Below are 57266 nucleotides of genomic sequence, written 5' to 3' on the forward strand. Positions count from 1 at the left end.
GTGGGCGGGCGGGGGAGCCCTCAGGTCAGGCTGCGTGGGCGGACCGCGTTGGCCCGGTCCACGAGCAGTCGGCGGCCGGGGCCGCGCGGCTGTGTGCGGGCCAGCTCCCGGTAGCGGCGGTCCAGGTCGGTGCGCAGCGCGCCGTGTGACGTCGGGGCGCCGAGCAGGTCCGCCTCGGGCAGGGACCCCTCCCGCTCCAGGCAGTCGAGGGCGGCTTCCAGCAGGTCGGCGGCGAGGGCACGGCCGACGGCTCCACCCTGGTCGGGCAGGGCGTTGAGGCGGTGGGCGGCGGCCGTGACGGCCGCACCGGTCGGTGGCGCGTCGGCGTTCGGGGGTCGGCCCCCGTCCTCGGCGCCGGGGTCGCCGTGGCCCCGCAGCGCGTGGGCGACCAGGGCGAGCTGGGCGGCGGTGTGGAAGGCCGACGAGGCCGGAACCTGGTCCAGCACCTCGACCCGGTCGCGCCGTGTGCGCGCGTAGCCGAAGGCGGCGCCGGTCCAGGCGTGGTCGGTGCTCCAGACGGTGCGGTACCACCGGGCGGCCTCCTCGGGTCGACCCGAGCACTCCAGGGCGATGGCCAGGGCGAGCTTGGGCGCGGCCTCCCCCGGCAAGTGTGAGACCAGTGCGTCGAAGAGCGCGGCGGCCCGATCGGCGCCGCCGCCGGCCAGGTGGCCCACCGCCGTGTACCACGTCACGCGCCAGTCGCCGGGCAGCTGGGCGGCGGCCTCGGCCAGGGCGGCGGCGGTCCCGGGGTGTGCGGACTGGGCGAGGATCCGGCAGCGCGCGAGGAGTCCTTCGGGTGAGGGCGGGAGCGCGTCCAGCAGGGCGAGCACCTGTTCGGAGGTGGGCATCACGAGGCCGGTCAGGGCCGCGGCCGCCGGGTCGGCCGGGTCGGCGGCGGGCAGGGGCAGGCACGCCGCGGCGAGGCGGGGGTCGAGCGGGTCGAACAGCCGGGTGGCGGAGGCGGCCAGTTCGGAGCCGACGACGTCGTGCTCGGGTCCGAAGAGCGTGGAGGGCGCGGGGTAGGGCTTGCCGTCCTGGAACGCGCGGATCTCCCGGAGCACGCCGGTGAGCTGGTCGGCCATCTCGGTGGCGTTGGCGAAGCGCTGGGCCGGGTCGGCGGCGGTGGCGCGGAGCAGGAGCCGGTGGAGGGCTTCGTACTCGGGGGCGTCGGTCCCGGGCAGCGGGTTGTCGACCAGGACGCCGTTCTCGCGGCGCGTGAGGCGGAAGGGGAAGCACAGCACGGCCAGCGTGCGTCCGACGGTGTACAGGTCGGTGCGGACGTTCGCGGTCTCGGCGAACTCGGGCGCGGAGTACCCGCGGGTGCCGAACTTGGGACTGGTGTCGTCGTCCATGAGCCGGACGCCGCCGAGGTCGATGAGCTTGAGCCGGTGCTCGACCTGGACCACGTTGGCGGGTTTGAGGTCGCAGAAGAGCATGCCCTGGGAGTGCAGGTGGTCCAGGGCCCGCAGGATCTCCAGGGTGTAGGGGATGGCCTGGCGCGGCGGCAGGCCCTCGCCGGTCCGCTCCAGGTGCTCGCGGAGCATCTTCTGGAGCGAGCCGCCGCCGATGTACTCCATCACCAGGTAGCGGTGCACGGCGCCGGTGGTGGGGTCGGTGTGCTGGACGAAGTTGATGATCTTGACGATGTTGGGGTGGTCCACCGAGATGAGGAAGCGGCGTTCGGCCTCGGCGGCCTCCTGGGCGTACTCGTCGGAGGAGTCGAGCAGGCCCTTGAGGACCACCCACTGGCCGTCGAGGTTCTGGTCGGCCGCGAGGTAGATCCAGCCCATGCCGCCGTAGGCGATGGCGCCCTCGATCCGGTACTGGCCGGCGACGAGGTCGCCGGGGCGCAGCGTCGGCACGAACGAGTAGGGGTTGCCGTCGTCGGGGCAGAACCCGCTCTGGCGGCCCGGCCGCCCGTCCCTGGACCGGCCGACCGGCGCGTGGCAGGACCCGCAGAAGCGTCGCTCCTCGGGCACCTCGGGGTCGCGCATGACGACGTCGGCGGGGTCCTGGTAGGGGATCGGCGGGAGTTCGCTCAGGCCCTCGCCCAGGACGCCGACGGAGGAGCGGCCGCGCCCGCCGGTCGTCCCGGTGCCGGTGGAGGCGGGGCCGGAGCCGTAGGCGGAGCTGGGCCGGGACGCGGGGTCGCCCGGGTGGCCGGGCGCGGGGCCGGGGGACGGAGTCGCGGACGCGGCGGGCGGGCTCGTGCTCTCCGGCCGCAGGCCGCAGGCGTCGCAGTAGCCCTCGTCGTCGATCGTCCCGGCGCACGCGGGATCCGCGCAGGCGGCCCCCTGTCCGCTCTCGTCCATCGTTCACCCGTGCCCGTGGTCGGTGTGTCCTGGTGGCCGGGAGGGGCCGCGCCGGGCGCGGCGACCCGAGCCGCTCTTCCGTTCCACGAAACCGCTTCCCCGGTCGTTTCCGGATACTCCTTTCGGATGTGGCCGTATCCGGCCACACACGTCCCCCATGTCACAGGCGCACCTCCCGTCACATGGGCCCATGCCGTTCGGCGTTCCGAACGCTCCCGCGCCCGCGATCATGAGTCGGGCGCCCACGCGGCGGGTGCCGATCAGACGGACGCCTCCGGGGCGGACACCTGTGGGACGCGGGCGGTCAGGACCGTCACCGCCCCGCTCGGGGCTCCCACCGAGAGCACGTCCTCGAACCCGCACGCCTCCAGGCGGCGCCGTACCGTCTCCGGACCCCACGGGGTGACACCGGACCGGGCCATCCGCCAGCGGACGACCGCCGCGTGCACGGCCGCCCCGCCGTCCCGCTCCCCCTCCCCCCTCTCGCCGGGGTCGGCCGGGGGGACCGGGGCGACGGGGTCGGTCGGGTCGGAGGGGTCGGCGAGGTCGCCGGAGTCGCCAGGGGCGGCCGGGTCGGCGGGGTCCTTCGGGGCGACGGGGTCGCCAGGGGCGGCCAGGTCGGTCGGGTCGGTCGGGTCGGTCGCCAGGGCGGTCGCGACGATCACACGCCCTCCGGGGCGCAGCGCCGCCCGGATCCGGGGCAGCGCCGCCTCCGTGGTCTCCGGGGCCAGGACGGACAGTGGGAGCCACGCCAGGTCGTAGCGGCCGGTCTCGGACAGATCGGCGATGTCCAGCAGGCGTGTCTCGACCCGCTCGCGCAGTCCGCGCTCGCTCAGGTACTCCTCCGCCAGGCGCAGCGCCCGCGGGTCCACGTCCAGCCCGACCGCGCTGGCCCCCGGCGCTCGCTCGACGACCGCGGCGGCGATCGCCCCGATCCCCGTTCCGACGTCGAGGAAGCGCGGCGAGCCGCGGTCCAACAGGTCGGCGAAGCCCGGGACCCGCTCGGCCAGGGCGTCGAGGAAGACCCGCATGTGCGCTCCGGACGACCGTCCGTCGGCGAGGAGGGCCGCGTCGTCGGTCCGGTCGGGTGTCGCCCGGCCCTCCGCGGTGTCCGCCGCCCGGCGCAACTGCTCGGCGATCCGGCGCGGGAAGGCCACCGGGTCCCGCCGGGCCCCGAGCACCGCGGCGTGATCGGCGCGCAGCCGCCAGGCGCGGCCGTCGCGCTCGGCGAGCCCGCACGCCGCCAGCAGCGCACCGTGTTCGTCCGACAGCCGGTCCTCGCCCACCGCCGCGGCGAGCGCGGACAGCACCCACACCGCGTCGGACAGTTCGTCGACACGGGCCACCAGTTCGCTTCTCGCGTTCGCCATGGCGCGAGTGTGCCACTCGACCGCGCTTGCCGCATCTGCGCAGACAGGTACCGCTATTCGCTTTCAAACATGGTGATCGCCATTTTTTCTCCGCATTCTTCTTACGTATGCGTCGTGACAGGAACGGCATGCCTGAGATAGGAATACCCCAGCACGGAGGCCACTCCGCCGCTTTCATCCGGACTGTCAAGGAGTCGAATATGGCTTGCGCGTCACTCATGATGTCCTCCCCGATCGACCCTGCCGACGACGTGGCGCCGGCGGTCGAGGAACTCGACGAGGAGACCGCGGAGTAACCATGGTGCGACCCGCATGGGTCCTCGGGGAGTCGGCTGCCACGGGCCGGCTCCCCGGTTCGGGGGACACGCAGTGGTCGGGGACGTTCGAGCGTGAACTGACCCTGGCCGAGGCCGACCGGCGGATCCGGGCGGACATCGCCGCGCTGGGCTGGGTGTGGCGGCACCGCTCGCTCGACGACACCGACCCGACCGCCGTCCAGTGCGCGCTGTGGGACGCCGGAGGGGCGGAGATCCCCTACGGCCTGGGCGCCGGGAAGGGGCCGGGTGCACCGGCCCGAGTGGGCGCGCGGTTCGAGGCGGTGGAGCACGCGTTCACCGGCCCGACCGTCCTGGAGTCGCTCCCGGTCCGGCTCGTGGACGCCCCCGCGCTGGCCGAGGGGCCCTTCGCCGCCGACCGGGCGGTCCGCGACATCGCCCGGCAGGACGGAGCGCGGGTGGCGTGCGTGCGCTATGAGGCGCTCGACGGCGGACCCGGCTTCGACGTTCCGGTGTACCTGTGGGCGCCCTGGTACCCGCCGCCGACCCCCGAGGCCGACGCGGTGCGCCGCGGTCTGGGCGACACGGCCGACTACCGGTCGGCACTGGCCTACAGCGTGAACTCCGGCTGTGCCATCGGTGCGACCGGAGACGAGGCCCTGCTGCACGCCCTCAACGAGTGGGTGGAGCGCGACGCGTTCTCACTGTTCCTGCTGCGGTCGGTCTACGACCGCGGCCCCATGCCCGCGCGGGTGTCCCGCGACGGCCTGACTCCGACGCTGCGGGCCCACCTGGACCGCGCGGAGGAACTCGTCCAAGGGCCGGTCACCCTCCTGGACCTCACCACCGACCTCGGCGTGCCCACCGTGATGGCCTACGGGCACCGGCCCTTCGGAGCCGGAGCGGGCACGAGCGCGGGCTCCGGCGCGGGTTCCGGCGCGGGCCCGAAACACCGCTACGGGCTGGGCGCGTCGCTGTGGGGCACCCTGGCGGCCGAACGCGCGATCACCGAGTTCGTGCAGGACGAACTGCTCTCCCGCATGGTGTCCGAGCAGGTGGCCTCCGACGACCGTTCCGAGCCGTACGCGGAGCTCGTCGCCGACCACGACATCGAGGCGGACGTGCGCGCCCGGCTCCGCGGCCACCCGCGGCTGCTGGCCTGCGCCATGCTGGACTTCGCCGCCCGCCTCCCGGAGTCGCCCGAGGGGCCGCTGCCGCCGGAGACCGTCGCGAAGGGGACGCCGGTGTCCGACCAGCACGCCGCCGTGGTGGACCGGATCACCGCCGCGGGCCACCGTGTGGCGGCCCACCGGCTCCAGGTGTTGGCGCACGGCACGACGGTGGTCCAGGTCCAGTGCCCCGGCCTGGAACGGTTCCATCTCGTCACGCAGGGGCACGTGGCCCTGCCCGGCGCACGCGGCCGCGGAGCACGCGTCACGGGGCCGGAGCGCGACCCCCGGTGAGGAATGCGCGGCCGGGTCGCAGCGATGATCCGTAACGCCCTTTCCTGAAGCGCGCACGAAGAACCGGAATCCGCGCGGTCGGCTCCTTCACTCCGGATGCACTCACCTTGAACTATCGTGCCCGATGATCCGCGACCGCGTCATTGTCCTCGGGCTGCGCGTCCCGTCGTCGGGTATCGAGTTCCCCTTTCCACCGAGCGCCGACCGGCTCGAACAGCACGACCACTCGGTGCGGGGGTCGCGCCGCCACCCCTGTCGTCGCGCGAAGGCGCGACCGGGGACCGACCGCTCAGGCGCCGGCGGCGGCGAACGGACCTCCGGCACCGAAGACCCGCGCGGCGAAGCGCTCACCCACGAGCCGGTGCGTGGCGGCGTCCGGGTGGAGCCGGTCGGGCAGCGGCAGCTCGGCGTGGTCCGCCTCCCCGTAGAGGTCGAGGCCGTCGAGGTAGTGCAGGTGCGCGTCCTGTTCCGCCCGCTGCTTCACGACGCGGTCGAGCTCCTGCCGGATGACGGTGAGGGTCAGCTTCCCGGCCGCCCGGTCCGCGGCGTCGCCAGTGGCCCTGAACCGCAGCTTCCCGCTGTTCAGAGCCTCGGTGTCGAAGGCGCCGGGTCCCGGCGTGTCCTCGTGGACGGGGCAGAGCAGCGGTGAGACGACCAGGAGCGGCGTGTCGGGATGGCCTTCCCTGATGGTGTCGAGAAAGCCGTGCACCGCCGGAGCGAACGCGCGCGCTCGCATGAGGTCGGTGTTGACGATGTTGATGCCGATCTTGACGCTGATCAGGTCCGCGGGGATCTCGCGCATCGTCCGGGCGGTGAACGGGTCGAGCAACGCACCGCCGCTCAGGCCCAGGTTGACCAGTTCCACGCCCGCTCGCGCGGCGGCCAGCGCGGGCCAGATGGCGGTCGGGCTGGCGGCGTCGGACCCGTGGCTGATCGAACTGCCGTGGTGCAGCCACACCCTGCGGCCCGGGTCCGGCGCCGGTTCGACGGGTGCGTCGGTGCGCAGGGCGACCAGCTCGGTGGTCTCGTTGTGCGGCAGCCAGATCTCGATGTCCTTGGCGCCCTCCGGCAGCCGGGCGAAGCGGGCGGTGCCGACGGGGCCGGGGCGGAGCTCCGCGCTACCGGCGGCCATGTCGATCACCAGGGTGTTGCCGCCCGTCACACTGGTCTGGTCCACCAGGTGGCCGTCGACGACGAGATCGTAGACCCCGTCCGGGCGGGGCGGGAGTCCCGGGTAGACGCGCTTGGTCGGCAGCGTGTCGAGTTCGACCGCGGTGGCCCGGGTACGGAAGGCCAGCCGAACCCCCGACGGCTGGGACTCGGCCATGGCCAGTTGCCCGTCCGCGGACTGGGCGCGGGCCCAGGAGGGCAGCCGGTGCGGGAGCACGCCGCGCTCGGTGCGCTCCAGTTCGAGGGCGCCGCGCAGCAGGTCCTCGGTGATGGGCGTGGTGGTCCAGTGCTGTTCTGTGGTCATCGTTCTCTACCAGTGGGTGTTCTGTGTGCGGCCGGTCCGGCTCGCGGCGGGCCAGGATCAGGGTGGGGCTCACGGTGGGTGGGGCTCGCGGCCGGTGGGGCTCACGACGGTGGCTCACGCGTCCGGTCCGGCTCCCGGTGGCGGCTCCGCCGGAGCGGGTCCCGCGCGGCTGCCCGAGCTACCGCTCAGGGCGTGGCGGTGGGCCAGTTCCGCAGCAGGGCGTCGAGGGCGTCCATCGCCCGCGACCAGCTCTCCCGCGACTCGGGAGCGCTGTGGCTGAATCCGCCGCCCGTCTCCAGGCTCACGAAGCCGTAGAAGACGCTGCCCAGCAGCCGGACGGCGTGGGTCTGCTCCTCCCCCGGAAGGTCGTAGCCGCGCAGGATCGACCGTGTCATCCGGGTGTGCCTGGGGCCCGCGCTCGCGCGCGCCGTCTCCGGGTCGAGCCTGAGCTGGGCCGCGGCGTACCGGCCGGGATGCTCGTGGGCGTAGTCGCGGTAGGCGTTGGCCAGCGCGACGAGCGCGTCCTTGCCGGAACGCCCCGCGACGGCGTCGGCACCGCGGTCCGCGAGCTCCTCCAGGGCGAGCAGGGCGATCCTGGTCCTGAGGTCCTGGGAGTTCTTCACGTGCGAGTACAGGCTCGCGACCTTGACGTCGAACCGCCTGGCCAGCGCGGAGACGGTCACCTGGTCGAACCCGGCCTCGTCGGCGATCTCCGCTCCCGCCCGAGCCAGGCGTTCCGCACTCAGTCCGGCGCGCGCCATCCTCCGCCCCTCCGATCCGCCTAGGAGATTACCTAAAGACTTTAGGCATATCACCGTATCCTATAGGGAACTGTCGGCACGCCGAGGGCCCTGGCCATGAGAGGAGGCGCATACGGGACCCGGACCGACCGCGTCGCCGTGCGACGGGATCGCCCGCCGTCCCGGCACGTGGCGCACACCGGGCGCGCCCTGTCGGAGGGGCGGACCGCGCCACAGTCCGGCGAACGGGCAGGCGGGCGAACAGGCGGGCGCACCGACGTTCGGACCGGCGTGCGTGCGTGCGGACCGGGCCACGGTTCGACGAACGGGCAGGCGGGCCCCTAGTCGAGCAGTTCGAAGAGCAGGATCAGCAGACCGATCCCGATCACCGCGACGAGGATGACGTAGCAGCCGACCGCACCCGTGCTCCCGGGATTGCGCGTCGGACCGCGATGGATGTCGTTCGCGCCCTTGCCCCGGTCCGGGCGGCGGCGCGGCTTCTTCTTGGGCATCCCCGGTTCCCTTCCCTGTAGGCGGGAGCCTAACCCGGGGCCCGCCGGTGGGCCAGGGCGGCTGACGGCCGTGTCCGGCACCGGCGGGCGGGCGGGCCGTAGGACGGCAGGCCCCGGGCGAGGTCAGGAGTCGCGGCGGAAGTTCCAGGGAGCGGTGGGCTGGAGCACGGCCTCGGACAGGGCGTTCGTGCGCAGGTGGGTGATCTTCTGGTACTCGGGGTCCGCGATCATGCGGCCGAACACCTCACGACTCGGGTAGCGCACGACCAGGACCGCGTCCCAGTTCTGGCCGTCCTCCGCGACCAGGGGCGCCAGGCCGTCACCGGCGTAGAGCAGTTCCGCTCCGTACTTCTTCAGGAAGTGTCCCGCCTTGCGCGAGTACTCGTCGTACGACGCGCGCCCGCCGGGGGCGAAGCGCAGGAGGTTGAGCATGACGACGGGCCCTTCCCGCCCGTCGGCGAGCAGGTCCTTGAGGGCGCTTCCTGAGGGATCGACAGCCATCGGTGGCTCCTTGTGTCGTGGTCGGTCGGTGCGGGGCGTCGGACACACGGGAATGCGGGGACGTGTCCGTGCCACGGAGTGCCAGGATTACATACCGCCCGGTCGGTATCTACCCTCCGGCTCCCCCGACCGACGACCTCCCTCGCCCGCTCCCCGTCCGGCGCCGTGTGGTGTACTGGCTCGCGACCGGGCGCGGACGAGGGACGGGAACAGACCATGCTGCTGGGTACCGGTGCGGACGTCGGACTCGCGGTGCGGGTCGGCGACGAGGGACTCGACCGCGAATCCCTGTGGGCGGCGGCCTCCGCCGTGGCCGAGCGGATCGCCGGAGCCGGTGCGGTGGCCGTGCACGGCGAGGCCTCGCTGCGCACGGTCGTCGCGGTCGTCGGCGGTCTGCTGGCCGGTGTCCCCGTGGTCCCGGTCCCGGCCGACTCCGGGTTCGCCGAGCGCCGCCACATCGTGCGCGACTCGGGCGCCGCCCTGTGGCTGGGAGAGCCGCGGGAGGGCGTCGACCTGCCCGTGCTCCCGGTCGACCCGGCCGAGCGCTCCTCCTTCTCACTCCCCGAGCCCCCGCCCGAGGCCACCGCGCTGATCATGTACACCTCGGGGACCACGGGACCGCCCAAGGGCGTCGTCCTGTCCCGGCGGGCCGTGGCCGCCGACCTGGACGCGCTCACCGACGCCTGGTCCTGGACCCCGGACGACGTCCTGGTGCACGGTCTGCCGCTGTTCCACGTGCACGGCCTGGTCCTGGGCCTGCTCGGCGCCCTGCGCGTGGGGAGTCCGCTGCTGCACACCGTCCGGCCGACCCCGGCCGCCTACGCCGCCGCGGCCCGCGCGATCAACGGCCCCGGCGACCTCGGTGGCATCGGCGGTTCCGGCGGTTCCGGCCGCCTCGACCACCTCGGTGGCCACACATCCTCCAGCAGCCGCACCTCCCCCGGCTCTGGCGGCCGTGGACGGCGCCGGTCGGCACTGTTCTTCGGTGTGCCGACCGTGTGGTCGCGGATCGTCCGTGACGGTTCCGCCGCCCGCGACCTGGCCGGCGCGCGGCTCCTGGTCTCGGGAAGCGCGTCGCTCCCCGACCCGGTGGCCGAGGGCCTGCGGGCGGCCACCGGGCACACCCCGGTCGAGCGGTACGGCATGACGGAATCGCTCATCACCCTCGCCGCGCGCGCCGACGCCCCCCGCCGCACGGGCTGGGTGGGCACCGCGCTGACCGGGGTCGAGTCGCGGTTGCGCGGCGAGCACGGGGAACCGGTGCCGCCTGACGGCGAGAGCATCGGCGAACTCCAGGTGCGCGGCGCGACCCTCTTCGACGGGTACCTCCACCTGCCGGAGGCCACGGCGGCGGCCTGGACCGACGACGGCTGGTTCCGCACCGGCGACGCGGCGGTCCTCGACGAGCGGGGCTGGCACCGCGTGGTGGGGCGGATGTCGGTCGACATGATCAAGTCCGGCGGCTACCGGATCGGCGCGGGCGAGGTCGAGGCGGTGCTGCTCGGCCACCCCGCCGTGCGCGAGGCGGCCGTGGTCGGCGAGACCGACGACGACCTGGGCCAGCGCATCGTCGCCTATCTGGTCGGCGACGGTATCGACGCGGCGGCGGTGATCGACTTCGTGGCCGCCCGGCTGTCGGTGCACAAGCGCCCGCGCGAGGTTCGGGTGGTCGACGCCCTGCCGCGCAACGCCATGGGCAAGGTCCAGAAGAAGCTCCTGGGCGGGGCACACCACTGAGGGACCGGCCCTGCCGCCCCAGCTACTTCACCGACCGACCACCATCAGGGCACCGCCGATCCCCCCGATCGTCCCAGCCACCTCGCACCTCGACCACCCCAGCCATCTCAGCAGCGTCCACCTCACCGACCCACCGCCATCACGGCACCGCCGACCGCCCCGGCTGCCCCGGCTGCCCCAGCCGCCGCAATCGTCCCAACCACCTCGCACCTCGACCACCCCAGGCGCCGCGATCGTCCCAGCCACCTCAAGTCGCATCAGTCGCCCTGATCGTCGGCCCACGGCGACGCGGGCTCGACCTCGGCCGGACGCCACCGGGGGGCGGCTCGGGACCGTGTCCGGCCTCTTCGCGCTGGACGGCAGCGGCACCGTACCCTCCGAAGCGCGCGACCGGGTCCTCTCTCAGCCCGCGGCTGCGCCGAACCACCTGGACAGCGGGCCGACCAGGTCCTTCTGGTCCGCGCCGACCCACGCCACGTGACCGTCCGGCCGCAGCAGCACCGCGGGCACGCTCAATTCCCCGACGTCACCCGCGTCCCCCGCTCCGCCCGCGTCACCCGCGTCACCCGCGTCACCCGCGTCACCCGCGTCACCCGCGCCGCCGGTATCGCCGGTATCGCCGGTATCGCGGGTATCGACGACATGGTCGACCCGGTCGTCCCAGCCCTTCACCGAGAGTCGGCCGGTCCGGTCGATCAGCAGCCCGCGACCACCGTGCATCAACTCGTACAGGCGTCCCCGCCCGAGCCGCGCGTCCCGGAGCCGCCGGCCGAGCAGGTCGTGCCCGTCACCGAAGTCGTAGCGGACGTCGACCGCGGTGACCATGCCGGTCACGTACCGGTTCACCTCCTCGAAGTCCATCAGTTCCCGGAACAGCCCGCGCAGCGCGACCGCACCCGGTTCGGCCCCCAGCAGCGTCATCTGCGCGCGCGTGTTGTCCAGCACGCGCGCCCCCACCGGGTACCGCTCGTCGTGATAGCTGTCCAACAGCCCGTCCGGCGCCCAGCCCTGAACCGCGGCGGCCAGCTTCCACCCGAGGTTGAAGGCGTCCTGCACCCCGAGGTTGAGCCCCTGCCCACCGGTCGGCGGGTGGATGTGCGCCGCGTCACCGGCCAGCAGCACCCGGCCGACCCGGTAGCGCTCGGCCTGCCGGGTGGCGTCCCCGAACCGGGACAGCCAGCGCGGCGAGTGCGCGCCGAAGTCGGTGCCCCCGACCGCCCGCAGCCGCTCCTGGAAGTCGGCCAGGGTCGGTTCGGCCGTCCGCTCCTCGGACACCCCCTCGGCGGGGACGACGACGCGGTACATCCCGTCGCCGAGGGGCGCGACGCCGAACCGCAGCTGCGTCCTGCCGACCTCCGCGACGACGGCGTCGATCTCCTCCTGGTCCGCGGTCAGCCCCATCTCGCCCAGCAGGGTCTCGACCCTGGCGGGCTCCCCCGGGAAACCGACGCCGACCTGCTTGCGCGCCGTACTGCGGGCGCCGTCGCACCCGACGAGGTAGCGCGCACGCAGCCGTGTGCCGTCGGCCAGGTCGGCGGTCACCCCGTTCTCGTCCTGTCCGACCCCGACCACCTCGTGGCCGCGCCGGATCTCCACTCCGGCCTCGATGGCGTACTCGTTGAGCAGCCGCTCGGTGACCGGCTGCGGGACCGCGAGGCCGTACGGGTGCGCCGTGTCCAGTAGGTCCGGCCACGGCTTGGTGATGCCGCCGAAGAGACCACCGACTTGGAACTCCTCACCGACCGCGCGGAACCGGTCCAGCAGTCCCCGCTGGTCCATGATCTCGACACTGCGCACGTGCAGGCCCTGCCCGCGGGACTGCCGGGTCGGCTCGGACCGCCGCTCCAGCACGACCACGTGCACGTCGTGCAGCCGCAGTTCGGCCGCCAGCATCAGCCCCGTCGGCCCGCCGCCGACCACGATCACCTCAGGCATGAACCCCCCGCTCACCGGTACCGCTCCTGTTCGAGCGCTCATTCTGCGGGACGACGGGGGGCTTGCCGCAAGCCCTCGGGTGCGCTATAGGTTGAGAGTGGCAAGAGGAATCCTGATTCCCTTGCCCTCGCTTTTTTCCGGGCACGGGTCAGCGGCATTCCCTTCGCGATACCGCGGCCGCACCGGCTCTTCGAGGCCCCGGACCAGCCACCACCGTCCGGACCCCCGAACGCGGCCATGCCGCGTTCCGCCTCCGTGTCGCCCGCGCCTGCCCGCACCGGCCCCGAACAACGCAGGGACGGCGGACAACAGCGGGCCCCGGCCGTCCCCGCGGGGACGGCCGGGGCCCGACCTGTTCATCGGCTTCCGGTGCGGTATCCGGCTTCCGCTGTCCGGCTACTGACCCATCAGCGAGCTCAGCAGCGGCCCGAACTCGTCGTCCGAGGTGTGCAGCGTGACCGACCCCGCTTCGTGGTCGACCTCCGCCCCGACGGGACGCAGGTCCGCGGGCGCGCTCTGCTCCCTCGTACGGGAGGAGGGGTGCCACCAGAAGATCTGCGTGCTGAGGGGCTTCTCCGCGTCGGCCGCGAAGCGCTGGGCGACCTCGCGCAGGTTCTCCATGGCCGCGATGGGGTGCGCCTGGCCCAGCGGGTGCGCGATGAGCACCTCCGGGACGGGCAGGACCACCAGGGCGCCGTGCGGCGCCTCCCCCAGGTGCCGGTCCAGGTCGTGCACGTTGGCCGCCACATACGGGTGACCGCCACCGATGTGCACGAGCCGCGTGCCGTTGATGTCGTGCTCGCTCACCTCGACGGGGTCGGCGAGGGACGCGGCCACGGCCGCGGCGAAGACCTCGGCGTCCGACCGGCCCGAGCTCTCGTGCGCCGCTCGTGACAGCGGCTGCAGGCTCTGGGGACTGTCGACGACGACGGTCTGCCACAGACCGGGCGCGATCTCTCGACCGACGAGCTGTTCCAGCGCGCCCTCGGGGAAGGCCGAGACCGGGTAGACGCGGACCCGGAGCTCCCCGGCCGACTCGGTGCCCTGCCGCGTCGCCCGGTCCAGCTGGTCGACGACGTTGCGCGCGAATCCGGCCGCGTGCTCGGCGACCTTCTCGGGAGCCTCGCTGTCCATGGCTGTGCGGAAGCCGCCGATGTCGACCGAGGCGGTGTTGCCGTTCGACATCGGGATGACCAGGGTGTTCCGGTCCTGGAAGGCGACCTCGGAACCCAGGTCGCGAAAGGCCGAGACGAGGGCGGTGGCCACACCGTCCGAGGGGTCCACCGGGGTGGTCGCCCCGGTCGGCGCGGCCGGGGCGGAACCCGCGGAATCGGCCGGTCCGGCGTCGCGTCCCCGGGCGGCCTGGGCGACGTACCCGGCGAAGTGGGCGGCCAGGCCCTCCCACTGGTCCTCGGGCATGATGAGCGCCTGGTCGAACGTGGTCCGCATGTCGGTGTCGAGCAGGACCGCGCCGTCGGGCAGGGCCACGCGCAGGCCGGTCGGCGGGCGGTGCTCGGCGACCAGGCCCTCGCGGGAGCACGCGGCGACCAGAGCGGCACCGATGGCGGAGGTCATCGCGCCGGTGTCGAGGCCGCGCGCCTGGTCGAGCTTGGCCCGGATCCAGTCGGGGAGCACGTCGTCCGCGCGCGGGTAGCGCTCCAGCTCCTGTGCGTAGGCGAGCGGGCTCGGCTCACGGGTCAGGTCGGGCTCGGTGTCGTAGTTGTACTCGATGTCGACCTTCCCGGTGTGGTGGACCGAGACGATCATCGACAGCCAGGTGCCCTTGCCCTCCTGGTAGCAGCGCCGCTTGAGCGCTTCGGCCGCGTCGCGGGCCCCGTCGGGCACCGGCACCTGGCCGACCTGGCCGTCCGCGCCCTGGACGGCCAGCACGTCGTCGTTGAGGGCACCGATCACCCTGGCCAGGTAGGTGAGCTGCTGCCAGCCCTCGGGGGTCGCCGACACCAGGGCCTGCCCGAGCTCCTGGATGAGTTCGCCCTGATCCAGGGGGCCGGGGGTCTGCGGGTCCATGTACTGCTCCGTGTCCGTGTGGTGGAAAAGGGGCGGATGCGCCTCCCTTCCTACCGCACGACGGGGACGCTCCGCGTCCGTCCCCGTACCCACGGAGAGTGGCCGTGCCCGGACCCGCGTCGGGCCGCGTCGAGCGGGCCGGGACACCAGGGGTGACCGGGCGGGGACGAGCCGGGGTGGGCGGTCGTGAGGAGGGCGATCCCCCGAACCGGGCCTGGTCCAGCGCTGCGGCTCGCCCAGGTCCCGGATGACGCCCTGAACGATCCCGGCGCCGATCGCACCTCGCTGGAGCGGGCCGCGCGCCGCGTCCTCGACGAAGGGCTGCGGCCGGGCGAGCTGACCGCCGTGCTGGGCGACTCCGCCGCCCTACGCCGTCCGTTCCCCGCGCTCATGCGCCGACTGCGCAGCGCGGGTGACGCGGGCCTTCCTGGACGGACGTCTCGGCCGTGGCGTGGACCGAGTCGGGATTCGGGGCTCGGACCGGAGCGGAGACCCGGATGGCGTCCGGGGGGCGGGCTCGGGCGGCGGACTCGGGCCGCGACGTGAACCTGGCCCCCGGGAGTCGCCCTTCCGTGCCAGTGACACCACGCGGCCCCGCTGGCGCCTCCGTCACCGCGGTCCCGCGGTCGCGGCGATCACGGCGGTCACGATCGAACGTGGCCGCGCCGGGGGCAGACCATCCGGCACGGCCACGCGGTCAGGGACTCCGACGAGTCCGGGTCAGTTGGCGCTGCAGGAGACCGTCGGCCACGTCCAGTTGCCGTTGTGGTCGATGGTCACGCCCCAGTTGTTTCCGTTGCCGTTGGGGGTGGCCGTCAGCACCTGCGAGCTGGGCCAGGTGGCGTTGACGTTCCAGGTGGCGCTGATCCGCGCCGGGGAGGGCACGTTCATCGTCACGGTCCAGTCGTCGGAACCGGACACCGACACGTTGAGGTTGTACCGGTCGTTCCACTGCTGGCCCGCGGACAACGACGCGGTGCAGCCGCCGTTGCCCGGGTCACCGGGGTCGCCCGGGTCGCCGCCGCCACCGGAGGAACCCAGCGTGATGTTGGAGTTCCCGCTGCTCTGGTAGCCCTCGGTCGCCATGATCATGTAGTCGTGGTTGCCCAGGTTCATCCCGTGGCTCGCCCACGCGTCGAAGTGGTTGCCGGTCGTGATGGTTCCGCTCGTACGCGGCGACTGGCGGACGCTCCAGTACTGCGGGAAGGTCTGGGTCCCGTCGATGGACGGCGCGTCGTAGCGCATCGTCCGGTAGATGTCGTAGGTTCCGCCGTCGCTGGTCACGGTGCCCTGGTAGTCGCCCGTGGGCCGGTAGGTGCCCCAGTCGTCGACGATGTAGTACTCCACGAGCGGGCTCCGCGTCCATCCGTAGAGCGTCAGGTACGCGTTCCCGGACGGGTTGAAGCTGCCGGAGTACTCGACGCTCCTGCGCCCGCCGGTGCTCCAGCCCTTGCCCGCGACGAAGTTGCCGGTGTTGCTCCATGAGGTGCTGTAGTTGCCGCCGGACCCCAGATCCATCGAGACCGACCCGGGGGCGTCGGTCCAGAAGGAGTAGAAGTAGCCGTCGTGGTTGCCGGTCTCGTTCGAGGTGACGGCCGCATTCGCGACGCCCGGCTGCATGGTCACGGTCAGGACCAGCGCCGACGCGACGGCGCACGCTCGGCCGAGCAGCCTCCTGGCACGGCCGAACCGGGCCGGCGCGGGGTGGCTGCGGCTCCGTGGGCGGACGGGGGTGTCGTAGGTGGACATGCTTCCTCCTGGGGGGATGGGAGGGACCGGGCCATGGCGGGACGGCCCGGCGATGCTGCCGACGGCCGGGGCGGTGCCGCGGTGGCGCGATGCCGTGCCACGGGGCGGCTCTGCCCGGTCGCCGTCGGTGACGAGTATTCGTCCGCCCGCGTGGCGTGTCAATGGTTTCGGAAAACTTTCGATAGCCATGGGCGCCCGAAAATGACATCAAGCCTGCTGAATGGCATGGAAGGAATCAGCGCACTCTCCACTGCCAGAAGTCATCAAAAGTCGCCTGGAGACTCACGAACAATCTTTCCGAAAAGTTTCGGATAGTTGCCTCGTCGTGCGCTCTGACCGCCACCGGCCGAGGAATCTGCGACAGAGAGTGCGCCCCGACGCACGAAGGTCCTTCGGGCGGACATCCTGCTCGGGTCCGGGTCCGGGTCCGGGCCGAGTCGGGCCGAGTCGGACCGGCACTCGGTCCAGGTCCTTCTTCACGGGGGACTCGAATCAGCCCCCTGGAGGCACCGACCCGCGAACCGGACGGCTGACACCCCAGTGGGCACGAGCGTCGCGTCTGACGCGGCAGCGCGACAGGAGTGCCCCGCCCCGGCCGAACCGGCCCTGTGGACAACCGGATCCGGGCGCTTCCACCAGCACATACTGAAGTCATGTTGACCACGGACGCCCGTACCCTGCTCTCCGCCCTCCTGCGCGACCTGCCCGGCGACCACCACGTCCTCACCCTGAACACCGGCCATCCGATGTCCACCGCGATCGACGCGCGCGGGGAGGGCTTCGACGTCGAACATCCAGCTGTGGTGGAGCGGCTGTGCGCCGCCATCTCCAGGCCCTCGCCCTCCGCGCTGGTCCTGCGCACCTTGACCGACCGGATCTCCCACACGCTTCCCGACGGCACCGCCGTCCCCGTCACGCTCGTCCGGGGCTGGCGCGTCGGCGAACGCACCCTGTTCCCGCTCGACGAGGCGGAGATGTTCAACGCGCACTGCACCGACGCGGCCTCGGGCGAACCAGTGCCTCCCGAACGCGGGGTGGAGTACGCCGGCGCCCCTGAGATCGACCTCGCCGCCTTCGACGAACTCCGGTGAAGGCCGGAGCCGACGAGCCACGATCCGTGCGCGCTCACCGAGCGGGATCGGGCCACAGTCCGCATGCGCCGAAGCCCCGAACCACGATCCCCCGTACCTACACCGGCCCAGCGTTCCCCGCCCATGACCGGTCCACAGCCCGCCGCCACTACCGTCGAGGCCATGGTGATCCCCAGTGACGAAGAGATCCGTGCTCTGCACGAGAAGTACGCGCCCACACCCGAGGCGTTCGCGCTCGTGTACACACACTGCGAGATCGTGTGCGCGGTCGCCGAGCAGTTGCTCGACCGCTCCGGGCTCGCGTTGAACCGGTCCCTGGTCCGTGCGGGGTGCCTGCTGCACGACATCGGGGTCTACCGCCTGTTCGGCACGACCGGCCGACTCGACCACGCGCACTACGTGAGCCACGGCGTGCTCGGCCACGAGATCCTCGCAGGGGAGGGACTTCCGGGGGCACTGTGCCGGTTCTGCTCCCACCACACCGGTGTGGGGTTGACCCGCGTGGACGTCCGGGAGCAGGGGCTGCCCATCCCGGAGAAGGACTACGTGGCCGAATCCCCCGAAGAGGAACTGGTGATGTACGCGGACAAGTTCCACAGCAAGCGCAACCCACCGGTGTTCGTCACGGCGGACTCCTACGCCGCGTCCGTCGCCCGCTTCGGCGAGGAGAAGGTCATCCGCTTCAAGGAGATGCGCACGCGCTTCGGCACCCCGGAGCTGAACCCGCTGGTGGCCGCGTACGGTCACTCCCTGGTCGGCACCTCCGAGGAGACCCCGCCCGCGACGGACGGAGGCGGCTGAGACGGAGGCGGCTGAGCAAGCGGGCGGCCCTGGACGGACGGAGACGGTGGACATCCGGTCCGAACGACTCCCCTGGGTAGGGGTACAGTCCATGAGTGACAAGGAGCAGACAGCAGGGAACACCGCCCGGCCGAAGGAGGAGCGAGCCGTTGAGCTGATGGCCGAGGCCCACGCCGGTCGCGCGGACACAGCCCGCATCGAGAACGCCGCCGACATGGCCCTGACGGCCTTCTGCTGGTGGCGTGCCGACCTTCCGCGACGCGTGTGCGAGGACTACTGGCGCGACGTGCACGGGATCATGTTCGCCCGCGCTCCGGGCCTGTGGCACTGCCGACAGCTGCGCCTCTCGCCCAACCGACCCGATCTCTGGCCACCGGTCGAGGACGTCTCCTTCGACGCGCCGGACACGGCCCAGCCCCAGGGCGTCCCGCACGGGCTCTTCCTGTCCGAGGACGACCTGGCGGTGTTCAGCCGGAATCCGATCACGCAGGACACCATTCCCAACGACGCGCGCCACTTCCTCGGCCGCATCGGCTCCCAACTGACCTCCGGCGGCCGCACTCTGGTCGATCACATCAACGACCCGGCCATGCAGGGCCCTCCCCCGGTGCCGACGTTCCTGCTCTGCTTCGTCCCCAGGACCGCGGCCTCGTCGACCGAGGAGTTCCATCGCACCCTGGCCGAGCGCATCGCGCGTCCGTGGAGCGAGCATCCGGACGTGCTGCGCCTGCGCGTCGAGCCACTGCCCCCGTACTCGCGCTCGGTCATGAGATCGCCCGGTGTACCGCACCAGTGGCAGGATGACGGGACCTACCTCGGCTGGATCGAGCTCGCCGTGCGCGACGAAGAGGTACTGCGCGAACTCCGGTCCAGTGCGGCACTGGACCACCTCGCGCACCAGGTCAGGGCCGTCCACACCTATCCGATCCGCGAGGTCTACACGCTCGTCTCCGCGGGACGGCCGACGGATGTCGGTCTGCGCGGCTACCCGGCGGTCCAGACGATCACCGCCGCCGGGGTGGACACCCAGCGCGACGAGCACGTCCTGGAACAGCTCTTCGGCGATGCCGTCCACGGCCTGGACCAACGCAGGCGGCCAACCTGAACCGCCCCGCCTCGGGCCGATGAGCGTTCCGGATCAGGCCGCGACCAAGGACGCCGGGGTCGGCGAGGCGGCGAGCAGCTCCTCCGGTGCCGTCAGGTACCAGGCCTCCAGCGTCAGCTCACTGAGTTCGTCCAGGTCGACGGCGTCGAGGTGGACCACGACCCAGCCGAACCCACCGGCCGTGAACTGCACCTCGAACACATCGGGCCGCTCGGCCACCAGCGCGGCCTGCTCCAGCAGCGTCTGCTTCAGGCCCACCGTGGCGGTACGCGGCCACAGGTAACCGAACGGCCTGCCGTGGACGCGGAACGTCGTGTACTGCTCCGAGTCCCTGTGCTCGCAGTCCGGCAGCGCCTTCACCAACCGCATGAACCGCTCGATCTCAACACCCATACGTCGAGACAACCACACACCACCGACACCGGAGCCGCTGGAGTCCCCGACGGCTCCGCCCAGAGCCAGGCGCCCCCCCGCGCCCGCGCCCGCAGCCGCAGCCGCAGCGAACCAGACGTGGCGGCCCGCCGTCGAGCCATCCTCGGTGCGCACACTTCCCCGCCTCGCACGGGCCACGCTCGGCAAGGTTCGTGCATGGCCCCGGCCACGACAACGCCAAGCAGCATCACCATGAACCATCGGCTTTACGGCAGTCGATTTATTGCACTTCTCCCGATTTCCCCCGCGTGTCGACTGCCGCCCGACCACAGCCGCCATGACAGTCATCCCACATCCCCGTCTATGACGCCCGCGAGAACGATCGATTCTTCGCCAAGAACCGAACACCCGTCGAAATGTCGACAACGTTTGTTCTTCCGACGACTCGGGCAGAAGGATTCTCGCCCGGTTTGTGGGTGTATATCCCATTCGATGATGGCGCCGGAGACCGGTGCGCGCACCGCGTACGGCTTTGAGCCCCATCACGAACACGAGGGGAACACATGGACATCACGCGTACCGCGACGACCGCTGCCGTCACGCTCGCTTTCGGCACCGCACTCGCTCTGGGTGCCGCCGCACCGGCCCTGGCGGAGGACCCGGCCCCGCCGCCTCCGCCGGACTTCGACTGCGAGGACATCAGCGAGCGCAACTTCGAGGTCAGCGAGGGCGACCCTCACAACTTCGACGCCGACGGTGACGGCATCGGCTGTGAGGAGGACGACGTGGGCGAGAACGCCAACGACACCACGGAGACCGGTACCTCGGACGAGGACACCTCGGGCGAGGACACGACGGACGAGGACACCTCGGGCGACACCGAGGAGGACCCGAACGGAGGCGACGAGACCCCGGTCGGCGGCGTGGACACCGGTGCCGGCGGCACCGCGGACGCCGGATCGAACCTGTGGCTGGTCAGCACCGGTGGCGTCCTCGTGGCGGTGGCCGCGAGCGGACTCGTCCTGACCCGCAAGCCGGGGCGCGACGGCTGATGGGCCGTCACACGCGCACCCGCCGCCGCGGCAGCTCCATCGCCGCGGCGGTCACGGCCGCGTGCGCGGGAACCGGCATCGCACTTCTGACCCTGGGGCTCGGGCAGGCCTACGCTCCCTCCCCGCCACCCCTCGACATCAGTGCGCCGCACTCCGCCGCCCCGGCCGAGCCGTCCGTCCCAGCAGCCGACAGCGCACCCGCCGCCCTGGGGCGATCGGCTCCCGAGCGGCTGACCATCCAGGACATCGACCTGCACACCTCACGCATGGTCGAACTCGGACTGAACAGCGACAACCGCCTCGAAGCCCCTCAGGACTGGGCGGCCGTCGGGTGGTACACCCTCGGCGCCGCCCCCGGCGAGGACGGGCCCGCCGTCCTGGCGGGCCACCTGGACTCCGTGACCGGTCCGGCGGTCTTCCACCGACTGGGCGAGCTGCGCGAGCGGGACACCGTGTCGGTCGAGCGCGCGGACGGCGCCGTCGTGGACTTCACCGTCTACGCGGTGGAGCGCTACGCCAAGGGCGACTTCCCGACAGAGCGGGTCTACGGCGACACCGAGCGCCCGGAACTGCGTCTCATCACCTGCGACGGTGACTTCGACACCGCCACCGGCCACTACTCGGACAACCTCATCGTCTTCGCCGCCCTCGCCAACACCCCCGGCACCACCGCATCAGTCCCAGGTCCGAAGTGATCCCATACGAACCACTGATTCCGAGCAGCCCCGGAACGAAACAGCGCCGCGGACGAGGCAGAACGTGCTCCCAGATACGGGGTCCCCCAGGCGGTGTCGATGTCCAGTGTCCGTACCCCCAAGGCTTCCGGATAGTCACGAACGAAGACACTCATTGGCAACCTGAACACCCCCAACAACGAACAGATCGGAAACTGGAAATCCTTCGCATTCAGAAGCCACCTGGACCCGCACAAACCTATAAGAATCTCCCGAACACGATGGGGTGCTACTTCCCCAGGAACCCCTTCCCCCATTCTTCGAGCCCCAGAACACACTTCTCCAGTAGATTTTCAAAGTCTACGCCAGACATGTCTCCACAATCAAAACCACCCCACGCCTCACTTAGTGTTTCAACCAAGCCCATCTCCCCCGTGAGGAGCTTATACAGTTCCTCGCCATTCAACGATTTCTTTCCCACAGAAGAGATCCAGTCAGTACTGGCCGCGTCCGCGGTTATTCCTCGCCCAGCAAGCCCTACGGCGCGCCAGGAAAGTCGCGAATCAGCCGCCACCTTGAGGAAGACACCAAGAGCTTCAGAATTCCTTACAGACAAAATTTCCTCACACGATCATGCCACCGAAGTGCTATTCAGAGCACTGGCTTCACGCTGACCACCGCGGTCCCCCGGAGCGAAACCGTTCTGGCCGCGCCCAAGCCACCAGTGGTGTGCAGCAAGGCCTCTGACTGCCGGCCCTGGATCTCCGGCGGCACCGCTATCCACGGCCAGGACATGCATGTGGTCCGCCATCCCAGGCTCCCTCTGGCAACACGACAGGTACCCAAAGACGTGCCCTTCTGACATCATCGGGCAGACCGGAAGAAGACTTCAGGTGGAAACGGCGCCATGGCAAACCCCCTCCACGATGGCGACCCGACCCGGGTTGGCCCCTACACGCTGCACGAACGACTGGGCGAAGGCGCCATGGGCCGGGTGTACCTGGGCCGATCCTCCGGCGCGTACCCGGTCGCGGTGAAGGTCGTACACCCCGGCCTGGCCGGGGATCCGCACTTCCGACGACGCTTCGCCGTCGAAATCAAAGCCGCGCGCAAGGTCGGCGGCTTCTACTCCGCCCATGTCGTCGACGCCGACCCCGACGGCGACCCGCCCTGGCTCGCCACCGCCTACATCCCCGGACCCACCCTGCACCAGGCCGTTCTGGACCACGGCCCCCTACCCATGGCGTCGGTGGCCGTCCTCGGCGCCGGACTGGCCGAAGCCCTCACCGCGGTCCACGCCCAGAACCTGGTCCACCGCGACGTCAAACCCGGCAACATCATCCTCGCTGAGAACGGGCCACGGCTGATCGACTTCGGCATCGCCCGCGCGTTGGACGCCACCTCCTACACCCAGACCCACACCGTCATGGGCACCACCGCGTTCATGTCCCCCGAACAGGCCCGGGCGTCGAAGGAGGTCGCAGCACCCACTGACGTATTCGCCTTCGGCTGTGTGCTCGCCTTCGCCGCCACCGCGGACAGCCCCTTCGGCACCGGCCCCGCACACGCGGTGACCTATCGCATTGTGCACGAGCCCCCCGACCTGACCGGCCTGCCCGACGGCCTGGCGGACCTGATCGAAGCCTGCCTGGCGAAGGACCCCGACGACCGGCCCGCCACACACGAGGTACTGGACGACCTCACCGCTCTGTGTAGCGACGGCGGCGCCCGTCCCGAGGGGCAGTGGCTGCCCGAAGCCGTCACCGAGATCATCGTTCATGACAAGACCAAGATCCTGACCCCGACCAAACAGAAGAAGCCCCCCACCTCCGCCAAACCCAGGACCAGAGCCAAGGCCGAACCCAGATCCAGACCACGCGGCTCGCGTACGCAGATCCTCGCCGGACTCATCGAACACCATTCATCGATCCGCCCAGGGCCGGAGAGGCAGAAGGACTCGAAGAGGTCTCCGGAGAGGCCGGCGAAACCGAGACGGTCGAAACCGGTGCCCATCGGAAACACCAACGTGAAGTGGAGCTTCACAGCCGTGAACTTCCGGGGGCGCAACAATGAAACCTTCACCGCCACCCTTCCCCCTGCCGGAAGCACCAGCCAGGGGATGGTCTGGGGAGATGGAGTCTACCGCGATGACTCCTCGGTGGGTCTTGCCGCCGTCCACGCGGGCCTGATCACCCTGAAGGACGGTGGCCCGGTCACCTTCGAGATCCGTCCGGGTGAAGACTCCTACGCCCCCTCCACCCGCAACGGCGTCACGACCTCCCGTTACCGGCGCTGGCCCGGAAGCTTCGTCTTCCCGGAACAGACGAAGAGGGCACCGACGAGACCAGTAGCCCCGAAGAGGCCAAAGGACGCCTCCTCAGGGAAACTGATCATCGCCCTTGTCGCCACTGTCGTTGCTGTCCTGCTGTATTCCAACCACCAGCCGTTCTCAGTCTTCGTCAGTCAGTGGCTGAACTCGGGCACCGAAGATTTGGCGTCGGGGGACTGTGTTAGCGCCATCAGGCCCAGCATCCACGTCGAGGTCCCCTGCGGTGCCGCAGCCGCCCAGTACACCGTCCTCGGCCGGCAACCCGCAACGAACAACGCCCCCGCATACATCGAGGGGGCGGGCCTGCAAAGAAACCACGTGTGCGAAAGCGTGCCCGGTTGGACACCGATGGTCGACAGTCACACCCTGGTCGATGGCTTCATCGTGTGCCTGGGCGCGGCGTGACCCCGCTGGCTGTGGGCGGCGGATTCCTGCACGGATCGGCGCCCTCCACCGGCCGCGCATACGCGTGATCCTCCATCGCACTCGCATGGAACATCAACGACATCTCGTTCGGCCCGGCCCTGGTCGGTGAAGTCGCTATCCCGGACACCGCTCCCGTTCTCATCTTCCATGCCGCCCCATGGGGACGCTGCGGCCCTAGATCTCTCGCGACTCCTGGTTCCGGCCAGCTCCAGCACCTTCCACAGCGGCCTACGTCTCGCTCAGGTCGTCACGCACCTCGCGTGCCAGCTCCCTGGCGTCCGGAACGTTCACGAGGAGCCGGTTCCAGTGCCGGACCAGGTCGGGACCGCCGCGTCGAAGCCATGCGGCAATCAGGGAACGGAAGGCCGTTTCACGCTGCCGACGCGGGCGTGCACCGGCCGACAGTATGTCCTGGCCTGCCCCTCGCAGTGCACGGCAATACGCGGCCAACGGGACTCGTGCTGCCTCCTGAGAATGGCCGACCGAGCGGATCAGCACCATCGCGCGGAGCAGGAAGGTCGCCGCGCCCAGTGTGGAACCCGTCAGTTCGCCCTTCTGCGGCGGCTCGTCGAGCCGGCCCCCGCCCTGACGGGGTGGGACCCGGGCTTCGGCTCGGCGACCAGTACCCGACAGATGGGTGTCGATCCGGTACCCGGCGATCGCGGTCTGCTCCACCATCCAGGCCCGCCGCTGTGGGCTGAGGCGGGCCATCCATTCCAGAGCCGCTCGGGCACGTCGTTCCCGCTGGCGGGCCGAGCGTCCCGTCGCTGCGCGGAACAGGGGAAAGGTGTTGTTGTCCCACACGTCGGCCACGGCTGTGACGGTCTGGTGGTCGAAGGTGTGCGCGGCGTCGGCGATCTGGACCAGGGAGCGGTCCAGCAGGGCGCCCAGCGCGGGCAGAGCCGACTCAGGGGTTCGGGGGCTCATGCCCGCATCCTGGCACAAGGCCGTGGCGCGGGCCGTACAACCCCCGAGGTGTGCGATCGATGGTCCGGCCCGCCCCGGGAACACGCCTCGCGAGCACCGCGAGTGTCCCTTCCCCGTGGTGCGCTGCTCCGCGCCGACCGATCTGCGGGGATCCGCTCGCGGCGGGAACCCGGACGCCCGGTCGAACGACCACAGAGGGGAGAAAGCACCTGTCACCGGGCACACGACCACCCGGTGCCCGTTCCGAGGAGTACGACCACGTGGAACCGCGACCCGACGCCCCAGCACCGGATCGGGCCCGTCCCGCGCGACGCGGCGGCTGGGCCGCGCTGCGACCGCTGATCCTGCGCCTGCACTTCTACGCCGGGGTGTTCGTCGCCCCGTTCATCCTGGTGGCCGCCGTCACGGGGCTGCTCTACGTGTGGACGCCGCAGCTCGAACAGGCGGTGCACGCCGAACAGCTCCACGTCGAACCTGAGGGTGAACGCCTGCCCCTGCACGAACAGGTGCGCATCGCCCGCGCCGAACTGCCTGGCACCGAACCGGACGCGGTGCGCCCGGCCACCGGGGAGCACGACTCCACCCGGGTGCTCTTCGAACTGCCCGAGTCGGCGGCGAGCCACCGGATGACGGTCTTCGTCGACCCCTACGGCGGCGAGGTGCTGGGGGTGATGGACACCTACGGCACCAGCGGAGCCCTGCCGGTCAGGACCTGGGTGGACACGCTGCACCGCAATCTGCACCTGGGCGACGCGGGCCGCCTGTACAGCGAACTGGCGGCGAGCTGGACCTGGGCGGTCGCCCTGGGCGGGGCCGCCCTGTGGGTCTCGGCGGCGCTGCGGCGTCGGCGCGGGCGCGGAGGCGCCCGGCGTCTGCTGGTGCCCGGAGCGGGTACGTCGCCGGGCCGGTCCCGGTCGGTGTCGGTGCACGGGGCGATCGGGCTGTGGCTGTTGGCGGGACTGCTGTTCCTGTCGGCCACGGGTATGACCTGGTCGCAGTACGCCGGGGCGAACATCGCCGACCTGCGCGAACGGCTGGCCTGGACCACCCCGGCCGTGTCAGCGGAGATTCCGAACGCGACCCCCGGTGTGGACGCAGGTGTCGACACCGTGCTGGCGAGCGCCCGGGAGGCCGGGCTGGACGGGCGGGTGGAGGTCGCCTTCCCGGAGGGCCCCGCCGCTCCCTACACGGTCACACAGATCGACCGCTCCTGGCCGACGAGCGTCGACGCGGCCGCCGTCGCCGCCGACACCGGGGAGGTGGTGGACGTGGTCCGCTTCTCCGACTACCCGCTGGTGGCCAAGCTGAGCCGGTGGGGCATCGACGCGCACATGGGGGTCCTGTTCGGGGTGCCCAACCAGCTCGTCCTGACCGCCGTGGCGGTGGGACTGATCGTGGTCGTCGTGTGGGGCTACCGGATGTGGTGGCAGCGCCGGCCGACGCGCGACCGCGCCCTGGGCGTGGGCCGCCCCTACCCGCGGGGCGCCTTCCGGTCCCTGTCGTGGCCGTGGAAGGCGGCGGTGGTCGCCGTCCTGGCGCTGACCGGTTGGGCTGTGCCGCTGCTGGGGGTGTCGCTGCTGGCGTTCCTGGCGGTGGACGCGCTCCTGGGGTGGCGGGAGCGCCGCCGGAGGAGTCCGGCCCCGTCCGGCCCGGCCGCCGAGGAGAACCGCGGCGCCGGGAAGGCGGAGGAGGCCTCGGCCGTGGATTCCGACGCCCGGTGAGCGGCTTCCGGGGCGAGGAGGCCTCGGCCGTGGATTCCGACGCCCGGTGAGCGGCTTCCGGGGCGACGACTCCGGCCCCGGGTGGCGGGGCACCCGGGCCCCGGGTCGGTGTCGGTGCGGGCTCAGTGGTGTGCGCCGTGGTCGTCCTCGGGCGTGCTCCCGGCCGCCATGGGCTCCACCGGGGCGGTGAACTCCGCCTCGCGTCCGCCGTCGAAGGCGAGGGTCACCTCCACCTCGTCCCCGGCCGCCAGGGTCTCGGGCAGGTCGTTGAGCATGATGTGGTACCCGCCGTCCACGAGGGCGGTGGAGCCCCCGGCGGCCACCGGGATCTCCTCCACGACCCGCATCCGGGACGCCCCCGACTCCGTGGTCTCGGTGCTGCACAGGTCGGCGTCGGGCGAGGCGTCGGTGGTCACACCGGTGATCGTCGCGTCCTCGTGAGCGGCGTTGGCCACCTCCAGGTAGAGCACCGCGACCCGCGGGTTCGCGGGTTCGGGCACCCAGGCGCCCGAGATCTCCAGGTCTCCCGCCACAGCGTGGCCGCGCGCCTCCTCGGGGGCCGCGTCGGCGGCCGGAGCCGTGGCGGGAGTGCCGCAGGCCGTGGCGGACAGCAGAGCGGCGGCCAGTGCGGCGGGGGCGGCGAGGGGGCGTGTGACGCGTGGGAACGGCATGGTGTACTCGGTTTCCGTGTGGTCGTGGTCGGTGGTGGAGCGGGCGCGCGCGTGCCCGTCACAGGAGTCGCTCCCGGGACGGTTCCGGTTCCCGCCGGAGCGCGCCGTCACCCGCCGAGCAGGTCGTGCGCGGTCCACGGGTCCCCAGCGCGCACCGGCGGGACGGCGAACAGCGCGCTGCCCTCGTGGCGGATGAACGGGTTGAGGGCGTCCCCGCCCTCGTCCAGGGCCCGCTGGACGGGGGTGAATCCCGCGCGGGGGTCGGCCTGCCAGGCGGTGAAGACCAGGCCCGCCTCCCGGTTCCCGTCGGTGTCCCATCCCAGGTCGTAGTTGAAGCCCCGGCGCAGCATCCGGGCGCCCAGGGTGTTCTCCGGGGCTGCCAGTCGGATGTGCGCGTCGTGGGGGATGACGGGCGCGCCGTCCTCCCCCACGGCGGTGAGGTCGGGACGGTCGTCCTCGGCGGTGCCCCCCAGCGGGGCGCCGGTGGCGAGGCGGCGGCCGATGACGGCCTCTCGGTCGCTCGGGTCCAGGCCGAACCAGTCGTCCAGAAGCATCCTGACCCGGCGGATGACGACGTAGGTGCCGCCGTCCATCCACGCCAGCGCGGGTTCGGGGTGCACGGCCAGCACCTGCGGGCCGAACAGCGCCTCGGACGGGTGCGGGTTGACCGTGCCGTCGATCTGGCCCATGAGGTTGCGCGGGGTGGCCTCCGGGTCGGCGGCCGCGGCGGCCGAGCGCTGGAATCCGGGCAGCGACCAGCGCACCCTCACGTGGGCGGCGACCGCGCCGAGCAGGTGGTTCAGCGCGGAGGAGAGCACGACCGGGTCCTCGGCGCCGACGTGGAGCAGCAGGTCCCCGCCGCACCAGGACGGTCGCAGGTGGTCGGTGCCGAAGGCGGGCAACTCCTCCAGGTGCGGGGGAACCCGGTCGCCGGCCCCGGCCTTGGCGAGCAGGGAGGCCCCCAGCCCGAGGGTCACGCCCAGCGAAGCGGGGTGCAGCCCCTGGGCTGGCGCGCCCTCCACCAGGGCGGCCGGCCCGTGCTCGTGCAGGGCGGCCGCCTCGCGGCTCCAGATCCGCAGGACCCGGCGGGCGGCCTCGCGCGCTCGGCTCCCCTCCTCGGAGCGCAGGTCCACCGCGACCAGGTGGACGTGGGCGGGTGTGGGTGTCAGCAGTGCCGGAGGCAGGCCGTCGCGGTCCCCCGCCCGGGAGCGGGCGGGGGCGAGTGCGGCGTCGCGGTCCGCGGTGTCGCGGGACTCGGTGAAGGCCGCCCCGGTCACCGTCCCGGTGGCCAGGCCGGCGACCCCGGCGGCACCCGCGGCGGCGAGGACGTCGCGTCGGCGGTGCCCGTCGGCGGTCTCGGCGGGGCCCTTCACAGCTGGGCGTCCGCGAGCGCCGGGAGGAGGGCGGCGATCTGATCCGCCTCGGTGCCCTCGTCGAACATGCCCGCCGCCTCGCCGCCGGGCAGCAGGACCACGATGCGACCGCCGTGGGTGACCAGGTACTGCCCCTCGGTCTCCTGTGGGGCGTCGATGGGGATGCCGTAGTCGCCCGCGGCCTCGACGGTGGCGTCGATGTCCCCGCGCACGCCCTGGAAGGAGGGGTCGAATCGATCCAGCCAGGAGCGGAGCTGCTCGTCGGTGTCGCGGGCGGGGTCGGTGCTCACCATGACGACGTCGTAGTCGTCGGCGGAGTCCTCGGCCTGCCCCAGGGCCAGGTCGATCTCGGCCATGGTCATGGGGCACACGTCCGGGCAGCTGGTGTAGCCGAAGAAGAGCAGGGTGAGCCGGTCGTCGGCGACGTCGGTGAAACTCCAGGGCTCACCGTCGACGGTCGCCAGGTCGATGTCGGAGGCCGCCATCGGTTCGTCGGACAGGTCGAGGTAGTAGTCGGCCTCCGCGACGGGATCGCCGGTGGCGCAGCCGGCGGCCAGGGTGAGGGCGGCGGCGCAGAGCACCGCGGCCAGAGCGCGTGCGGGACGGGAGATCATGGTGGTGGTTTCTCTCATGGTCGGTGGCCGGCCGTCGGACGGCCGGGTGCTCTCGGAACGGGGCGGGGCGCCGGGGCCCCGCCCCGGGGAAGCGGGCTCAGGCCGCCTGGCGCAGCATCTGGGCGAGGTCGCGGCGGCCGCGGGACACCCGGGAGCGCACGGTGCCGATGGGCGCGCCGATGGCCTCGGCCGCCTCGGCGTAGGGCATCCCCTGGATCTGGGTCAGCACGAAGGCCGTCCTGCGGTCCTCGGGGAGGGCGTCCAGCAGGTCCAGCAGGGCGAGGTACTCGTCGAACCGGCCCGGCTCGGCGAGGGTGCCCGACTCGGTCCAGGTGTCCACGGTCTCGTGGCGCGGGACGCGGTTCTGGGACCGGTAGCGGTCGGCCACGGTGTGCCGCGCCACGGAGAACAGCCAGGAGCGGACCGGGGCGCGGCCGGCGTAGTGGTCCAGGCCGCGCATGGCGCGCGAGAAGGTCTCCTGGGTCAGGTCGTCGACCCACGAGGGATCGACCCGGCGGGCGATGAAGCGTGCCACGTCGTCGCGGGTGCGTGCGAAGAGGGCGTCCAGTGCCTCGCGGGTGCCTTCCTTGGCGCGCAGGGCCAGGACCGTCAGTTCACCGTGCTCGTTCCCGGCGGCGGTCCTGTCCGCGGCAACCCGCCGGTCGGACGCCGCGGGCCCGTCGGCGGCCGCACGCCTGTCAGAGGCGGCGGTCCTGTCGGACGCCACGCGCCCATCGACCGCCGCGGGTCCGTCGGGCACGGCTGAGGGGGAGGTCTCACAGAGGGAGAGCATGTCCGTTCTTTCTGTCGCCGTCCGCGGTCGCCGGCTCCCGCGCCGGCGGGTTCCGCGGTACTCGTCGGACGGCCGCGTCGGCGGCACGCCCGGAGTGGGGAGAAGGGTCGGTACGGGCGCCCGAACGGCGCGCTTGACCGTTCCCCGACACGGCGGAGGCAGGTGTCGGATCCACGCGGCGGAGGACGGGTCACGGCACGGGAGGCCGCGCCCCGGCGTTCCGGCGGGTGCGGCGAACGCGGGGTCTCAGGCGGGGAGCGACGCCGGCGGCCCGCGCAGGATGAGGCTGTGCCGCAGGTAGGGCAGTCGGATACGGACGCACGCGTCGGCGGCCCGCAGGCGCGGGACCACCGGTCCGCGCGGCGCGGGCGGTCCGCCCAGCACCAGCAGCAGCGGCAGGAGGGAGAGCGCCATGAAGCGCAGGAAGGCGAACAGGGCCGTCTCCCCCTGGCGCAGCCACCAGGCACTGACCAGCGCGGAGACGACGTGCATCCCGATCATCGTCCAGGCGGGCATCGCCGCGTCGGCCACCGCGAGGTCCGCGTGCGACGCGCTGTGCGGCGTCCCGAAGGAGCCGACGTAGCTGAAGGTCACGTGTAGGGCGAACTGGCCCCAGAGCATCCACCCGGTCAGGGCCGCCCAGCCCTGGCGGTGGTTCGACGCCGCCCAGGCCATCGCGAACACGACGGGCATACCGAGCAGCAGGCCCAGGAGCGGAACGTCGTGCCCGGAGCTGAGCGCGTGCCCGTGTGCGGACAGGCTCGCGCACACCAGGGTGAACACCCCGGCGCGCAGCGGACGGCACGCACTGTTCTCGCTCATCTCCCGCATATCGTCCCACCGCCGTCGCCGATGGCTCCAGCGGGGCGGGGCGAACGCCTCCTCCGGTCCCCGCCGCCGGGGACCTGCCGGGCGGGGTCCGCCCGGCACGGCCGGGAGGCGGGGCCGGGAGGCGGGGCCGGGGCGCGTGTTCAGCGGGCCTGGCCGCTACACCTTCCGGGAGAGGCCGAGGTCGGCGTCGGCCTTGCGCGTGGCGGAGGAAGGAGTGAGCGACGACGCCGAGCGCAGGCCCCAGAACAGCCCCTGGAGGAGGTGGCGCGGCGCCCTGAGCGTCCAGTGATCGATGCCGTGGCTCTCGTACGTGGCGTTGAAGCGGTGTGTGTACGCCCGGAAGGCCGACGGGGAGGACTCGATCCGGCGTGCGGAGACCCCCGCCCGCATCCGGGGCACGTAGGCGACACGGATACCGGTCTCCTTGAGGTGCACCGCCAGGTCGATGTCCTCGTGCAGGACGTCGTCGTGGTCCGGGCAGGCCGAGCCCTCGATCGCTCGCCACGCCTGGGCCCGGATGGCCATGTTGCTGCCGTAGAGGAACGGGCAGCGGCTCTTGCCCAGATGCCAGAGCGGACGCCGCACGAGGTCGTCCGAGACGGAGGAGGAGCCGAACAGGGGCACGTCGTAGTAGGTGACCGGGCCGGTGACGGCTCCGATCGCCGGATCGCCCATGGCCCTGGACACGTGCTCGACCCAGTCCGGAGCGATGACGGAGTCCGCGTCGATGCGTCCGATGATGTCACCCCGCGCCGCGGCGAACCCCGCGTTGCGCGTGGGGACGAGCCCCTGGACGTCGAACTGCCGCAGGATCCGCACCCCGGCGCCGGGGTGGGACTCCGCCACGCGCCGGGCGACCGCCGCCGTGCCGTCGGTCGACCGGTTGTCGACCACGATGACCTCCCGAGGGGCCTGGGTCTGCCGGAGTGCGGCGAGCAGGCACCGCTCGATGGTGGTCTCCTCGTTGAACGCCGGGATGACCAGCGACACCGTCGGTGGCGGCGTCACCGGCCGAGCCGACCTCACGCGCCGTCTTCTCGGGATTTCGATGCCGGCCACGGCCGTCCTCTCCTTCGTCCGCCGGTGGGGGCGCCGCGGAGACGACACCCCGGTCCGGTTGCCACCCCGCCCGGCCGCGGTGTTCCGTCGGCACCGCAGCGCGCTCGAAGTGCTCGGGGCACTTCGCGGCGAGGTGAGCGGTCAACTGGTTCCTTGGTGCGAACCCCGGTGTGTCCGGCGTCGGGGAACCGGCTCCGGAGCTCCGAGACCATGGGACATCAGGGAGGGCAACGGACGGCGCGGTCTCCGTGACCGGAAGGCGAACACCCGGCGACCTGGCAGGCGAGCGGCCCACGACGGCTCGGATCGGGGGCATGGGGCGGTCGGGGCGAGGGGGCGAAGGAGCCGACTGGGTCGAGGGGACCAAGGAACCGACCGAGGCGAGGGGCCGACCTGGCCGAAGCTGACCGAGTCGACCGCGTCGAGGCGACCGGGCACGGGAGCCGACCGGGGTGTGAACTGCTCCCCGGAAGTTGGACCGGGAAGTCCAGTTCCATCGACCGGGGAGCAGTTCGGGTGAGGGGGGCCAAGCGGCCGACCGGGCCGAGACCGGCCGAACCCGGGCCCTGCACTCCCCCGCCGTCGGGACGGCCGCCGGGACGACCGCCCCGATTCCACGGCCGCGCCGCACCCAGAGCCCCGCGCGACCTCAGGCCGGGGCGGGCGGTTCGTCCTCGGGAGCCAGGACCTCGCGCAGCTCGGCCCTGTCGCGCACACCCAGTTTGCGGTAGGCGGCGGCGAGCTGGTTGTTGACCGTGTTGGGGGAACTGCCGAGCCGGTGGGCGATCTCCTTCGAGGTCAGGCGGCGTGCCGCCAGGAAGGCGACCTCGGACTCCCTGGGGGTGAGCAGCACGGACCGGTCGGGCACGGCCGACCACAGGGCCGGTCCCCGTCCGATCCGGGCGGCGCGCGCGTTCCACAGGTCCGCGGCCCGCCGGTCTCCGTCCGCCGAGGACCAGCGGGCCATGATGAGCGCGGTGTCCGCGGCGGTGGCGCCCATGCCCAGATCCGTCGCGCGCGCGAACAGGTCCGCCGCCGCCTCGGGGTCGCGGTGCTCCACCGCCGCCGCGTGTTCCTGGATGAAGGCGGCGAGGCCGCCGCCCGCGGCGTCGGCGGCCTCCTGTACGAGCTTGGCCACCGGCCCAGTACGGCCGAGCCGCGCGGCGCAGTGCGCCAGCATCCCCGCCAGGAACACGTGCCGGGCGTCGAGCAGGTACCGGGCGCCCTCCGCCAGCGTCGCGGCGGCTTCCTCCGGCCTGCCCGAGGCCCGCTCGTCCCACGCCCGTGCCCATGTCAGCTGCATCCTGACCTTGGGGTCGGCCAGGCTCGCCTCGCTGATGGCGCTCCGGTGGATCCCGGCCTCGCCCGGCCTGCCCACGGCGGTGCAGGCGGCCGTGGCCAGGGCGAGGGCGGCTGGCAGCAGGCCCATGGGATCCCGCCAGCGAAGGTGCCGGACGGCTGATGCGGCCAGTGCGTGGGCGCGCTCGGCGTCGTCGGTGAGGAGTTCGGTGAGTCCGAGCGCGTACTCCCAGGTGCCGCGCATCTGGGGGTGTTCCAGCGTGCAGGAGCGGATCGCCTGCTCCAGCGCGCCGCGGGTGGCGACGACGTCCCCTGTGTAGGACAGTGCCATGTACCCGGCGAGGCGCGTCATCTGGTCGGCCGCGGGCAACTGCTCCCGGTGCCCGGGCAGGACCTCCTCCAGTCGGCGCAGGAGTTGTTCCACCTCCGCCAGGGGGCCCGTGATCACCGTCGCCATCACCGTGACCAGCAGGGCGTGGGCGTACGCGGTGTCCTGGGACGCGGTGACCGGTGGGGCCAGAACCGCGTGCAGGCCGCCGACCATCCGCCACTGGAAGGCGTCGTGTTCCAGCCGGACGGTCTCCACGGGATCGCTGACGCGCTCCAGCGCCTCCTGGAGGAGGTGGGCGGCGTCGGCCGCACGGTGGTGGCGTGTGGCCAGGTGGTGCGCCTTCGCCCGAGCCGCCGTCGAGGTCTCGGTGTCGGTTCGCGCGCGCTCCAGTGCGAGGTCGAGGTGGCGGTCGGCCAGGTCGGCTTCGCCCAGTGCCGAGGCGCTCCGCCCGGCCACGCTCAACGCCCGGACGTCGCCGGGGGCGCTCTCCAGCGCACGGGTGGCGATCCTCAGGGCGAGGTCGTGCCGCATGAGCGCGTGGGCGTGTTCGGCGGTCGCCGCGGCCGCTTCGGTGGAGACGGGGTCACCGGACTCCACGGCCAGGATCACGGACCGCCTGGTCAGGTCGGCGGCCCGCGCGGGGGCGACCGACTCCGCCGCCGAGGCGAGCAGCTCGGCCGCCCGCCTGCGGTGCCTGCGCCGGTGGGTGTCGGGGACGCGGGCTCGCAGAGCCTCGTCGTAGAGGGGGTGTGCCAGGTGCAGCCATCCGTCGGTTTCCGCCGCGACCCTCTCGCCGATGAGGTGGTCCCACTCGTGGTGGGCGAGTGCTGACACGGGCAGTTCTCCCGCCGCGGCGAGGACCGAGGCGAGCGCGAGGTCGTGCGCGGGCAGGGCGTGCAGGTGGGAGCCGATGAGCTGCGTCAGCCGGCTCGTGGGGCGCAGGGGGCCGTTCAGGTCCCATCCGTGGACGGTGTGCACGAGGGTTCCCTCGGCGCGCGAGCCGCGCACGAGTTCCCGGATGTGCAGAGGATTGCCCTCGGCGCGGGCGGCGATCGCCGCGGCGGCCCCGGGGGTGAGGTGCCCGTCCATGACCTGCCCGGCCATCCGCACCGACTCGGTCTCCGAGAGCGGGGACAGCGTGTGCGCGGTCAGGCTGCCGTGGTCGTAGAGTTCGCGGACCGCCCCGGGGGCCTCGGTGAGCCGCCGGGTCGTGACCACCGCGCGCAGGTGCGTGTCGCGGACCAGGTGGGCCGTGGCGAACAGCGAGGCCGGGTCCAGTGCGTCGACGTTGTCCACGAGCAGGATCGCCACGGACCGCCGTTGGGCGAGGTAGGAGATCAGGCGCGCGGTGGGCGAGGACTCCTCCCGCGTGGCCTGCGCCACCGACGGTTCGAGGCCGGCGAACGCTCCCAGGGGGATGTCCGCGCCGATGGTGGAACCGGAGACGAGGAGGGGAACGAGGCCGGCGGTTCGCAACTCCCCCGCCAGGTCGCGGAGCAGATGGCTCTTGCCGATGCCTCCGGGGCCCTCCACCAGGTGTGCGCGGCGCGTTCCGGTCCGTGACGACAGTGCGGCGACCAGGTCGCGCCGTTGGTGTTCGCGCGGGGACCGCGGCTCCGGTCCGTGAGCCATGACGAGGGAGCCTAACAGCGATCGATGCCTTGCGGCCGGTCCCGCGTGGGGCCGTAGTCAGAAATTCACCATGGTGGCACCGCGGTGCGCGTCACTACCTTGTCCTTCGGCGCGCCGGGAGCCGGGAAGTGTCGTCCGGCCCGGGCTTCGGCGGGGCGGCACCGCCGGTGGGCCCCGTGCTCGGTGGACCCCGTGGCCGCCGCCCGCCGCGGTCGACCTCCACCGCGGACACCGCCTGCCGCATCCAGCCCTCCCTGACCACTCGACACGTTTCGGAGCACACCATGCACCACCGACGCCTGGACCCTGCCCTGCTGCTGGCCCTCGCCCTGGTTCCGGCCGCGAGCGCCTGCTCGGCCCTGGGCACCGGCGACGAGGACACCACTCCCCAGGACGACGCGTCCGTCACGGACGAGGCCGCCGCTGAGGAGGCCGCCGCTGAGGAGGCCGCCGCTGAGGAGGGCGCGCAGGAGGAGTCCGACGGCGGCGACGCCGGCACCGTCCTGGGCACGGTCTCCGTGGACGGTGTGGAGTACGAGATCACCGAGGTCCGCAACTGCGTTCCGCTGGAACAGGCCGGCGTGGAACGGGAAGTGGAACTGCAGGGCCGTGGTTCCGTCGACGGCGAGACGATCCAGGTCGACGCCTACGTGCAGACGATCGGCGGGGCGCCGATGGACAGCATTTCCTGGTCGGGCCCCGAGGGGGTGTTCGGTTCCAACCAGGGGGCGACGGGTTCCGGTCAGGAGGTGGCGCTGGAGGTCTCCGGGAGCCAGGCCACCGGGAGCGCCGTCCTGAACGACGCCCTGGCGGGGACCGAGACGGTCTCCGTCGAGTTCACCCTCCCGGTACCGGACGAGCTGGTCGACTGCCACGTCTGAGCGTGCCCGCGGCGGTCCCGGCCGCGGACCCGCGCACGCCAGCGACACCACCTACACCTTGCGGCCTCCGACACTCCGATGAGGCACGCGTTCGCGGGTACCGGATCGGCTACCAGGACGACGTGCCGACGAGCAGGGGCTCTCGGGGCGGTCGACGTCACCACGAGACGTTCCGCAGGACAGGGGGCCGGGACGACCTCCCGCTCTCCGTCCGGCAGACCCTCGTCCAGTCAAACCCGGGTGGCCACTTCCGGCCTTCGCCGGACAAGCCCCTCCGCCGCCACCGAACCGGCTGGCATCCTGACGCCGACGACACGGTCCCGCAGGAGGGCACAGGATGCGCGAGAGACTGCTGGGGACCGTGTTCGAGCGCGTGAGCCGTCAGGTGTCGGGCGCCGACCCGGCCGAGCTGTGGGAGCCGGCGGCGGTCGCCGAGGTCGGACGGCTGATGGAACAGCACGAGGCCGCACCCGGCGACCTGGAGACCGCCTTCGTCCTCGGGTGGGCGCGCTGGGCCCGCGCGGAGGCACTGTCCGGGGAGGAGCGCGAGGTCGAGCGGGCGGCCGCCGTGAGACTCCTGGGGCAGCACTTCGTCCTCGGCCTCGAGCCGCTGCCCGGCGACCTCCTGCCCCTGCTCGCCGAGCGGGCCTTCCCCAGCGCGGTGATCGCACTGGACATGGCGGCCGCGCTCCACGACGTCCCGATCGTGGACTCCGCGGTCGAGCAGTGGGAACGCATCGCCACCGCCACGCCGCCGCACGACGTCGATCGGGCCGCCGCCCTGAGCAACCTCGGCAAGGCCCTGAGTCTGAAGGCCGGCCGCACCACCGACCCCGCGCTCCTGGACCGCGCCGTCGCGGCCACGGCCGCCGCCGTACACACGGCCGAGCGCAGGCCCGAACCACCCGCGGACCTGGCCGGGTTCCTCGCGAACCTGGGCCTGCTCCGCATCGTCCGGTTCTGGCGCACCGGCGATCACGACGACCTGGCTCAGAGCGTCGTCCGCCTCGAACAGGCCGCCGAGACCGCCCCGGAGGGCGACCCCGTCCGCATCAGGGCCCAGATCAACCTGTGTGTGGCACTGCGCACGCGCTTCGAGCACACCGGTGACGAGTCCGCCCTGGACGACGCGGTCCGGTTCGGCCGACGCGCCCTGCGCGCCTGCCCCGACGAGGGAGCCGAGCGGGCCCTGGCCCTGTACTCGCTCGGCGGCACCCTGCACGCCCGCTACCTCTGCACTGGCGACACCGAGGACGCGAACGACGCCGTCACCGCCCTGCGCGCCGCTGCCGCCGCGCTCGCCGAGGACGATCCGCACTGGGGCACGGCCTCCCACGCGCTCGGCGCGGCGCTGGTCTCGCGGTTCTTCGGCACGGGGAACCGGGAGGACCTGGAACAGGCGGTGCGGGCGACCGGTGCCGCGGTCCTGGCCACTCCGGGGGACCACCTGGACCTGCCCGTCTTCCTCAACGGGCTGGCACGCGCCCATCTGGCTCGGTACCGCGGTGGCGACGGGGGTGGCCTGGACCAGGCAGTCCTGGCCATGCGCCGTGCGCTCACGCTGGTACCGCACGGCCACTCCATGGTGCCCGCGCACCGCGCGCTCCTGGCCGAGGCCCTGCACGACCGCTTCGCGCACCGGGGCGACCCGGACGACCTGGACGAGGCCGTGGAGACGTTCGAGGCCGCCTCGTCCGAGGGCTTCGACGCGACGCCGGAAGGAGCCCGCGTCCTGCTCGCGCTGGGCGGCGCCCTGGACGACCGGTGGCGGCTCACGAGCCGGCCCGCCGACCGCGAGGCGGCACGCGTGGCCTTCGAGCGGGCGTGGAAGCCGGAGTCGGCGCCCCCGACCCTGCGGATCAGCGCCGCCCTCGCCGTCGCGGAGACCACGAACGATCCCACCCGGGCGAGCGAGGTCCTGGACGCCGCCGTGCGCCTGCTGGTGCGGGCGGCGCCGCGCAGCCTCCGCCGCGGCGATCAGCAGAACACGCTCGAACGCTTCCCCGGGCTGGCGGCCCGGGCCGCCGCGGCGGCGCTGAGCGCCCCGGGCGGCACCTCCGCCGACCGGGCGGTCCGCGCGCTGGGAGCCCTGGAGACCGGTCGCGGGGTCCTCATCGGCCAGGCACTCGACGTACGCGGCGAGCTCACCGACCTCTGGCACGACCACGCGGACCTGGCCGAGCGCTTCGTCAGACTGCGCGACCTCCTGGACGGTTCCGCGTTCGCGGGCGTCGTCCCCTCCACCCGCACCCTCGCCGCCGAACCCGCGCTCGCGGCGGTGGCGGGCGGTCCCGGCTCGTCCGGCGAGGGGCCGACCGCACGCGCGTGGTCGCCGGGGGCGGGCCTGGACCGGCGGGAGCTCACCCGTGAACTCGACACGCTCGTCGAGCGCATCCGCCACGAGACCGGCCTGACCGGCTTCGGCCTGCCTCCCGGGCCGGACGAGCTGCTGGCCGCGGCCGACAGGGGACCGATCGTGGTCCTGAACGCCAGTCCCGAGCGGTGCGACGCCCTCCTGCTCACCGGGTCCGAGATCCGGCACCTGCCCCTGCCCGACGTGACCCACCGCGACCTGACGGACCGGGTCCAGGCTCTGCGGCGGACGCGTTCGGCGGCCGGGCTGAACCAGGAGACGGCCGGTGGTGGCGCACCGCAGGAGACGCTCTCGGAGACCCTGGCCTGGCTGTGGGACGTGGCCGCGGGCCCCATCCTGGACGCCCTCGATCTCACCGGCACGGAGCAGGATCCGCCGCGGATCTGGTGGGTGACCGGCGGACTGTTCGGGCAACTGCCGGTCCACGCCGCCGGCCACCACACCTCCCGCCCCGAAGGACCCCCGCGCACCGTCATGGACCGCGCGGTCTCCTCCACCACGCCCAGCGTTCGGTCCCTGCGCCACGCACGCGACCGCGAGAGGGCCGCGGCGCGCGGGGAGAGGGGGCACGCACTGGTCGTCGCGATGCCCGGGGTGCCGGGCCAGGCCGACGCTCCCCTGCTCAAGCATGTGGAGGAGGAAGCGGCCAGGGTCGTCGGCCATCTGCCCGACGCGGTCGCACTGGGGATGGACGGCACCGCCGCCGGCAGCGAGGCGGTCCTGGACGTCCTGCCCGACTGCGCGGTGGCGCACTTCGCCTGCCACGGCGCGAGCCACACCAGCGATCCCTCGCTCAGCCGGCTGGTGCTCGCCGACGACGCCTCCTCCCCGCTGACGGTCGCCCGGCTGGCGACGGTCAGCCTCGACCGGGCCCGCCTCGCCTACCTCTCGGCGTGTGAGACGGCCGCCGTGCAGGTCCCCGACCTGTGGGACGAGTCCATCCACGTCTGCACGGCCTTCCAACTGGCGGGGTTCCCCCATGTGGTGGGCACGCTGTGGCCCATCGACGACGAGGTCGCGGTGGTCGTCGCCGACGAGTTCTACCGCCGTCTGTGCGCGGACGGCGGCGAGCCCGATCTGACCCGTGTGCCGCAGGCGCTGCACGGCGCCGTCCGAGCGGTCCGCGACGGCGCGGGCCTACCGCCGGAACTGGCCGGGTGGGACCGGACGGCCGCGCCCCTGCTCTGGGCGGCCTATCTGCACATCGGTGCCTGAGCATGGGGCCGTCCGCGATATGGAGGGTGGGCGCGCGGTGACCGGTGGTGGGGTGTGGTCGCGGTCGGCTCGTCGCGCCGGACGGGGAGGCGGTGTCCGGCCGCACGGCGCGGCTGCCCCGGGCCGATCACGTGCGCTGTGGAAGCCGTGGCCACATCCGGAGCCGCGCAAATGAGGCGCCGGACGATCCCTACTCGTCGGCTCCGGACGCGGGGGCGTCCGTACCTCCGGTGCTCGGACCCCGGGGGAAACCGGCGCGCAACCGGTTCGACAGGTCCTGCCCGACCTGTGTCGTGAGCAGCCCGCCGTAGTCCACACCGACCCGCTCGGCCAGATCGCCCGCGTGCAACCGCACCGACGCCTCCACCAGGGTCGCGTACGCCTCGGTCGCCGACCGCGTCCGCCACCACCCCAGCGCGCACAGGACCGCGAACACCAGCACCGCGGGGAGCCACCACACCACCAGCCCCAGATACAGCACCCCCCACGCCACCAGGGCGACGGCGCGCCCCAGGCCCTGCCGGGCCTCGGTGATCTCCGCACGCACCGGGTCGGGCAGCACCAGCCACAGATGCGGCCACACCACCGCCAGATCCAGGTCGTGATCGCGGTCCAACCGCTGGGCCACGGCGTGCAACCGGTCCCCGCACCAGGTCGGACGCTGCGGCTCCTCCACACTCGTCCTCGCCATCCGGTCATAGGCGACCTCGAAGGTGTACCCCTCAGCCGACCGGAACGCGTGATCGGGGGATCGGGCCTGCTCCACGGCCGCGTAGCGCCCGGCCCACCTTTCCCGGCGCCACCCGACGACAGGCGCCACCACGCGGGGCAGGAACCAGGGCCAGGACGCCCAGTCCGCGGCGAACCACACCCGCTCGAGAGCGGCCGACACCCCCTGGGCCGCGAGCCCGACCAGGGCACTGGCGGCCACCACAGCGACGAACACCACCACCTGTCCGGCCACGGTGTCGATGCGCGGGTCCTCGGCCCAGGCGGTGATCTGGTCGACGAGGTGTCCCAGGTCCCACGGGTGGACCTGCCCCAGCGTGCGCGCGCCCACGGCCGCCGCCACGTACAGGGCCCCGGGCAGGGCGAGCAGGGTCAGCCACTTCTCGGTGAGCTTCGTGCCCAGCGCCGTCAGCAGCCCGTCCACCGCCTAGGCTCCGGCGCCGGGTGCCAGCCGCGCACCGTCGACGTGGCAGGTGGGCGCTACCTCGGCAGGGGTCGGCCTCCAGGTCCGGGCGCACCGGTTCCGGGGGCAGCGGTGGTCGGCCGCGGCCGGCCGGGCGCGGCCGATACCGGCCGCGCTCAGCCCCCGTAGCTCCGGGGGCAGGACCGGCTCGGCGCTGAAGGAGTACAGGCCGTGCTCGATGCCCGATATCGTCAGGGCGGTGTGCAGGAGCCGCAGGTCCGGGGCCGGATCCCGGCCCGCGCGTGCCGCGTCCAGGACCCGGTCGACCAGCACGGGGCCCGAGGGACGGTGGCTCAACCGGTCGCGGATGTCATGGGCGCTTTCACAGACGATGGCCAGCATGGTCCGGACCTCGTCCGGTGCTGTCTGCGGAGCCTGGTTCACACGGTTCCTTTCCGCTCACGGGGAGTCGGCGGGCGAAGGATGAGGGGACGTGCGCGCCATCAGAGTATCGGCGCGAACCCCTCCCCTACGGCGATTTCGTGAACCAGGGGGCAAGGCGGCCGAAGGCACCGGAGCAGTGGTCCTCCGCCGCGTGCACGCGACCACAGTGGGTCACCCACGGCCACGATGCGGGCCGTGCCCCTCGGCACGCCCGAAGGCCGCCACGTCCGACGCCATCGGCGATCCGACCCACCCAGAAAGGTGACGCACATCGCGGTGGATCGTTCGACCGGTCGATCGAAAGGGACAACGCAGTCAGCCACCGGAGAGCATGCTCTTCATCCTCGCAACATCAACGAGAGCCTCTGCCTTGTCGTCTTCGTCAATCCAACCATTCCAGTACTGGTGAGACTCGTTCTCCATCACTTGCAGAACGCGTAGCGCGATGCCGCAGATGCCGACCAGCGAGTCCCTACGGAACCAGTTCTCCATTCCGGGGTGATCCTCCGCTCCGGAGAAAACGGGATTTCCCGAGATTCCGACCGCGACCAGCGCGACACCGGCCAGGGCTTCTGCAGGATCCACGGATCCGGCGGGTGCGAGCACACTCACCAGAAGCCGTTCCCTACCTCCAGAGTCCATCGGTGCCAATGCCTCCAAGAGGTCCTCAGCCGTATCATTCTCGAAAACCCCGGCTCCCCAGGTACCCATGTCAGCTCTCAAGAGACATCATCGATCATTGCCATGCGCATCCAGGACGTGCTTGTCACCTCCCTCCACGGGAATGAAGGCACCATCGGGGCATACGCATTTCTCCACTCCAAACCAGCGAGGGTTGACGCCAATAAGGGCATACCCAGCTTGATGTGTCGATCCAGCAGCACACGGTTGGTACACATGTGAACCGCACCGGGAGCTGAACGAGCACTCCACCAAAGCGAGGCCCCATGGGCGTCGACGCGTACTGGGCCGTAGAACGTCACGTCTTTGGCGTCGAGCCATGGCTCCCGTGTGTGGCCCCCTTCCCTTCCGCACGATGACGGGCGCGCACGGCAACGGTCTCTCGTCGCGAGGCCGGCTCAGACCTGACCGGTGTACTCGGCGAGGTTGACGTAGACGTCTTCCAGCAGATGAGCGGGAAGTCGGCCAACGTAGTCCCCGATGTCGTACTTTGCGATGGGTTGCACAGCCGCCACACGAATCCAGCACTTCTTCTGCACATTGCCGACACCTTGGCTGAGTTTCACGCAGTACCGGGTCCTGCGGGAGGACTGGCTCGAACACGGGGCCACCAGGACGATCGGCCAGTCGGGGTTCTCGTGCTCGGCGTCGCCGCTGATCACAACGACGGCGCGCCGCGGGTGCGGGTCCCGGTCGTAGTCAGGGGGCAGGGTGAGAAGGCGGTCGGGAACCCAGTAGATCCCGCCGCGTTTGATCGGGGGCTTCACTCCTCACCCAGCGCCTTCGCGGTCGCTCGGCGACGGGCCTCGGCGGACTCGGCCATCTCCGCGAGAAGGTCGTCCCCCACGCCCGGGTCGGATTCAGCGGGGGCTCTGTCGGCCAACCGCGCCTTGTAGCGCTCCTTGAGGGCGGCGTACTGCTTGCGGCGCCTGGCGCGGTTCAGGTCCAGGAGCACCCCGCGTTCTCCCTCGGACCGGGCCTGCACCATGGGGGCGGTTTCGTAGACCAGATCTCTCAGCTGGGCGGCGGACCTGTCACCGTGTTCGGCGACGACTCCGCCGAGCACGGTCAGCGACGCGGGTTCGAGAGGTGCGTCGACATCCTCGACCAGCCGGAGCCGCACTTCTCCGCAGGGGCTCTGCGGGTCCTGTGTGCGCTCGATGATCCCGGAGGCGACCAGAGCGTCCTCGACCCGGTACTGGGCCGGGTCGAAGGGCCCGTGGTTCTCCCACCTCCAGGTCGCGCCACTGAAAGCGACGCCTCCGTTCTCGACCGCGGAAAGGTCGGCGAGATAGAGGAGCTTGGCGATCTTGGTCCGGTCGAGGGTGTACCCCTGGTCCCGCGCGACCCGGAGCAGAGAGAGCACGGAGCGCAGCAGCGGGTCTTCTGGCTGGCTGAAGATCATGCCGTGCATCACCTCCGCCTCACACGAAGAGATCGTCATACCGAGTCACTTTCCAGCTTAGGGGGTGGTCTGCTGAACGCTGCGGGTGCCATGCGGAAGACCTCTTCATCATGGCAGGCACACCCCGGGCGCGGTGGGAGAACACAGTAAATTCCCATGCCCTGACGGGGTACGACCGATCAGATGGTGGCGTGGTCGTGGCAGGATTCCACGAAGAATGGATAGGAGAGCCACAACAGGGGGTGGGGCGCACCCGGCACCGAGTCGGCCGGTAGGGGGCCTCAGACCTTGTTCCAGCTTCCGCAGCTGCTCGTCTCGAAGGCGTAGTCGGAGGCGGCGATCGTCACGACCTGCTGTCCACTGCCGAAGTCGTTGGCGATGATCGAGTCCAGCGTGCCCTCGGCGTTCGACAGACGTGCCCAGTAGCAGGACCCGACGTCCTCGGAGCGGTAGGTACCCGGCAGGACCTCCTCGTTGACCAGGAAAGTTCCGTCTCCGGGGATCGTCTCCAGCTCCGCCTGGGCCTCGGCCTCGTCCAACTCCCCCTCGCGGGTGTCGAGCCCCTCCTCGCGCTCGTCGAGCTCCTCACTCTGGGTGTCGAGCTCCGTCGAGAGCTCACTGAGTTCGCCGTCGCGCTCGTCCAGCCCTTCTTCCCGCTCGTCCAGTTCCCGGAACGGGGTTTCGAGCTGCTCGACCTCGGCGCGTAGTTCGCTGACGGTTTCCTCGTAGGAGGTCTCCCGTTCCCTGGCTTCGCTCATCTCGATCCCGAGGGTGTCGTGTTCCTCGGCGAGTTCGATATAGGCGGAACTGTTCTCCGGGTTCCGGGCGTAGAAACCGAGAACGAACCCGGCCATGAGGGTGGCGGCCGCCGACACGAGCGCCCACCGGCGTTCGACGCGGGGCCTTTCCTGGGACCGACCGTCCTTCCGAGGGTCCTCAGGTGTGTCCGAAATGACCGCTCACCTCTCTCCCGCTGGACGAACCGCCCATGCCGCAACATGGGTGAGGTCCTTCAACAGTAGATCCCGGTGCGGCGAAGGAACAGGTCAGGAACCGTTGATGGCCGCCATCGGCCGATCCGGCCGAAGACCGCCCGTATCCGACGCGCGTGCTGTACGCACCGGCCCCCGGAGCGCGCCACGGTGCTCCGGGGGACTCGCTGCCTCTGGGTCTCAGACCCTGCTGTGGTCACGCAGGAGAGAGATCATGCTCTTCAACTGGACCACACAGTCCGGTGGCAAGGGATCGGGGTTGAAGTGCATGATGTCATTACGGATCTTGACGATGACGCCGAGCTGCTTGATGAAGGCCGCCCGGTCGACAGGCCAGCCCAACCGATTCCACCCCTCGGGGTTCTCCAACACACTCTTGTAGTGCCCCATGGTCATGTTGTTGGCCGACACCAGGTCTTTCGGTCTCTCGCCCTCCGGCGAACACAGCGTGTTGATCAGACTCATCGGGATGTTCTCCGCGACGGTACGCCGGAGCAGAGTGTCGATGACCCCGATGAGCAGGAAGGGGATGGCGGCCTCGCTGTAGCGCTGGGCCACATCGGTCGTGGTCACGATGCCGCTGACCTGCCCGTCGTTCCCGTTGACGAATACGAAGCCCTTGTCCTGGATCTCCGGGATCACTTCCAGCAGTTCTCGGTGTGACTCCACCGGGTCACAGGGCTCGATCGCCTGCGTCAGCGAGCAGTTCGGGTCCGAGTTCATAGCTCGAGCCATACTCTTCCAGGTGATGGCTCCGCACAGAACCGGATTCTTGCTCCTGCTGAAAACCGGGACCTGGGAATAGTCCTTGAGCAGCATGAGGGTGAAAGCCGCCTGGAGGTCGGCGTTCTCCTTGACCCCTTCGATCCCCGCTCCGGCGCTCGGCAAGGCCCCCACGGTCGGGCTCAGGCGCTCGTGCCCCTCCACACTGTGCACGAGCTTGATCGAGTCCGCCGGCTGTGCCTGCATCAGACCGGGCCGCGCTGTCAGACCGTGATTGGCCAGGTCGACCTCGACCAACTGCATGAGCTCCTGACTCCTGCGTTTGGCGCCCCACAGGCCGATGAGTTCCCGAAGCTGGAAGCTCTCCGGAACGTGCTCGTCCGCACGTCTGCGGGCCCGCTTCAACTTCTTGTGCCGCTCCAGCGAGAGACTGAGGTGGCCATCACCGGTGTCGCTCTTCTTCGTCTGGCGCGCCATCCGGTCGAGGAGCTCCTGACGCAGCGTGTCAAGGGTCTTGCCGTCGCTTATTCGAACCCAGGAAGTCCACCCTTCGGTATGGGCACCGGACGTGACCTCCCGAGCCGCCTTATCTGGCGAGTTGGACTTACGATCCCCCGCGACGTCGGCGGCATGCGCGTGGTGCGCAAGTGGTTCGCCTCCCGCGAGAGGACGCCGGTGGGCAAGCGGCGCGGATCGCCGCTCGACGACATCCGCCCCGAGCGCTGAACACCACGGTTCACCGACGACCTCCTGCACCTGGTCACCGTCCTGACCCGGCTTGTCGACCTGGAGCCGCGTCAGCACGAACTCCTCGACCGTGTCCTGAGCGGTCCCCTCATCACAACCCGAGACCTCACCGGAGCCAGGGTGCTGCCCGTCAAACCCGGCTATCGCAAAGCACCCCGAACGGGAGGCCAGGGAGAGCTTCCACTGGCCTGAACCCGCACAATGCCGACTGTCAGTCCCGCCGCGTATACACAAGGTGAGATTGTTCGTCCTTGGTCGGCCGTGGTCCGGCCAGCGCGGTGTGGAGGTTCGATGGAACCCGAAGTCTGGTCTCTGGCATTGCCCGTCGAAGGCCTGCCCCTGAAGAAGCTGTCCGTCATCGGCTCCGGCAAGGACCTGGAGATGCGCATCGTGCGCGAGGGAGGTCCGCTTCTGGTGCTACCCCTGGAGGGGATGCGTTCCACGGTTTCGGATGATGTCGTTCTTGAGGTCGGTGGTGTCGACGACGTCTCGCTCGAACTCGCCTACGAGGCGCCGGAACTCGTCTTGACCCGTCTGCGCGTCCACTGGGACGGGCAAGCGCTGCCGGGTGTGGCCGAAGAGCTGGACAGCCTCTTCGGAGACGCGCCCAAGGTCAGGCAAGGACGGTGCGAGCTGACGGCCTGCGTCGATGTCGAATTCGGACTGGCCGCCCAGAATGCCGTGCGCGCACATCCCGCCCCGTCGACCGCGGGAACGGATACCGGAGTCGGCCGGTGACAGCATTCTCGTGATCCGCCCAAGGACTGTCTGCTCCCGACCGACGTGCACGAGGTCATCCGTGTCCACTGCTCCTCGTCGGTGACGGCGAACTGGGGCCCGATGATCGGCGGGAGGGCGCGTCATCCCGCGTAGGGTGCGCCCGCACGCAACGCGTGTTCCACGCGCAGTCGCTGGGTGTGGTGCATCGGCAGTCCGTCTCGTTCCTCCGGCGCGAACCAGCGCACCTCGATGATGCTCGCGAGCAGGTCGATTTTCACGCACTGATCGGCCGGTAGCTCAGGGGCGTGGCGTTCATCAGGCGAGTAGGAACGGCCTCCGGGGCCACGGCCGTGCAGGTCGCCGAGTACGTCGGTGTCCGCAATCAGCGCATCATCGCGTACCTGGGATCAGCCCACACCGGGGCCGAACCCGCTTGCATCGAACGCGCGCATCCTCGATCAGGCGCGATCGCCCGGCCGCAGGGACGCGGAGGCACGCGCATGCACGTTCACCGCGTAGCCGCCGCCCCTGTAGGGATCACCATCCCAGGTGGCGCACCGCCGCACCGGCTCCAATCCGCTTTGCACACACCAGCGGTCGTAGTCCTCCAGGGTGACCGGCGCCGAGGTCAGCGGCAGGTGAGCGGCATCGACGCCGAAGCCCGTGACGAACAGACCCCCGGGCTTCAACAACGCGGACAGGCAGGCGATCACCGCCGCCTCGGTCCCCTCCGCGAGCAACGGAATGACGTTGCCCGCCGCCACGATCATGTCGAAGTCCGGTTCCAGTCCCAGGGAGTCGATCTCGGCGAGATCGGCCTCCAGCCACCTCATGTCCGGGGCGGCCCGGCGTGCCTCGGCGAGCATGGAGGTGTCAAGGTCCACGCCGACGCAGTCGTAGCCCTCCTGAGCGAGCCGGATCGCGACACGCCCGGTACCGCAGCCCGCGTCAAGTACGCGCGTGCCGGGTTCGAGCAACGCCGCGCAGAAGCGGGCCTCCCCGTGAACGTCGGCTCCAGACGCGGCCAGCTCGGCGAACCTGGCGGCGTAGCGCGCCCCGCTGCGCCCACCGGTCAGTTCGGCCCAGCGGCTGTCCGGCTCTTCCTCTCCCACAGCACCTCCCGGAGCTCGCGGCGATCGTGCGCATCCACCGTCGAGTATGCCGCGCGAGCGGAGGCCCCGCGCACGCGGGAGACGCACACGGCTGAGACTGGAGCATCGTGACGGCCGCGCCGGACCCCGGTCGGCGCGGCCACCTGCGTGGTTCGTGGGCGGGTGCTACAGCAGGGTCGTAGCCAGGTGGTGGGCGAGGGCTCCGGCCACGGCGGCGACGGCGTAAGCCGCCAGACGCCGGCCGATACGGCACCGGGGTTTGCGATGGCGGTGGGGGCGGGGACGCGGCCGCCGGGGCAGAGGCGGGCGCTCCGGTTTCGGTGGCGGCGGGCCGTCGTCAGGGACCGGGCGCGGGCGCGGCACTCGCGGGATCTCCTGGTGCTGACTCGTGCCGCGTGCGCGGTCCCGGTCGATCCGGCGCCGTTCGGCGACCTCCATCCAAGCGGGGAGGACGCCGTGGGCCTGGCGGTGGGCGACCCTGGGGTTACCGGCCATCTGACCGAGCAGCCGCTGTTCGCGGGTCTGTGCGGGTGAAGGCGTGTGGGAGAAGCGGCTGCCCCGGGGTGCGTCCAGGACGCGGCGGATCTCGGCCGTCGTCGGGTGGTTGGGGGCGCTCACCGTGCGGCCTCGGCGCCGGCCGTGGACGTGGCCGCGGCCGTGAGGGCGAACTCGGCCCAGATGACCGTGCCCAGGCCGTCGCAGAAGGGAAAGTCCACCACTGCACGGGTGCCCCAGCGGGCGGCGAGGTGGTCAATGATGAGCAGGCCCCGGCCGCGTTCGGCCTCCTCCCATTCCTGGGCGCTGCGTTGGTGCGGGATCTTCGGGGTGGGTAGGAGGGCCCGACTTGGCGCCGTCGTCCACGATCGACACGTAGAGAGTGTTGGCGGTAGGCATCGAGAGCGTGCGGATCACCCGGCCGTCCCGCTCCCCGGAGCGCGAGTGGTCGCTGGCGTTCGCGAACATCTCGCTCGCGCAGAGCACGACGGTCTCCGCCAGGTCCGAGTCCAGCCCGGACAGGCGGGCGAGGTCGGCACGCAGGTCTGCGCAGAACCAGGTGGTCTGGGCGAGGTCCCCGGGGTAGACGCGGGCGGGCCAGCGGCGGCCGGCGAACGGGGGCGTCGGAGTGTGGATCGGAGCACGGGGGTGCGGCACAATGGCCATGTCGGCATTCGCTTTCTTAAACGATGGGTTGATGTCGTCCGTGCTCTGGGGGTGCTTAGACCCACCCGCCAGAGCTTTTTCGTGTGGTCTGTGAGCTGAGTGCGTCAGCCGGTGGTGAGCGCGCGACGCTCGGGGGTGGGCACGCGGGCGGCGATCGAGACGAGCCGGTGCGCGGACTCCTCCGCTGGAAGCGCTACGCCCTGGAGCGTGGCGAAGAGGTCGGTGTACGCCTTGACGTGGGCGGCCTCGGAGATGAGCGCTCCGGGTCCGCACGGCTGAGGCGTGTAGACGAGGGTGTGGGCGGGCGAAAAGCACAGAGTCCAGAACGCGCCACGCAGGCCGGGGCGGGGGCCGGTGTCAGCCGGGATCACGTGGACGGTGATCCGCTGGGACTGGGACAGCTTGTGCAGGCGCAGGACTTGGGCGCGGGTCACGTCCGGCCCTGCCAGGGATCGGGTGAGTGCGGACTCGTCGATGACCAAGCAGTGGAACGGCGAACCGAACGAGGCGGCGGAGAGCCGTGCGATGTGCGGGCGGTCGGAGTCCAGGTGCGGTGAGGCCATGGGGCTCTCGACGCCGCCGAGAGCGGCGGCGTAGTCGTCGGTGAGGTAGGGATCGGGGATGATGAGCGGGGCATAGGCCCGGACCTGGAACACCTCAGGGAGAAGATCGGTGATGGTCGGCCGTCCACGCAGCAGATCCGCCAAGTGGGCGTCGGCCCAGGCGTCCCACAGTCCGCCTCCGCAGTTCAGTGCCCGGTCCAGGTCCTGAGCCACCCGCCGCCCGGGATCGCACTCGCCCGCCTCGACCTGCTGGAGCATCCCGACATCGGTGAGGCACCGGTCCCCGAGGTAGTCGAGCGAGAGCCCGAGTTCCCGCCGAGACTGCGTTCCCGCCCCTGACACGGCGGCCGTCACCGCGGCGAGGAACTGGACGTGGACGGCCCGGGCCAAGGACAGGGCGACCAGCTGGATGACCGCTCACCGGCTACCCGAGTACGTGGCCGAGGTGCGACCTCGGCGCGAGGCCGAACTGACCCGTACCCGGCACCTGGTCGCCGAACGGCTGCGGTCCGAGTCGGAGCGCCTGGTCACGAGCGCCGCTCTCGCGCGCCGCAAGGAGTCGAACGGCGAGCGGGCGAGGGAGTCCGCCGAAAGCCTGACCCGCAAGGCCGCCGAACTCGACGCACGCCTCCAGCGGCGAGGGGCGCGGCCGAGCGCCCGCTCCGCGGCCAGCACGGCGTCGACTCCGCGCCGCTCGACCGCCGAGCGTGGTCTCCCCGACCAGCCGGTCGAGGTCCGCGCACACGTACGTGATGAGGACCTGGTCCTCGTACAGCAGGAGGTCCTCTCCGTTCCGCCAGCCGCCGATGTTCGAGCAGGTGCGGCCGCGCGGCTCCGGGACTGTGGGAGACCACAGCTCTTCGTTGGAGTCCACCGCGTGCACGTGGATCCTCGGCCCCTCATCGACCTCCTGCCAGAAGTACAGGCCCACCTCGGACGTGCCGCCGAGGAAGTCGATGCGGATGTCCTCGTCCTCCTCATCCAGCGGCGGCGCGATGACCTCGCGAATGACCTCCCCGGTCTCGGTGTCGATCTCGGTGACGTGGTCACTGTGCGATCGGTCCGCGGCAGGCCGTCGGGTGACGGTCGCCCGTGTTCCGCCGTCCGAGACCACCACCCGCGCCCGACCGTTGTAGGGGTGCCGGTAGCTCCACAACACCTCTCCGGAGGAGCCGTCCAGGGCGACGACACCGTCCTCGAGCACCAGGAGCGGACCGAGCGGGCCGGGTTCCACGCTCCGCAGGGACACGCCGTGCGGTGCCTCCCACTCCCAGCCGACCTCGCCGATCTCGCTCGGCACAGGGGCGGGTGTGTCCGGGAAGGCATCGGCAACCGTGTGCTCCGTCGGCTGGTGCAGCGTCGCGGCGCGCAGCCCGAACTCGAACAGCAGCACCAGGACCAGGCCTGCGGCCAGGGGCAGCAGGGAACCGGCCAGGGGTCGGAGTCTCGGCCGCCGCGCCGCGGCCGCCGTCAGCACCGTGCCGAGGGTGATCATCAGCATTGCCGTCCACAGGGAGACCCCGCCTGAGTCAGGGCTGTAGGCCTGCTGGTTCTCCGCCGTCCAGGAGAACGCCGTTGTTGAGAAGGCGGAGCCGCACCAGGTCGACGGCCACGAGCAGGATTCCGCCGCCGACCAGCCCCAGCCCCACCCAGCTCAACGTCTCCGGACGGACCCGACCGGCGACCCGCGACGCATTCTTCACCTGTAGTCCTCGTTCCTCACCGCACTCGTGACCCCACTCCGGCGCCCGAGAGGGGAGGAACGCCGGATGCGCGGTCGACAACATAAACAGTGCCGTCGGTGCCGGGAGCCCGACGGATGGTCACCGAGGACGCGGACATACTGGGACCGGAACCAATCGGGGGGCCGCAACGGACCGTAGGAAGGAGACGTCCTCCCCGAACCCTGTCCTGGCCCGTCCGGGGTTCGCGTCCTTCACACGCCGGAGGCTCCACTGGGCGCAGGTGCACGATCCGCGCGTCTCACCCGCGATGGGGAAGAGTGACCGCGTGAAGGCTCCAGAGGATCCCTTTCTCACCCCGCATCAGTTCAGCACAGGATTCGTCGTCCTCCTGGGTGAGGAGCCCGGTGTGTCCAGCGCGGTCAATCGCGTCCGCGCGGCGGATCGCGGCGGCCGGCGAGGGCTCCGAACAGCACCCTCGCGGGTCCTAGGCGACGCTGACCACGTACTTGCCCCGCACACCGCCCGCTTCCAGAGCCCGGTGTGCCGCCGCCGTCTCCTCCAGGGGGAAGACCCGGTCCACCGCCGGGCTCAGCTTCCCCTCGACCACATGGCGGGCGAGGTCGTCGAAGTGCCCCTGCGTGGGGTCGCCGCTGAAGAAGCGCACCCGGCCGCGACCGTGGACCCCGCTGGCCGCGATGGAGCCGAGCGAGGACACGGGCCGGTCCAGGTCGAACGCGATGGTGACCATGCGCCCGCCGGGGTTCAGGAGGCGCCGGAACGCCCGCAGGTCCGTGCCCGCGGTGTCCAGGACCACGTCGAAGCGACCCAGGTCCGAGGGCCGGGCGCTCCGGCGGTCGACGGCCCGGTGGGCCCCGAGCCCCCGGACGAAGTCGAGGTTGGCGGCGCGGGCGATGGCCGTCACCTCGGCGCCGTAGGCACGTCCGAGTTGTACGGCCGCGTTGCCGACGCCGCCCGCCGCGCCCCTGACGAGGAGCCGTTCGCCCCGGCGCAGCCCGGCCTTGTCCCGCAGCGCGGTGACGGCCGTGGTGGCCACCGGGAGCGCGGCGGCCTCCACCAGGTCCAGCCCTTCGGGGACCCGGCCGATCCGCTCGGCGGGCACGGCCACGTACTCGGCCGCGCTGCCGAACCCGGAGGTACGTCCCAGGACCCCCCACACGCGGTCGCCGACCGTCATCCGCGTGACTCCGGCGCCCAGCGCGGCGACCTCGCCGGTGAAGTCCAACCCGGTGCGCTGGGGGAACCTCCGGCCGGTCAGGAGTCGGAGACGGCCGGAGCGGGCCGCCAGTTCGCCGCCGTTGACGCTGAACGCGCGCACCCGCACCAGCACCTCCCCACGGGCCGGCTCGGGGCGAGGCGCCCGGCCCACGTAGAGCACGTCGGGGCCGCCATAGCGGTCGAAGAGCACTGCCTTCATCATGCGGTCGTCCATCGTCACGCCTTCGCAGCCGTCAGCCGTACAGGGATCCGAGAGCGAACGTAGGCTGCCAAGTGGACGCAATCGTCCGATTCGACCGGAAGCGAGAGACAGTGATGGTGGAATCCTCTCGGATCACGGCCCGGGGCGGGACACGTGCGGACGCCCGGCGCAACCGGGAGCGCGTCCTCGTCGCCGCCCGCGCGGTCTTCGCCGAGCGCGGGATCGACGCCCCGATGGCGACCGTGGCCCGCCGGGCGGGGGTCGGGGTGGCGACGCTGTACCGCCACTTTCCGACTCGGGACGCTCTGGTCCGGGGCGCGTACGCGCAGCAGATGCGGACCTGTACGCGGGCGCTCACCGACGCGCTGGCCGCCCCCGACCCGTGGCAGGGGTTCCGACACCTGGTCGAGACGGTCTGCGCGCTGCAACTGGAGGAACGAGGGTTTCCGGCCGCGTTCGTCGCGGCCTTCCCGGACAGGACCGCGGAGTACACGCGGGCCCGCGACCGCGCCGAACGGGACTTCGCGACCCTGGTGCGCAGGGCCCAGGAGTCGGGCGCGCTACGGACCGACTTCCACCCTTCCGACATCGCCGTGGTCCTGTTGGCCCACTGCGGTCTGGCGACCGCCCTACCGGGCGACGGCGCGGCGTCGCGCCGTCTGGTGGCCTACCTGCTCCAGTCGTTCCGTGCCGACGCGGCCAACGAACCGCTGCCCGCCCCGGCCGCTCTGTCACTGCGCAGTCTGCCGATCACGGCCGACGGCCCCCAGGGGCGGCCCTCCCGATCCTCCCGGCACTGACCCGCAACGGCGCCCGCCACGGGGGCGCTGTGCGCGGTACGCACCGGTCCCCCGGAGCGCGCCACGGTGCTCCGGGGGACTCGTTGCCCCTGGGTCAGGAGAGGTTCTTCTGGTCGGTGTCCCAGTCCGGGTCGGCGCACAGTCCGCAGTCGTCGCCGACGAACTGCTCGCGGGCCTGGGTGTCGCCCTTGAGCCGCCAGTCCAGCCAGGCGGTACCCACCCGGCCGTACTCGCCGCCGTCGGGCTCGGCGAAGGTCCCGAAGTGGCCGACGTCGAGGTGGCCCATGAAGGCGGGCAGGCCGCTGGGCAGGTCGTCCCAGTCGTTCAGCGCGTTCTCGTAGGCGATGTCGCTCGGGCCGCCGGTGAAGTAGGCGATCGGGGCGTGCAGGTGGTCGAGCCGGTTCGGGTCGGCGTCGCTGAACATGCCGCTGTTCCAGATCACCGTGGTGTCGACGCGGGGGTCGTCGGCCACCTCGTAGGTCTCCAGACCACCGCAGGACTGCCCCATCACCGCGATGTTGTCGGTGTCGAGCCTGCCCCGGTAGGGGCTGAACAGGCGGGAGTCCTCCCGTACCGCCCAGTCGACGGCCTCGGTGAGCATCTCGGCGTCGGTCTGGCCGGTGCCGCCGGGACGGCCGTTGGCGATGACCAGGTAACCGTGGGAGGCGAACTCGGTCAGGATGTTCTCGAACCACGTGCCGTCGGCACGGCAGGCGCCGTTGCCCCAGGCCACGATCGGCAGCCGTTCGTTCTCCGGCAGTTCGACCGGACGGTAGATCGTGTGGTCGCGCAGGCGCCACGTGGTCGTGTACTCGGCGTCATAGGGGCCGCTGCCGCCCGTGGCCTCGATGGTGTCCGCGGACACCGTGGCGGGGAGGGCGAAAGCGGCGACGACCAGGCCCAGGAGAATGGCCGAGGCCCGGCGAAGGGAGTGGGACGAGCGCATGTGTCTGCTCCTTGCGGGGGGAAGGGGGACTTTTTCGGAGTCGGCATTGTCGTGCGCCCCCAGAACGAAATATTCGTCCTTGCCGCGCCCCTGTCAACGATGGACGGAGACGACGCGTCGTTTCACCGATGGTTCGTATTCGTGCCTTTTTCCGCCACCGGAAAAAGGCGATCCGCCGACCAGCCGTGTCGTCCTGGAGCGGTGCCGCTCCCCCCGCCCGCGTGGCCCCGCCCCGCTCAGAGCCGTTCGACGACGGTGGCGTTGGACAGCCCGCCGGCCTCGCACATGGCCTGGAGGCCGTAGCGGCCGCCGTGCTCGTGGAGGCCGTGGACGAGGGTGGTCATCAACCGGGCCCCGCTGGCGCCGAGCGGGTGGCCGAGGGCGATCGCGCCTCCGTTGACGTTGACGCGGTCCAGGTCGGCGCCGGTCTCGGCGGCCCAGGCCAGCACGACGGAGGCGAAGGCCTCGTTGATCTCGAACAGGTCGATGTCGTCCATGGACAGTCCGGCCCGGTCCAGGACCCTGCGGGTGGAGGGGATGACCGCGGTGAGCATGTACAGCGGGTCGTCGGCGGCGACGGCGAAGCTGTGCAGCCGGGCGAGCGGGCGCAGTCCGAGTTCGGCGGCGCGCTGCGCGCTCATGATGAGGACGGCGGCGCTGCCGTCGCTGAGCGGGCTGGCGTTGCCCGCGGTGACGTCCCAGGTGATCTGCGGGAAGCGGGCGGCGGTGTCCTCGTCGTGGTAGGCGGGACGCAGTGCGGCGAGGGAGTCTGGTGTGCCGCCTTCGCGGATGCCCTCGTCGGCGGTCAGGCCGCCGATCGGGGCGAGCTGGCCCTCGAAGGCGCCGCGCCGGGTGGCGTCGGCGGCCCGCGCGTGGCTGGTGAGGGCGAACTCGTCCATCCGCCGCCGGGAGAGGCCCCAGCGCGCGGCGATCAGCTCGGCGGCGACTCCCTGGCCCACCAGCCCCTCCGGGTAGCGCTTGGCGAATCCCGAGCCGAGCGGGTCGGCCGAGCCGGTCAGGTTCGTGCCCATCGGCACGCGGCCCATCGACTCCACGCCCGCGGCGACGACGATGTCGTAGGCGCCCGCGATCACCCCCTGGGCGGCGAAGTGGACGGCCTGCTGGCTGCTGCCGCACTGGCGGTCGACGGTGGTGGCGGGGACGGACTCGGGGTATCCGGCGGCGAGCAGGGCGCGGCGGGTCATGTTCGCCGCCTGTTCGCCGTGCTGGGTGACGACGCCGCCGATGACGTCGTCCACCAGCGCCGGGTCCAGGCCGGTGCGTTCGACGAGGGCTTCGAGGCTGTGGGCCAGCAGATCGACGGCGTTGACGTCGTGCAGGGCGCCGCTCGGCTTGCCCTTGCCGATGGGCGTGCGTACGGCGTCGACGATGACTGCTTCGGGCATGTGCTCGTCCTTCTCTGGTCGGGGTCCCACGGCTTCCGGTGAGTGGTCGCCGTGGCGGTGTCGGGGCTCAGGCGGGCAGGACGCGGCGGAGTTGGCGGCCCTGGGCGGCCAGTTCACCGCGCCGGGTGTGCAGCGTGGTCTCGTCCACGCACAGGTCGGCGGACGCCCAGACCGTGCGGTGGCGGACCAGGTGCCACGGGGAGTCGTCACGGCAGGGCGCGAAGTGCACCGTCAGTTCCAGGGTCGGTACGGGGACGGGCCGGTTCCAGATGGCGAAGAGGCCGGGAGGCATCGCGTCGATGAGGACCAGGCGCCTGGCGGGTGTGTCCAGGTGGTCGATGCCGGGGGCCTGCGGCGCGAGCCGGATCCAGGCCTCATAGGCGGGGTCGGTTCCGGCGGCGAGCGGGCGGGAGGGGCCGAGCGGTCGGATGTCCACGTGGTCGCCGAAGGGCACCAGTTCGCCCGGCAGCATGAAGCGGTCCAGGGAGGCGGGGTCGGGGTGCGCCTCCGGGGTCGCCCCGTCTCCGGAACGGACCGTTGAGGGCGAGCCGGGGCCGCGGGAGTAGCGGGCCAGCGCGGTCGCCCTTCCCTCGATGGCTGCGAGGGCGGACGCGGACCGTCCGGCGCGCAGCTCACGGACGCTGATCCCGGCCGGTCCGGGCGGCACGGCTTCGAGGAAGTGGGCGGAGAGCGACCCGGGCGTGCCGCCGAGGAGGTCGGTGACCGCCTGTTGCAGGCCTGCGGCCACCAGGCCGCCGTGTGTGCCGCCGAAACCGGCCCAGCCCTCCGCGAACGCGGTGGGCCACGTTCCTTCACGGAGGGTCTGACTATGTTTTTCCATAGTCAGGAAGCTAGGAGGCTGACTATGGATGTGTCAAGTCAGACGGGCGCGGTTAGGCTTCGGGGCATGGACATCAAGCTCGACCGCTCCCTCGCCGATCTGCGCTCCTGGCATCCGGACGAGTGCGGCCTGGCGATGGCGCTGGACGCCATCGGCCCCCGATCGTCGATGCTGATCCTGCGCGAGGCCCTGCTGTACGGGACCCGCCGGTTCGAGCTCTTCGTCGAGCGTGTCGGCGTCACCGAGGCGGTCGCCTCGGCCCGCCTCAGACAGCTCACCGAGGCCGGGCTGCTGACCCGGGTGCCCTACAAGGAGCCCGGGAGCCGCACGAGGTACGAGTACGTCCCCACCGACAAGGGCCGCGACCTCACACCCGTGATGCTGGCGCTGTTGCAGTGGGGATCAAAGCACCTGCAGCCGGAGGGCGCCCCCCTGGCCGTGGTCGACGACGCCTCCGAACAGCCCGTCCGGGTGGGCTTCGTCGCCCAGGACGGCACCGAGCGCACGCGTGACGACCTGCGCATCCGCCCCACCGAGCACGCCCGCCGGGCCGCGCGCGCGTCGCGGGCGAGGAGGGCCGCGAAGGAAGCGGCCGACGGCACCGGAGGGGCCCCCGACGGCACGAGGGGATGAAGCGGCGGCCGGGGTCCGCGCGCCGGCGGCCGTCACGCTCGGGCGGGCGCGGGTCGCCGACCCCCGCGCGGCCGAATCGCCGCGCCCGCCACCGGGGCGACCCGGCGAACGTTCGCCGCATGGCCCACGGCGCACGATATGGACAACGGAAAAGGCGATTTCAGGACGCT

Annotated in this window: 49 protein-coding genes and 1 pseudogene; 14 read left to right on the top strand and 36 right to left on the bottom strand. The window is 71.9% G+C overall.

What is annotated here, in order from left to right; all coding sequences use genetic code 11:
• Window positions 1-20: 20 nt before the first annotated feature.
• Together ADL05_RS24570 and ADL05_RS24575 are read right to left on the bottom strand one after the other, a co-directional pair.
• The gene (locus ADL05_RS24570; RefSeq protein ID WP_053619385.1) at window positions 21-2312 is read right to left on the bottom strand and encodes a serine/threonine-protein kinase; all 2292 of its coding nucleotides are present in this window, start codon (window positions 2310-2312) and stop codon (window positions 21-23) included.
• A gap of 260 nt (window positions 2313-2572) precedes the next feature.
• Window positions 2573-3682: a cyclopropane-fatty-acyl-phospholipid synthase family protein gene (locus ADL05_RS24575; protein ID WP_053619386.1), complete on the bottom strand. Its 1110-nt coding sequence runs from the start codon at window positions 3680-3682 to the stop codon at window positions 2573-2575.
• A 298-nt stretch (window positions 3683-3980) separates the two neighbouring features.
• On the opposite strand from ADL05_RS24575, the gene ADL05_RS24580 reads away from it, so the two are divergent.
• Window positions 3981-5420 carry a YcaO-like family protein gene (locus ADL05_RS24580; RefSeq protein ID WP_053619387.1) on the top strand — a complete coding sequence of 480 codons (1440 nt, stop codon included), beginning with the start codon at window positions 3981-3983 and terminating at the stop codon, window positions 5418-5420.
• Between the two features lie 289 nt (window positions 5421-5709).
• Here ADL05_RS24580 and ADL05_RS24585 read toward each other — a convergent pair whose 3' ends face one another.
• The 4 genes from ADL05_RS24585 to ADL05_RS24595 all read right to left on the bottom strand — a co-directional run bounded on the left by ADL05_RS24585 (window position 5710) and on the right by ADL05_RS24595 (window position 8647).
• Window positions 5710-6894: a GDSL-type esterase/lipase family protein gene (locus ADL05_RS24585; protein ID WP_053619388.1), complete on the bottom strand. Its 1185-nt coding sequence runs from the start codon at window positions 6892-6894 to the stop codon at window positions 5710-5712.
• Window positions 6895-7079: 185 nt separating this feature from the next.
• On the bottom strand, window positions 7080-7655 hold the full coding sequence (locus ADL05_RS24590; protein WP_053619389.1) for a TetR/AcrR family transcriptional regulator: 576 nt from the start codon (window positions 7653-7655) through the stop codon (window positions 7080-7082).
• A 320-nt stretch (window positions 7656-7975) separates the two neighbouring features.
• Window positions 7976-8146, bottom strand: a complete 171-nt coding sequence (locus ADL05_RS31305) for a hypothetical protein (protein ID WP_197285922.1) — start codon at window positions 8144-8146, stop codon at window positions 7976-7978.
• Window positions 8147-8269: 123 nt separating this feature from the next.
• Window positions 8270-8647, bottom strand: coding sequence for a DUF1330 domain-containing protein (locus ADL05_RS24595; protein WP_053619390.1), 378 nt, complete (start codon window positions 8645-8647; stop codon window positions 8270-8272).
• Between the two features lie 216 nt (window positions 8648-8863).
• Between ADL05_RS24595 and ADL05_RS31980 the strand changes: the two genes are divergently transcribed.
• Window positions 8864-10384: an acyl-CoA synthetase gene (locus tag ADL05_RS31980; RefSeq protein WP_053619391.1), complete on the top strand. Its 1521-nt coding sequence runs from the start codon at window positions 8864-8866 to the stop codon at window positions 10382-10384.
• Between the two features lie 402 nt (window positions 10385-10786).
• Here ADL05_RS31980 and ADL05_RS24605 read toward each other — a convergent pair whose 3' ends face one another.
• The 3 genes from ADL05_RS24605 to ADL05_RS24615 all read right to left on the bottom strand — a co-directional run bounded on the left by ADL05_RS24605 (window position 10787) and on the right by ADL05_RS24615 (window position 16096).
• Complete coding sequence (locus ADL05_RS24605; protein ID WP_053619774.1) at window positions 10787-12319, bottom strand: FAD-dependent monooxygenase; 1533 nt, start codon at window positions 12317-12319, stop codon at window positions 10787-10789.
• Between the two features lie 396 nt (window positions 12320-12715).
• Window positions 12716-14347, bottom strand: a complete 1632-nt coding sequence (locus ADL05_RS24610; RefSeq protein ID WP_053619392.1) for a hypothetical protein — start codon at window positions 14345-14347, stop codon at window positions 12716-12718.
• Between the two features lie 720 nt (window positions 14348-15067).
• Complete coding sequence (locus ADL05_RS24615) at window positions 15068-16096, bottom strand: glycoside hydrolase family 11 protein (protein ID WP_082376869.1); 1029 nt, start codon at window positions 16094-16096, stop codon at window positions 15068-15070.
• 653 nt (window positions 16097-16749) lie between these two features.
• Between ADL05_RS24615 and ADL05_RS24620 the strand changes: the two genes are divergently transcribed.
• From ADL05_RS24620 to ADL05_RS24630, 3 genes are all read left to right on the top strand, one after another.
• Window positions 16750-17187: a hypothetical protein gene (locus ADL05_RS24620; RefSeq protein WP_053619393.1), complete on the top strand. Its 438-nt coding sequence runs from the start codon at window positions 16750-16752 to the stop codon at window positions 17185-17187.
• 162 nt (window positions 17188-17349) lie between these two features.
• Window positions 17350-17988, top strand: a complete 639-nt coding sequence (locus tag ADL05_RS24625; protein ID WP_053619394.1) for an HD domain-containing protein — start codon at window positions 17350-17352, stop codon at window positions 17986-17988.
• Between the two features lie 91 nt (window positions 17989-18079).
• On the top strand, window positions 18080-19093 hold the full coding sequence (locus tag ADL05_RS24630) for a hypothetical protein (RefSeq protein WP_053619395.1): 1014 nt from the start codon (window positions 18080-18082) through the stop codon (window positions 19091-19093).
• A 33-nt stretch (window positions 19094-19126) separates the two neighbouring features.
• Here the strand turns inward: ADL05_RS24630 and ADL05_RS24635 are convergent, their stop codons facing one another.
• Window positions 19127-19486 carry an MmcQ/YjbR family DNA-binding protein gene (locus tag ADL05_RS24635; protein ID WP_053619396.1) on the bottom strand — a complete coding sequence of 120 codons (360 nt, stop codon included), beginning with the start codon at window positions 19484-19486 and terminating at the stop codon, window positions 19127-19129.
• A 542-nt stretch (window positions 19487-20028) separates the two neighbouring features.
• Between ADL05_RS24635 and ADL05_RS31310 the strand changes: the two genes are divergently transcribed.
• The 3 genes from ADL05_RS31310 (at window position 20029) to ADL05_RS24650 (ending at window position 23925) form a co-directional block, all read left to right on the top strand.
• Window positions 20029-20517 carry a hypothetical protein gene (locus ADL05_RS31310; RefSeq protein ID WP_053619397.1) on the top strand — a complete coding sequence of 163 codons (489 nt, stop codon included), beginning with the start codon at window positions 20029-20031 and terminating at the stop codon, window positions 20515-20517.
• Window positions 20517-21212, top strand: a complete 696-nt coding sequence (locus ADL05_RS24645) for a class F sortase (protein ID WP_053619398.1) — start codon at window positions 20517-20519, stop codon at window positions 21210-21212. The genes ADL05_RS31310 and ADL05_RS24645 overlap by 1 nt, the downstream gene beginning before the upstream one ends.
• 886 nt (window positions 21213-22098) lie before the next feature.
• On the top strand, window positions 22099-23925 hold the full coding sequence (locus tag ADL05_RS24650) for a protein kinase (RefSeq protein ID WP_082376871.1): 1827 nt from the start codon (window positions 22099-22101) through the stop codon (window positions 23923-23925).
• A 249-nt stretch (window positions 23926-24174) separates the two neighbouring features.
• On the opposite strand, the gene ADL05_RS24655 is transcribed toward ADL05_RS24650, so the two are convergent.
• Window positions 24175-24873 (bottom strand): hypothetical protein, encoded by a 699-nt coding sequence (locus ADL05_RS24655; RefSeq protein WP_053619400.1) that lies wholly within the window; start codon window positions 24871-24873, stop codon window positions 24175-24177.
• 260 nt (window positions 24874-25133) lie between these two features.
• On the opposite strand from ADL05_RS24655, the gene ADL05_RS24660 reads away from it, so the two are divergent.
• Window positions 25134-26594 carry a PepSY domain-containing protein gene (locus tag ADL05_RS24660; protein WP_053619401.1) on the top strand — a complete coding sequence of 487 codons (1461 nt, stop codon included), beginning with the start codon at window positions 25134-25136 and terminating at the stop codon, window positions 26592-26594.
• 122 nt (window positions 26595-26716) lie between these two features.
• On the opposite strand, the gene ADL05_RS24665 is transcribed toward ADL05_RS24660, so the two are convergent.
• The 7 genes from ADL05_RS24665 to ADL05_RS24695 form a co-directional block, all read right to left on the bottom strand.
• A complete protein-coding gene (locus ADL05_RS24665; protein WP_053619776.1) occupies window positions 26717-27265 on the bottom strand; it encodes a copper chaperone PCu(A)C in 549 nt (182 codons plus the stop codon).
• A gap of 107 nt (window positions 27266-27372) precedes the next feature.
• On the bottom strand, window positions 27373-28638 hold the full coding sequence (locus ADL05_RS24670) for a Dyp-type peroxidase (RefSeq protein WP_053619402.1): 1266 nt from the start codon (window positions 28636-28638) through the stop codon (window positions 27373-27375).
• Window positions 28635-29270, bottom strand: a complete 636-nt coding sequence (locus ADL05_RS24675; RefSeq protein ID WP_053619403.1) for an SCO family protein — start codon at window positions 29268-29270, stop codon at window positions 28635-28637. Before ADL05_RS24675 ends, ADL05_RS24670 begins: the two co-directional genes overlap by 4 nt.
• A gap of 79 nt (window positions 29271-29349) precedes the next feature.
• Window positions 29350-30045, bottom strand: coding sequence for an RNA polymerase sigma factor (locus ADL05_RS24680; RefSeq protein WP_082376875.1), 696 nt, complete (start codon window positions 30043-30045; stop codon window positions 29350-29352).
• A gap of 246 nt (window positions 30046-30291) precedes the next feature.
• Window positions 30292-30867: a hypothetical protein gene (locus tag ADL05_RS24685; RefSeq protein ID WP_156366018.1), complete on the bottom strand. Its 576-nt coding sequence runs from the start codon at window positions 30865-30867 to the stop codon at window positions 30292-30294.
• Between the two features lie 165 nt (window positions 30868-31032).
• A complete protein-coding gene (locus ADL05_RS24690) occupies window positions 31033-31884 on the bottom strand; it encodes a glycosyltransferase family 2 protein (RefSeq protein WP_082376877.1) in 852 nt (283 codons plus the stop codon).
• 700 nt (window positions 31885-32584) lie between these two features.
• Entirely contained in the window at window positions 32585-35197 is a 2613-nt protein-coding gene (locus ADL05_RS24695) for a LuxR C-terminal-related transcriptional regulator (RefSeq protein ID WP_053619405.1), read from the bottom strand.
• 284 nt (window positions 35198-35481) lie between these two features.
• Between ADL05_RS24695 and ADL05_RS24700 the strand changes: the two genes are divergently transcribed.
• On the top strand, window positions 35482-36078 hold the full coding sequence (locus tag ADL05_RS24700) for a hypothetical protein (protein ID WP_156366019.1): 597 nt from the start codon (window positions 35482-35484) through the stop codon (window positions 36076-36078).
• A 337-nt stretch (window positions 36079-36415) separates the two neighbouring features.
• Window positions 36416-39667 (top strand): CHAT domain-containing protein, encoded by a 3252-nt coding sequence (locus tag ADL05_RS24705; RefSeq protein ID WP_053619407.1) that lies wholly within the window; start codon window positions 36416-36418, stop codon window positions 39665-39667.
• Window positions 39668-39857: 190 nt separating this feature from the next.
• Here the strand turns inward: ADL05_RS24705 and ADL05_RS24710 are convergent, their stop codons facing one another.
• From ADL05_RS24710 to ADL05_RS24735, 7 genes are all read right to left on the bottom strand, one after another.
• Window positions 39858-40820: a hypothetical protein gene (locus tag ADL05_RS24710; RefSeq protein WP_053619408.1), complete on the bottom strand. Its 963-nt coding sequence runs from the start codon at window positions 40818-40820 to the stop codon at window positions 39858-39860.
• 3 nt (window positions 40821-40823) lie between these two features.
• The gene (locus ADL05_RS24715; RefSeq protein ID WP_231640895.1) at window positions 40824-41243 is read right to left on the bottom strand and encodes a hypothetical protein; all 420 of its coding nucleotides are present in this window, start codon (window positions 41241-41243) and stop codon (window positions 40824-40826) included.
• 315 nt (window positions 41244-41558) lie between these two features.
• A complete protein-coding gene (locus tag ADL05_RS30060) occupies window positions 41559-41954 on the bottom strand; it encodes a DUF4259 domain-containing protein (protein ID WP_082376879.1) in 396 nt (131 codons plus the stop codon).
• Window positions 41955-42322: 368 nt separating this feature from the next.
• On the bottom strand, window positions 42323-42691 hold the full coding sequence (locus tag ADL05_RS24720) for a type II toxin-antitoxin system PemK/MazF family toxin (protein ID WP_053619409.1): 369 nt from the start codon (window positions 42689-42691) through the stop codon (window positions 42323-42325).
• Complete coding sequence (locus ADL05_RS24725) at window positions 42688-43368, bottom strand: type II toxin-antitoxin system antitoxin SocA domain-containing protein (RefSeq protein ID WP_053619410.1); 681 nt, start codon at window positions 43366-43368, stop codon at window positions 42688-42690. Before ADL05_RS24725 ends, ADL05_RS24720 begins: the two co-directional genes overlap by 4 nt.
• A 242-nt stretch (window positions 43369-43610) precedes the next feature.
• Window positions 43611-44204 (bottom strand): DUF3552 domain-containing protein, encoded by a 594-nt coding sequence (locus ADL05_RS24730; protein WP_053619411.1) that lies wholly within the window; start codon window positions 44202-44204, stop codon window positions 43611-43613.
• Window positions 44205-44501: 297 nt separating this feature from the next.
• Entirely contained in the window at window positions 44502-45848 is a 1347-nt protein-coding gene (locus ADL05_RS24735) for a hypothetical protein (RefSeq protein WP_156366020.1), read from the bottom strand.
• Window positions 45849-46082: 234 nt separating this feature from the next.
• On the opposite strand from ADL05_RS24735, the gene ADL05_RS24740 reads away from it, so the two are divergent.
• Window positions 46083-46529, top strand: a complete 447-nt coding sequence (locus ADL05_RS24740) for a hypothetical protein (protein WP_053619413.1) — start codon at window positions 46083-46085, stop codon at window positions 46527-46529.
• A gap of 122 nt (window positions 46530-46651) precedes the next feature.
• Here ADL05_RS24740 and ADL05_RS30065 read toward each other — a convergent pair whose 3' ends face one another.
• The 8 genes and pseudogenes from ADL05_RS30065 to ADL05_RS24770 all read right to left on the bottom strand — a co-directional run bounded on the left by ADL05_RS30065 (window position 46652) and on the right by ADL05_RS24770 (window position 52482).
• The gene (locus ADL05_RS30065) at window positions 46652-46789 is read right to left on the bottom strand and encodes a hypothetical protein (RefSeq protein WP_231640896.1); all 138 of its coding nucleotides are present in this window, start codon (window positions 46787-46789) and stop codon (window positions 46652-46654) included.
• Between the two features lie 180 nt (window positions 46790-46969).
• The gene (locus ADL05_RS24745; RefSeq protein WP_053619414.1) at window positions 46970-47623 is read right to left on the bottom strand and encodes a class I SAM-dependent methyltransferase; all 654 of its coding nucleotides are present in this window, start codon (window positions 47621-47623) and stop codon (window positions 46970-46972) included.
• Between the two features lie 165 nt (window positions 47624-47788).
• A complete protein-coding gene (locus ADL05_RS30790) occupies window positions 47789-48241 on the bottom strand; it encodes a hypothetical protein (protein WP_156366021.1) in 453 nt (150 codons plus the stop codon).
• Window positions 48238-48784, bottom strand: a pseudogene (locus tag ADL05_RS24755) (ATP-binding protein). Before ADL05_RS24755 ends, ADL05_RS30790 begins: the two are co-directional and overlap by 4 nt.
• 104 nt (window positions 48785-48888) lie before the next feature.
• Window positions 48889-49737 carry a helix-turn-helix transcriptional regulator gene (locus ADL05_RS24760; RefSeq protein WP_231640897.1) on the bottom strand — a complete coding sequence of 283 codons (849 nt, stop codon included), beginning with the start codon at window positions 49735-49737 and terminating at the stop codon, window positions 48889-48891.
• 34 nt (window positions 49738-49771) lie between these two features.
• The gene (locus tag ADL05_RS24765; RefSeq protein ID WP_053619416.1) at window positions 49772-50848 is read right to left on the bottom strand and encodes a hypothetical protein; all 1077 of its coding nucleotides are present in this window, start codon (window positions 50846-50848) and stop codon (window positions 49772-49774) included.
• A gap of 28 nt (window positions 50849-50876) precedes the next feature.
• On the bottom strand, window positions 50877-51050 hold the full coding sequence (locus ADL05_RS31985; protein ID WP_231640898.1) for a hypothetical protein: 174 nt from the start codon (window positions 51048-51050) through the stop codon (window positions 50877-50879).
• A 466-nt stretch (window positions 51051-51516) separates the two neighbouring features.
• Window positions 51517-52482, bottom strand: a complete 966-nt coding sequence (locus tag ADL05_RS24770) for an NAD(P)-dependent alcohol dehydrogenase (protein ID WP_053619417.1) — start codon at window positions 52480-52482, stop codon at window positions 51517-51519.
• 101 nt (window positions 52483-52583) lie between these two features.
• Between ADL05_RS24770 and ADL05_RS24775 the strand changes: the two genes are divergently transcribed.
• Window positions 52584-53270, top strand: coding sequence for a TetR/AcrR family transcriptional regulator (locus ADL05_RS24775; protein WP_053619418.1), 687 nt, complete (start codon window positions 52584-52586; stop codon window positions 53268-53270).
• A gap of 94 nt (window positions 53271-53364) precedes the next feature.
• Here ADL05_RS24775 and ADL05_RS24780 read toward each other — a convergent pair whose 3' ends face one another.
• The 3 genes from ADL05_RS24780 to ADL05_RS24790 form a co-directional block, all read right to left on the bottom strand.
• Window positions 53365-54216 (bottom strand): hypothetical protein, encoded by an 852-nt coding sequence (locus ADL05_RS24780; protein WP_053619419.1) that lies wholly within the window; start codon window positions 54214-54216, stop codon window positions 53365-53367.
• 236 nt (window positions 54217-54452) lie between these two features.
• A complete protein-coding gene (locus tag ADL05_RS24785) occupies window positions 54453-55622 on the bottom strand; it encodes an acetyl-CoA C-acyltransferase (RefSeq protein WP_053619420.1) in 1170 nt (389 codons plus the stop codon).
• Between the two features lie 67 nt (window positions 55623-55689).
• A complete protein-coding gene (locus tag ADL05_RS24790; RefSeq protein WP_082376881.1) occupies window positions 55690-56463 on the bottom strand; it encodes an acyl-CoA thioesterase II in 774 nt (257 codons plus the stop codon).
• A gap of 66 nt (window positions 56464-56529) precedes the next feature.
• On the opposite strand from ADL05_RS24790, the gene ADL05_RS24795 reads away from it, so the two are divergent.
• Window positions 56530-57096, top strand: a complete 567-nt coding sequence (locus ADL05_RS24795; RefSeq protein WP_053619422.1) for a helix-turn-helix domain-containing protein — start codon at window positions 56530-56532, stop codon at window positions 57094-57096.
• Window positions 57097-57266: the final 170 nt, after the last annotated feature.

It is taken from the genome of Nocardiopsis sp. NRRL B-16309 (genome assembly GCF_001279585.1).
Classification (GTDB): Bacteria; Actinomycetota; Actinomycetes; order Streptosporangiales; family Streptosporangiaceae; genus Nocardiopsis.

Bases quoted from the DNA above. Each gene is read 5' to 3' on its own strand.
- ADL05_RS24665 (WP_053619776.1), bottom strand. From the start codon at position 27,265: ATGCCGTTCCCACGCGTCACACGCCCCCTCGCCGCCCCCGCCGCACTG.
- ADL05_RS30060 (WP_082376879.1), bottom strand. From the start codon at position 41,954: ATGGGTACCTGGGGAGCCGGGGTTTTCGAGAATGATACGGCTGAGGAC.
- ADL05_RS24770 (WP_053619417.1), bottom strand. From the start codon at position 52,482: ATGGACGACCGCATGATGAAGGCAGTGCTCTTCGACCGCTATGGCGGC.
- ADL05_RS24580 (WP_053619387.1), top strand. From the start codon at position 3,981: ATGGTGCGACCCGCATGGGTCCTCGGGGAGTCGGCTGCCACGGGCCGG.
- ADL05_RS31310 (WP_053619397.1), top strand. From the start codon at position 20,029: ATGGACATCACGCGTACCGCGACGACCGCTGCCGTCACGCTCGCTTTC.
- ADL05_RS24635 (WP_053619396.1), bottom strand. From the start codon at position 19,486: ATGGGTGTTGAGATCGAGCGGTTCATGCGGTTGGTGAAGGCGCTGCCG.
- ADL05_RS24650 (WP_082376871.1), top strand. From the start codon at position 22,099: ATGGCAAACCCCCTCCACGATGGCGACCCGACCCGGGTTGGCCCCTAC.
- ADL05_RS24610 (WP_053619392.1), bottom strand. From the start codon at position 14,347: ATGGACCCGCAGACCCCCGGCCCCCTGGATCAGGGCGAACTCATCCAG.
- ADL05_RS24700 (WP_156366019.1), top strand. From the start codon at position 35,482: ATGCACCACCGACGCCTGGACCCTGCCCTGCTGCTGGCCCTCGCCCTG.
- ADL05_RS31980 (WP_053619391.1), top strand. From the start codon at position 8,864: ATGCTGCTGGGTACCGGTGCGGACGTCGGACTCGCGGTGCGGGTCGGC.
- ADL05_RS31305 (WP_197285922.1), bottom strand. From the start codon at position 8,146: ATGCCCAAGAAGAAGCCGCGCCGCCGCCCGGACCGGGGCAAGGGCGCG.
- ADL05_RS24705 (WP_053619407.1), top strand. From the start codon at position 36,416: ATGCGCGAGAGACTGCTGGGGACCGTGTTCGAGCGCGTGAGCCGTCAG.
- ADL05_RS24765 (WP_053619416.1), bottom strand. From the start codon at position 50,848: ATGCTGATGATCACCCTCGGCACGGTGCTGACGGCGGCCGCGGCGCGG.
- ADL05_RS24685 (WP_156366018.1), bottom strand. From the start codon at position 30,867: ATGAGCGAGAACAGTGCGTGCCGTCCGCTGCGCGCCGGGGTGTTCACC.
- ADL05_RS24570 (WP_053619385.1), bottom strand. From the start codon at position 2,312: ATGGACGAGAGCGGACAGGGGGCCGCCTGCGCGGATCCCGCGTGCGCC.
- ADL05_RS24790 (WP_082376881.1), bottom strand. From the start codon at position 56,463: ATGGAAAAACATAGTCAGACCCTCCGTGAAGGAACGTGGCCCACCGCG.
- ADL05_RS24680 (WP_082376875.1), bottom strand. From the start codon at position 30,045: ATGCTCTCCCTCTGTGAGACCTCCCCCTCAGCCGTGCCCGACGGACCC.
- ADL05_RS24655 (WP_053619400.1), bottom strand. From the start codon at position 24,873: ATGAGCCCCCGAACCCCTGAGTCGGCTCTGCCCGCGCTGGGCGCCCTG.
- ADL05_RS24645 (WP_053619398.1), top strand. From the start codon at position 20,517: ATGGGCCGTCACACGCGCACCCGCCGCCGCGGCAGCTCCATCGCCGCG.
- ADL05_RS24795 (WP_053619422.1), top strand. From the start codon at position 56,530: ATGGACATCAAGCTCGACCGCTCCCTCGCCGATCTGCGCTCCTGGCAT.
- ADL05_RS24740 (WP_053619413.1), top strand. From the start codon at position 46,083: ATGGAACCCGAAGTCTGGTCTCTGGCATTGCCCGTCGAAGGCCTGCCC.
- ADL05_RS24620 (WP_053619393.1), top strand. From the start codon at position 16,750: ATGTTGACCACGGACGCCCGTACCCTGCTCTCCGCCCTCCTGCGCGAC.
- ADL05_RS24615 (WP_082376869.1), bottom strand. From the start codon at position 16,096: ATGTCCACCTACGACACCCCCGTCCGCCCACGGAGCCGCAGCCACCCC.
- ADL05_RS24625 (WP_053619394.1), top strand. From the start codon at position 17,350: ATGGTGATCCCCAGTGACGAAGAGATCCGTGCTCTGCACGAGAAGTAC.
- ADL05_RS24695 (WP_053619405.1), bottom strand. From the start codon at position 35,197: ATGGCTCACGGACCGGAGCCGCGGTCCCCGCGCGAACACCAACGGCGC.
- ADL05_RS24775 (WP_053619418.1), top strand. From the start codon at position 52,584: ATGGTGGAATCCTCTCGGATCACGGCCCGGGGCGGGACACGTGCGGAC.
- ADL05_RS24675 (WP_053619403.1), bottom strand. From the start codon at position 29,270: ATGAGAGAAACCACCACCATGATCTCCCGTCCCGCACGCGCTCTGGCC.
- ADL05_RS24575 (WP_053619386.1), bottom strand. From the start codon at position 3,682: ATGGCGAACGCGAGAAGCGAACTGGTGGCCCGTGTCGACGAACTGTCC.
- ADL05_RS24630 (WP_053619395.1), top strand. From the start codon at position 18,080: ATGAGTGACAAGGAGCAGACAGCAGGGAACACCGCCCGGCCGAAGGAG.
- ADL05_RS24605 (WP_053619774.1), bottom strand. From the start codon at position 12,319: ATGCCTGAGGTGATCGTGGTCGGCGGCGGGCCGACGGGGCTGATGCTG.
- ADL05_RS24590 (WP_053619389.1), bottom strand. From the start codon at position 7,655: ATGGCGCGCGCCGGACTGAGTGCGGAACGCCTGGCTCGGGCGGGAGCG.
- ADL05_RS24785 (WP_053619420.1), bottom strand. From the start codon at position 55,622: ATGCCCGAAGCAGTCATCGTCGACGCCGTACGCACGCCCATCGGCAAG.
- ADL05_RS24595 (WP_053619390.1), bottom strand. From the start codon at position 8,647: ATGGCTGTCGATCCCTCAGGAAGCGCCCTCAAGGACCTGCTCGCCGAC.
- ADL05_RS24725 (WP_053619410.1), bottom strand. From the start codon at position 43,368: ATGACGATCTCTTCGTGTGAGGCGGAGGTGATGCACGGCATGATCTTC.
- ADL05_RS24780 (WP_053619419.1), bottom strand. From the start codon at position 54,216: ATGCGCTCGTCCCACTCCCTTCGCCGGGCCTCGGCCATTCTCCTGGGC.
- ADL05_RS24585 (WP_053619388.1), bottom strand. From the start codon at position 6,894: ATGACCACAGAACAGCACTGGACCACCACGCCCATCACCGAGGACCTG.